The organism is Streptomyces sp. NPDC057565 (genome assembly GCF_042801455.1).
GTDB classification, from domain to species: Bacteria; Actinomycetota; Actinomycetes; order Streptomycetales; family Streptomycetaceae; genus Streptomyces; species Streptomyces yanii.
Genome location: NZ_JBHVFU010000005.1, coordinates 115,344 through 172,369 on the forward strand (window position 1 = coordinate 115,344; position 57,026 = coordinate 172,369).

The 57,026-nt window shown below is 70.0% G+C and carries 51 protein-coding genes and 1 pseudogene (2 of these 52 cut by a window edge); 9 read left to right on the forward strand and 43 right to left on the reverse strand.

Going from position 1 to position 57,026, the window contains the following annotated elements:
* From carB to pyrR, 6 genes are all read right to left on the reverse strand, one after another.
* Positions 1-1,150 carry the 5' portion of a carbamoyl-phosphate synthase large subunit gene (carB, locus tag ACFU8W_RS12945; protein ID WP_384035565.1) on the reverse strand. The gene continues 2,159 nt to the left of window position 1, outside the view, so the window shows 1,150 of its 3,309 coding nt (coding positions 1-1,150); the start codon lies at positions 1,148-1,150; its stop codon lies off the left edge, out of view.
* Entirely contained in the window at positions 1,143-2,285 is a 1,143-nt protein-coding gene (carA, locus tag ACFU8W_RS12950; RefSeq protein ID WP_384035568.1) for a glutamine-hydrolyzing carbamoyl-phosphate synthase small subunit, read from the reverse strand. The genes carB and carA overlap by 8 nt, the downstream gene beginning before the upstream one ends.
* On the reverse strand, positions 2,282-2,860 hold the full coding sequence (locus ACFU8W_RS12955; protein WP_266987967.1) for a hypothetical protein: 579 nt from the start codon (positions 2,858-2,860) through the stop codon (positions 2,282-2,284). The genes carA and ACFU8W_RS12955 overlap by 4 nt, the downstream gene beginning before the upstream one ends.
* Entirely contained in the window at positions 2,857-4,170 is a 1,314-nt protein-coding gene (locus ACFU8W_RS12960; protein WP_384035572.1) for a dihydroorotase, read from the reverse strand. The genes ACFU8W_RS12955 and ACFU8W_RS12960 overlap by 4 nt, the downstream gene beginning before the upstream one ends.
* A 2-nt stretch (positions 4,171-4,172) precedes the next feature.
* Entirely contained in the window at positions 4,173-5,174 is a 1,002-nt protein-coding gene (locus ACFU8W_RS12965) for an aspartate carbamoyltransferase catalytic subunit (protein ID WP_384035575.1), read from the reverse strand.
* Positions 5,175-5,256: 82 nt separating this feature from the next.
* Entirely contained in the window at positions 5,257-5,841 is a 585-nt protein-coding gene (pyrR, locus tag ACFU8W_RS12970; protein WP_384035578.1) for a bifunctional pyr operon transcriptional regulator/uracil phosphoribosyltransferase PyrR, read from the reverse strand.
* Between the two features lie 196 nt (positions 5,842-6,037).
* Here pyrR and bldD point away from each other — a divergent pair, with 196 nt between their 5' ends.
* Positions 6,038-6,538, forward strand: a complete 501-nt coding sequence (bldD, locus tag ACFU8W_RS12975; RefSeq protein ID WP_014044812.1) for a transcriptional regulator BldD — start codon at positions 6,038-6,040, stop codon at positions 6,536-6,538.
* Between the two features lie 788 nt (positions 6,539-7,326).
* Here bldD and nusB read toward each other — a convergent pair.
* The 13 genes from nusB to ACFU8W_RS13040 form a co-directional block, all read right to left on the reverse strand.
* On the reverse strand, positions 7,327-7,758 hold the full coding sequence (nusB, locus tag ACFU8W_RS12980; RefSeq protein ID WP_345513201.1) for a transcription antitermination factor NusB: 432 nt from the start codon (positions 7,756-7,758) through the stop codon (positions 7,327-7,329).
* Positions 7,759-7,760: 2 nt separating this feature from the next.
* Positions 7,761-8,327 (reverse strand): elongation factor P, encoded by a 567-nt coding sequence (gene efp / locus ACFU8W_RS12985; RefSeq protein ID WP_030918902.1) that lies wholly within the window; start codon positions 8,325-8,327, stop codon positions 7,761-7,763.
* A gap of 49 nt (positions 8,328-8,376) precedes the next feature.
* Positions 8,377-9,486 carry an aminopeptidase P family protein gene (locus ACFU8W_RS12990; protein WP_384035583.1) on the reverse strand — a complete coding sequence of 370 codons (1,110 nt, stop codon included), beginning with the start codon at positions 9,484-9,486 and terminating at the stop codon, positions 8,377-8,379.
* 100 nt (positions 9,487-9,586) lie between these two features.
* A complete protein-coding gene (locus ACFU8W_RS12995) occupies positions 9,587-10,414 on the reverse strand; it encodes a Pro-rich N-terminal domain-containing protein (RefSeq protein ID WP_384035586.1) in 828 nt (275 codons plus the stop codon).
* Between the two features lie 164 nt (positions 10,415-10,578).
* The gene (aroQ, locus tag ACFU8W_RS13000) at positions 10,579-11,019 is read right to left on the reverse strand and encodes a type II 3-dehydroquinate dehydratase (protein ID WP_266987952.1); all 441 of its coding nucleotides are present in this window, start codon (positions 11,017-11,019) and stop codon (positions 10,579-10,581) included.
* Positions 11,016-12,662 (reverse strand): 3-dehydroquinate synthase, encoded by a 1,647-nt coding sequence (gene aroB / locus ACFU8W_RS13005; protein WP_384035589.1) that lies wholly within the window; start codon positions 12,660-12,662, stop codon positions 11,016-11,018. Before aroB ends, aroQ begins: the two co-directional genes overlap by 4 nt.
* Positions 12,659-13,843 carry a chorismate synthase gene (gene aroC, locus ACFU8W_RS13010; protein WP_384035592.1) on the reverse strand — a complete coding sequence of 395 codons (1,185 nt, stop codon included), beginning with the start codon at positions 13,841-13,843 and terminating at the stop codon, positions 12,659-12,661. Before aroC ends, aroB begins: the two co-directional genes overlap by 4 nt.
* 147 nt (positions 13,844-13,990) lie before the next feature.
* Positions 13,991-14,818 carry a shikimate dehydrogenase gene (locus ACFU8W_RS13015; RefSeq protein ID WP_384035595.1) on the reverse strand — a complete coding sequence of 276 codons (828 nt, stop codon included), beginning with the start codon at positions 14,816-14,818 and terminating at the stop codon, positions 13,991-13,993.
* A complete protein-coding gene (gene mltG, locus ACFU8W_RS13020; RefSeq protein ID WP_384035598.1) occupies positions 14,815-16,608 on the reverse strand; it encodes an endolytic transglycosylase MltG in 1,794 nt (597 codons plus the stop codon). The genes ACFU8W_RS13015 and mltG overlap by 4 nt, the downstream gene beginning before the upstream one ends.
* 95 nt (positions 16,609-16,703) lie before the next feature.
* Positions 16,704-17,189, reverse strand: coding sequence for a Holliday junction resolvase RuvX (gene ruvX, locus ACFU8W_RS13025; RefSeq protein WP_384035601.1), 486 nt, complete (start codon positions 17,187-17,189; stop codon positions 16,704-16,706).
* Complete coding sequence (gene alaS, locus ACFU8W_RS13030) at positions 17,186-19,855, reverse strand: alanine--tRNA ligase (protein WP_384035604.1); 2,670 nt, start codon at positions 19,853-19,855, stop codon at positions 17,186-17,188. The genes ruvX and alaS overlap by 4 nt, the downstream gene beginning before the upstream one ends.
* Complete coding sequence (locus ACFU8W_RS13035; RefSeq protein ID WP_345513191.1) at positions 19,855-20,208, reverse strand: DUF6167 family protein; 354 nt, start codon at positions 20,206-20,208, stop codon at positions 19,855-19,857. The genes alaS and ACFU8W_RS13035 overlap by 1 nt, the downstream gene beginning before the upstream one ends.
* Before the next feature lie 7 nt (positions 20,209-20,215).
* Positions 20,216-20,665: a DUF948 domain-containing protein gene (locus tag ACFU8W_RS13040; RefSeq protein ID WP_345513249.1), complete on the reverse strand. Its 450-nt coding sequence runs from the start codon at positions 20,663-20,665 to the stop codon at positions 20,216-20,218.
* Positions 20,666-20,829: 164 nt separating this feature from the next.
* On the opposite strand from ACFU8W_RS13040, the gene ACFU8W_RS13045 reads away from it, so the two are divergent.
* Positions 20,830-23,037, forward strand: a complete 2,208-nt coding sequence (locus tag ACFU8W_RS13045) for an ATP-binding protein (protein WP_384035608.1) — start codon at positions 20,830-20,832, stop codon at positions 23,035-23,037.
* A 17-nt stretch (positions 23,038-23,054) separates the two neighbouring features.
* Here the strand turns inward: ACFU8W_RS13045 and rpsD are convergent, their stop codons facing one another.
* On the reverse strand, positions 23,055-23,669 hold the full coding sequence (gene rpsD / locus ACFU8W_RS13050; protein ID WP_345513189.1) for a 30S ribosomal protein S4: 615 nt from the start codon (positions 23,667-23,669) through the stop codon (positions 23,055-23,057).
* Between the two features lie 188 nt (positions 23,670-23,857).
* On the opposite strand from rpsD, the gene ACFU8W_RS13055 reads away from it, so the two are divergent.
* Positions 23,858-24,556 (forward strand): DUF2470 domain-containing protein, encoded by a 699-nt coding sequence (locus ACFU8W_RS13055; protein WP_384035611.1) that lies wholly within the window; start codon positions 23,858-23,860, stop codon positions 24,554-24,556.
* Positions 24,557-24,563: 7 nt separating this feature from the next.
* Here ACFU8W_RS13055 and ACFU8W_RS13060 read toward each other — a convergent pair whose 3' ends face one another.
* The gene (locus ACFU8W_RS13060) at positions 24,564-25,937 is read right to left on the reverse strand and encodes a replication-associated recombination protein A (RefSeq protein ID WP_376340934.1); all 1,374 of its coding nucleotides are present in this window, start codon (positions 25,935-25,937) and stop codon (positions 24,564-24,566) included.
* 67 nt (positions 25,938-26,004) lie between these two features.
* Positions 26,005-26,640 (reverse strand): vitamin K epoxide reductase family protein, encoded by a 636-nt coding sequence (locus ACFU8W_RS13065; protein ID WP_345513187.1) that lies wholly within the window; start codon positions 26,638-26,640, stop codon positions 26,005-26,007.
* Between the two features lie 134 nt (positions 26,641-26,774).
* Here ACFU8W_RS13065 and ACFU8W_RS13070 point away from each other — a divergent pair.
* Positions 26,775-27,296: pseudogene (locus ACFU8W_RS13070) on the forward strand (ATP-binding cassette domain-containing protein); the annotation flags it as partial.
* A gap of 55 nt (positions 27,297-27,351) precedes the next feature.
* On the opposite strand, the gene hisS reads toward ACFU8W_RS13070, so the two are convergent.
* Together hisS and ACFU8W_RS13080 are read right to left on the reverse strand one after the other, a co-directional pair.
* Complete coding sequence (hisS, locus tag ACFU8W_RS13075; protein ID WP_327247415.1) at positions 27,352-28,614, reverse strand: histidine--tRNA ligase; 1,263 nt, start codon at positions 28,612-28,614, stop codon at positions 27,352-27,354.
* A gap of 13 nt (positions 28,615-28,627) precedes the next feature.
* On the reverse strand, positions 28,628-29,314 hold the full coding sequence (locus ACFU8W_RS13080) for an MBL fold metallo-hydrolase (RefSeq protein ID WP_266987922.1): 687 nt from the start codon (positions 29,312-29,314) through the stop codon (positions 28,628-28,630).
* Positions 29,315-29,472: 158 nt separating this feature from the next.
* On the opposite strand from ACFU8W_RS13080, the gene ACFU8W_RS13085 reads away from it, so the two are divergent.
* Both ACFU8W_RS13085 and ACFU8W_RS13090 read left to right on the forward strand, forming a co-directional pair.
* On the forward strand, positions 29,473-30,261 hold the full coding sequence (locus ACFU8W_RS13085) for a peptidylprolyl isomerase (protein WP_384035616.1): 789 nt from the start codon (positions 29,473-29,475) through the stop codon (positions 30,259-30,261).
* A gap of 202 nt (positions 30,262-30,463) precedes the next feature.
* Positions 30,464-31,693, forward strand: a complete 1,230-nt coding sequence (locus ACFU8W_RS13090) for a DUF349 domain-containing protein (protein WP_345513185.1) — start codon at positions 30,464-30,466, stop codon at positions 31,691-31,693.
* Positions 31,694-31,924: 231 nt separating this feature from the next.
* Here the strand turns inward: ACFU8W_RS13090 and ACFU8W_RS13095 are convergent, their stop codons facing one another.
* From ACFU8W_RS13095 to pgsA, 15 genes are all read right to left on the reverse strand, one after another.
* Positions 31,925-34,498 carry a RelA/SpoT family protein gene (locus ACFU8W_RS13095; RefSeq protein ID WP_384035619.1) on the reverse strand — a complete coding sequence of 858 codons (2,574 nt, stop codon included), beginning with the start codon at positions 34,496-34,498 and terminating at the stop codon, positions 31,925-31,927.
* A 294-nt stretch (positions 34,499-34,792) separates the two neighbouring features.
* Positions 34,793-35,344, reverse strand: coding sequence for an adenine phosphoribosyltransferase (locus tag ACFU8W_RS13100; protein ID WP_266987914.1), 552 nt, complete (start codon positions 35,342-35,344; stop codon positions 34,793-34,795).
* Positions 35,341-36,447, reverse strand: a complete 1,107-nt coding sequence (gene secF, locus ACFU8W_RS13105; RefSeq protein ID WP_384035623.1) for a protein translocase subunit SecF — start codon at positions 36,445-36,447, stop codon at positions 35,341-35,343. The genes ACFU8W_RS13100 and secF overlap by 4 nt, the downstream gene beginning before the upstream one ends.
* A 1-nt stretch (position 36,448) precedes the next feature.
* Positions 36,449-38,185, reverse strand: a complete 1,737-nt coding sequence (secD, locus tag ACFU8W_RS13110) for a protein translocase subunit SecD (protein ID WP_384035625.1) — start codon at positions 38,183-38,185, stop codon at positions 36,449-36,451.
* A 146-nt stretch (positions 38,186-38,331) separates the two neighbouring features.
* Positions 38,332-38,829, reverse strand: a complete 498-nt coding sequence (yajC, locus tag ACFU8W_RS13115; RefSeq protein ID WP_384035629.1) for a preprotein translocase subunit YajC — start codon at positions 38,827-38,829, stop codon at positions 38,332-38,334.
* 164 nt (positions 38,830-38,993) lie between these two features.
* A complete protein-coding gene (ruvB, locus tag ACFU8W_RS13120; RefSeq protein WP_384035632.1) occupies positions 38,994-40,067 on the reverse strand; it encodes a Holliday junction branch migration DNA helicase RuvB in 1,074 nt (357 codons plus the stop codon).
* Positions 40,068-40,150: 83 nt separating this feature from the next.
* Positions 40,151-40,777, reverse strand: coding sequence for a Holliday junction branch migration protein RuvA (ruvA, locus tag ACFU8W_RS13125; RefSeq protein ID WP_384035635.1), 627 nt, complete (start codon positions 40,775-40,777; stop codon positions 40,151-40,153).
* On the reverse strand, positions 40,774-41,343 hold the full coding sequence (gene ruvC / locus ACFU8W_RS13130; RefSeq protein ID WP_384035638.1) for a crossover junction endodeoxyribonuclease RuvC: 570 nt from the start codon (positions 41,341-41,343) through the stop codon (positions 40,774-40,776). Before ruvC ends, ruvA begins: the two co-directional genes overlap by 4 nt.
* Positions 41,344-41,536: 193 nt before the next feature.
* Positions 41,537-42,289 carry a YebC/PmpR family DNA-binding transcriptional regulator gene (locus tag ACFU8W_RS13135; RefSeq protein ID WP_345513175.1) on the reverse strand — a complete coding sequence of 251 codons (753 nt, stop codon included), beginning with the start codon at positions 42,287-42,289 and terminating at the stop codon, positions 41,537-41,539.
* 62 nt (positions 42,290-42,351) lie between these two features.
* On the reverse strand, positions 42,352-42,945 hold the full coding sequence (pdxT, locus tag ACFU8W_RS13140) for a pyridoxal 5'-phosphate synthase glutaminase subunit PdxT (RefSeq protein ID WP_345513174.1): 594 nt from the start codon (positions 42,943-42,945) through the stop codon (positions 42,352-42,354).
* Between the two features lie 6 nt (positions 42,946-42,951).
* A complete protein-coding gene (gene pdxS, locus ACFU8W_RS13145) occupies positions 42,952-43,872 on the reverse strand; it encodes a pyridoxal 5'-phosphate synthase lyase subunit PdxS (protein ID WP_266987900.1) in 921 nt (306 codons plus the stop codon).
* Positions 43,873-44,051: 179 nt separating this feature from the next.
* On the reverse strand, positions 44,052-44,597 hold the full coding sequence (locus tag ACFU8W_RS13150; protein ID WP_266987897.1) for a hypothetical protein: 546 nt from the start codon (positions 44,595-44,597) through the stop codon (positions 44,052-44,054).
* Positions 44,598-44,679: 82 nt separating this feature from the next.
* Complete coding sequence (locus ACFU8W_RS13155) at positions 44,680-45,840, reverse strand: glycosyltransferase family 4 protein (protein ID WP_384035643.1); 1,161 nt, start codon at positions 45,838-45,840, stop codon at positions 44,680-44,682.
* On the reverse strand, positions 45,837-46,772 hold the full coding sequence (locus ACFU8W_RS13160; RefSeq protein WP_384035646.1) for a phosphatidylinositol mannoside acyltransferase: 936 nt from the start codon (positions 46,770-46,772) through the stop codon (positions 45,837-45,839). The genes ACFU8W_RS13155 and ACFU8W_RS13160 overlap by 4 nt, the downstream gene beginning before the upstream one ends.
* On the reverse strand, positions 46,769-47,437 hold the full coding sequence (gene pgsA, locus ACFU8W_RS13165; protein WP_345513171.1) for a phosphatidylinositol phosphate synthase: 669 nt from the start codon (positions 47,435-47,437) through the stop codon (positions 46,769-46,771). Before pgsA ends, ACFU8W_RS13160 begins: the two co-directional genes overlap by 4 nt.
* Positions 47,438-47,704: 267 nt before the next feature.
* Between pgsA and ACFU8W_RS13170 the strand changes: the two genes are divergently transcribed.
* Together ACFU8W_RS13170 and ACFU8W_RS13175 are read left to right on the forward strand one after the other, a co-directional pair.
* A complete protein-coding gene (locus ACFU8W_RS13170; RefSeq protein ID WP_384035650.1) occupies positions 47,705-49,930 on the forward strand; it encodes an elongation factor G-like protein EF-G2 in 2,226 nt (741 codons plus the stop codon).
* A gap of 147 nt (positions 49,931-50,077) precedes the next feature.
* On the forward strand, positions 50,078-51,748 hold the full coding sequence (locus tag ACFU8W_RS13175; protein WP_384035653.1) for a hypothetical protein: 1,671 nt from the start codon (positions 50,078-50,080) through the stop codon (positions 51,746-51,748).
* Between the two features lie 57 nt (positions 51,749-51,805).
* On the opposite strand, the gene ACFU8W_RS13180 is transcribed toward ACFU8W_RS13175, so the two are convergent.
* Complete coding sequence (locus ACFU8W_RS13180) at positions 51,806-52,366, reverse strand: HIT domain-containing protein (RefSeq protein ID WP_345513167.1); 561 nt, start codon at positions 52,364-52,366, stop codon at positions 51,806-51,808.
* Between the two features lie 67 nt (positions 52,367-52,433).
* Here ACFU8W_RS13180 and ACFU8W_RS13185 point away from each other — a divergent pair, with 67 nt between their 5' ends.
* Positions 52,434-53,114 carry a potassium channel family protein gene (locus ACFU8W_RS13185; RefSeq protein ID WP_384035657.1) on the forward strand — a complete coding sequence of 227 codons (681 nt, stop codon included), beginning with the start codon at positions 52,434-52,436 and terminating at the stop codon, positions 53,112-53,114.
* Between the two features lie 28 nt (positions 53,115-53,142).
* On the opposite strand, the gene thrS is transcribed toward ACFU8W_RS13185, so the two are convergent.
* The 3 genes from thrS to ACFU8W_RS13200 all read right to left on the reverse strand — a co-directional run.
* On the reverse strand, positions 53,143-55,119 hold the full coding sequence (gene thrS, locus ACFU8W_RS13190) for a threonine--tRNA ligase (RefSeq protein WP_345513165.1): 1,977 nt from the start codon (positions 55,117-55,119) through the stop codon (positions 53,143-53,145).
* Between the two features lie 138 nt (positions 55,120-55,257).
* Positions 55,258-56,538 carry a hypothetical protein gene (locus ACFU8W_RS13195; protein ID WP_384035661.1) on the reverse strand — a complete coding sequence of 427 codons (1,281 nt, stop codon included), beginning with the start codon at positions 56,536-56,538 and terminating at the stop codon, positions 55,258-55,260.
* Positions 56,538-57,026: the 3' portion of a DUF4365 domain-containing protein gene (locus ACFU8W_RS13200; RefSeq protein ID WP_384035664.1), read on the reverse strand. Its footprint extends 78 nt past the window's final position; the window shows 489 of its 567 coding nt (coding positions 79-567); the start codon falls outside the window, past its right edge; the stop codon is at positions 56,538-56,540. Before ACFU8W_RS13200 ends, ACFU8W_RS13195 begins: the two co-directional genes overlap by 1 nt.

Sequence of the window (57,026 nt, forward strand, 5' to 3'; positions counted from 1 at the left end):
TCATGGTGGTGGTGAGGGTCGAGTCGGCGGACGGGAACTTCTCGAAGGCGAACCGCGGGGCCTTGACGACGACATAGTCGAGCGTCGGCTCGAAGGAGGCCGGGGTCTTCTCGGTGATGTCGTTGGGGATCTCGTCGAGCGTGTAGCCGACGGCCAGCTTGGCGGCGATCTTGGCGATCGGGAAGCCGGTGGCCTTCGACGCCAGTGCCGAGGAGCGGGAGACGCGCGGGTTCATCTCGATCACGATGACCCGGCCGTCGGTCGGGTCGATGGCGAACTGGATGTTGCAGCCGCCGGTGTCGACGCCGACCTCGCGGATGATCGCGATGCCGATGTCGCGCAGCCGCTGGTACTCGCGGTCGGTGAGCGTCATCGCCGGGGCGACGGTGATCGAGTCACCCGTGTGGACGCCCATCGGGTCGAAGTTCTCGATGGAGCAGACGACCACGACGTTGTCGTGCTTGTCGCGCATCAGCTCCAGCTCGTACTCCTTCCAGCCGAGGATGGACTCCTCCAGGAGCACCTCGGTGGTCGGGGAGAGCGTGAGGCCCTGACCGGCGATCCGGCGCAGCTCCTCCTCGTCGTGCGCGAAGCCGGAACCGGCGCCGCCCATCGTGAAGGAGGGGCGGACGACGACGGGGTAGCCGCCGAGCGTGTCGACGCCCTGGATCACGTCGTCCATCGTGTGGCAGATGACCGAGCGGGCGGACTCGCCGTGGCCGATCTTCGCGTTGACGGCCTCGACGACGCCCTTGAAGAGGTCGCGGTCCTCGCCCTTGTTGATGGCTTCGACATTGGCGCCGATGAGCTCGACGCCGTACTTCTCCAGGACACCGTTCTCGTGCATGGAGATCGCGGTGTTGAGCGCGGTCTGGCCGCCCAGCGTCGGGAGCAGCGCGTCGGGGCGCTCCTTGGCGATGATCTTCTCGACGAACTCGGGGGTGATCGGCTCGACGTACGTGGCGTCGGCGATCTCCGGGTCGGTCATGATCGTCGCCGGGTTGGAGTTCACCAGGATGACGCGCAGGCCCTCGGCCTTGAGAACGCGGCAGGCCTGGGTGCCGGAGTAGTCGAACTCGGCGGCCTGACCGATGACGATCGGGCCGGAGCCGATGACCAGGACGGACTGGATATCGGAGCGCTTAGGCACGCTGGCCCTCCATCAGGGATACGAAGCGGTCGAAGAGGTACGCGGCGTCGTGCGGGCCCGCGGCTGCTTCGGGGTGGTACTGGACGCTGAAGGCCGGCTGGTCGAGAAGCTGCAGCCCCTCGACGACCTGGTCGTTCAGGCAGACGTGGGAGACCTCGGCGCGGCCGAACTTCGTGTCCGACACCTTGTCCAGCGGGGCGTCGACGGCGAAGCCGTGGTTGTGCGCGGTGACCTCGACCTTGCCGGTCGTGCGGTCCTGCACCGGCTGGTTGATGCCGCGGTGGCCGTACTTCAGCTTGTAGGTGCCGAAGCCGAGGGCGCGGCCCAGGATCTGGTTGCCGAAGCAGATGCCGAAGAGCGGCGTCTTCCGCTCCAGGACGCCCTGCATGACGGAGACCGGGTGGTCGGCGGTGGCCGGGTCGCCGGGGCCGTTGGAGAAGAAGACTCCGTCGGGCCGGACCGCGTACACCTCGTCGAGGGTGGCGGTGGCGGGCAGGACGTGCACCTCGATGCCGCGCTCGGCCATCCGGTACGGGGTCATGCCCTTGATGCCGAGGTCGATCGCGGCGACGGTGAACTTCTTGGTGCCGATCGCGGGGACGACGTACGTCTCCTTGGTCGCGACCTCGGCGGAGAGGTCGGCGCCCACCATCTCGGGGGCTTCCAGCACCCGGGCCAGCAGCGTGGCCTCGTCGGCGACCGCGTCGCCGGAGAAGATGCCGACGCGCATGGCGCCGCGCTCGCGCAGGTGGCGGGTGAGGGCGCGGGTGTCGATGCCGCTGATGCCGACGACGCCCTGGCGCTCCAGCTCCTCGTCGAGCGAACGCTGCGAGCGCCAGTTGGACGGCACCCGGGCGGGGTCGCGCACCACGTAGCCGGAGACCCAGATCTGCTGGGATTCGGGGTCCTCGTCGTTCACCCCGGTGTTGCCGACGTGCGGGGCGGTCATCACGACGACCTGGCGGTGGTACGAGGGGTCGGTCAGGGTCTCCTGGTAGCCGGTCATGCCGGTGGAGAACACCGCCTCGCCGAAGGTCTCCCCCACGGCCCCGTAGGCGCGGCCGCGGAAGGCGCGGCCGTCCTCCAGGACGAGTACGGCGGGAGCTTTGGCGGCTCCCCGGGTGGAGATGGTCATCGTGCGGTGCCTTCCGTAGTGCTGGTGAGGTGGTGAATGGCGTCGACCCAGGCCGGGTGTTCGGCCGAGCGGTCGGAGCGGAAGCCGGAGTCGATCAGCTTGTCGCCGAGCGCCCAGGTGATGATCAGCAGGCCGCCCTCCGGGAGGACCTTGCCCGCGATGCCCTTGTCGAGCCGGGCGTCACGCAGCTGCGCGGCCGGGACGAAGAAGTCGGCTGCTCCGGGGCGTACGACGTCGAGTCCCTGCTCGGTCAGCGTGAGCTCCACGCGGCTGCGGGTGCCGAGGCCATGGGCGACGATCCGGTCGAGCCACTGCCCGGCGGTCGTCGAGGCGTGGTAGCGGCCGGTCATCGTCAGCAGCGGCTCGCCGTCGGCGTACCCCTCCGGCGTGGCGGGCAGCTCCGGCAGATCGGACTGCAGGCTCCCCCGCCACTTCCATCCCTGGCGCATCAGCCAGTAGATGAAGGCGATGAAGACGATCAGTCCGATCACCCAGCTGATGCGGGCGGACCAGTCGGTCACGTCCGCCGACTTCTGCTCGGCGGCCAGCTGGTACAGGGGGGTCAGTGATGTCACGCGAGCTTCCCGTCGACGACCGTGGCACGGCCCCGCAGGAACGTATGGGTGACGCGCCCCGGCAGCTCGCGCCCCTCGTACGGGGTGTTGCGGCTGCGGGAGGCGAAGCCCGCGGGGTCCACGACTCCACGGTATGCCGGATCGACCAGCGTGAGGTTGGCAGGCTCACCGGCCGAGACGGGGCGACCGTGTCCGTCGAGCCGGCCGATGGCGGCCGGGCGGAACGACATCCGGTCGGCGACGCCCGCCCAGTCGAGGAGCCCCGTCTCGACCATCGTCTGCTGGACGACGGAGAGCGCGGTCTCCAGACCCACCATGCCCATGGCGGCCGCGGCCCACTCGCAGTCCTTGTCCTCGTGCGGGTGCGGGGCGTGGTCGGTGGCGACGCAGTCGATCGTGCCGTCGGCGAGCGCCTCGCGCAGGGCCAGCACGTCGGCCTCGGTGCGCAGCGGCGGGTTCACCTTGTAGACCGGGTTGTACGACCGTACGAGCTCGTCGGTGAGGAGCAGGTGGTGCGGGGTGACCTCGGCGGTCACGTTCCAGCCCTTGGACTTGGCCCAGCGGACGATCTCCACCGATCCGGCGGTCGACAGGTGGCAGATGTGCACCCGGGAGCCGACGTGGGCGGCGAGGAGGACGTCGCGGGCGATGATCGACTCCTCGGCGACGGCCGGCCATCCGCCGAGACCGAGTTCGGCCGAGACGATGCCCTCGTTCATCTGGGCGCCCTCGGTCAGGCGGGGCTCCTGGGCGTGCTGGGCGACGACACCGTCGAACGCCTTCACGTACTCCAGCGCGCGCCGCATGATCACCGCGTCGTCGACACACTTGCCGTCGTCGGAGAAGACTTTCACTCCAGCGGCCGAATCGTGCATGGCGCCGAGCTCGGCGAGCTGCTTGCCCTCCAGCCCGACGGTGACGGCGCCGATCGGCTGCACGTCGCAGTAGCCGGACTCCTTGCCGAGCCGCCAGACCTGCTCCACGACACCGGCGGTGTCGGCGACCGGGAAGGTGTTGGCCATGGCGTGCACGGCGGTGAAGCCACCGACCGCCGCCGCCTTGGTGCCGGTGAGAACGGTCTCGGAGTCCTCGCGCCCGGGCTCACGCAGATGGGTGTGCAGGTCGACCAGGCCGGGCAGCAGAACCTGCCCCTCGGCTTCGACGACGGTCACGTCGCCGGCATCGATACCGGCACCACTCCAGTCGATTTCGCCCTGCCGGGCGGTGGCGGCAATGGTCTCGCCGTCGATCAGGACGTCCTGGGGCTCGCCACCGAGGACCTTCGCGCCGCGGATAAGGATCTTGCTCATGATTACTTGTTCTCCTCGGAATCAGCGGGGCGCGCAGCGCTTCGATCAAGGGCGGTGGCGGGCTCGGACCCACCCAGCAGCAGATAGAGCACCGCCATCCGGATGGAGACACCGTTGGCGACCTGCTCGACGGCCGTGCAGCGGTCGGAGTCGGCGACCTCGGCGGTGATCTCCATGCCGCGGACCATCGGGCCGGGGTGCATGACGATGGCGTGCTCCGGCATCCTCGCCATGCGATCGCCGTCCAGGCCGTAGCGGCGGGAGTACTCGCGCTCGGTCGGGAAGTACGCGGCGTTCATCCGTTCGCGCTGCACACGCAGCATCATCACCGCGTCGGACTTCGGCAGCACCTCGTCGAGGCTGTAGCTGACCTCGCAGGGCCACTGCTCCACGCCCACCGGCACGAGGGTCGGCGGGGCCACCAGGGTGACATGGGCGCCGAGCGTGTGCAGCAGGTGGACATTGGAGCGGGCGACCCGGCTGTGCAGGATGTCGCCGACGATGGTGATCCGCCGTCCGTCCAGGTCCCGGCCCAGGCCGGCGTCGGCGCCGACCAGCCGGCGACGCATGGTGAACGCGTCGAGCAACGCCTGGGTGGGGTGCTCATGGGTGCCGTCACCGGCGTTGACGACGGCTCCGTCGATCCAGCCGGACGTCGCGAGGCGGTACGGGGCGCCGGAGGCACCGTGCCGGATGACGACGGCGTCGGCGCCCATCGCCTCCAGGGTCAGCGCGGTGTCCTTGAGCGACTCGCCCTTGGAGACCGACGAGCCCTTCGCGGAGAAGTTGATGACATCGGCGGAGAGGCGCTTGGCAGCGGCCTCGAAGGAGATGCGGGTGCGCGTCGAGTCCTCGAAGAAGAGGTTGACGACGGTACGGCCGCGCAGGGTCGGGAGTTTCTTGATCGGCCGGTCCGCTACCCGGGCCATCTCCTCGGCGGTGTCGAGGATCAGGACGGCGTCGTCGCGGGTGAGGTCGGCGGCCGAGATGAGGTGACGCTTCATCTGGGTGTTCTCCTGGAGAGTTCAGGCATGCGGGCGCGCGGAAGCTGTCGTACGACCGGTGCGTCGTACGGAACGGGTACAGCTACTGCTCGCCTGCCGGGACGGTCTGCTGGACACCGAGCAGTACGGCGTCACGGCCGTCCTCCTCGGCAAGCTGGACCTTGACCGTCTCCCGCAGCGACGTGGGGAGGTTCTTGCCGACGTAGTCGGCACGGATCGGGAGCTCGCGGTGGCCTCGGTCGACGAGGACCGCAAGCTGCACCGCGCGGGGCCGGCCGATGTCGCCGAGCGCGTCGAGCGCGGCGCGGATCGTGCGGCCGGAGAAGAGAACATCGTCCACCAGGACGACCAGGCGGCCCTCGATGCCCTCGCCGGGGATCTCGGTGCGGGCCAGGGCGCGCGCCGGGCGCAGCCGCAGGTCGTCGCGGTACATGGTGATGTCGAGGGAGCCGACCGGCATCTTCCGGCCGGTGATCTCCTGGAGCTTGTCGGCGAGCCGACGGGCGAGAAAGACACCTCGGGTCGGGATGCCGAGCAGGACCACGTCGTCGGCGCCCTTGGCGCGTTCGACGATTTCGTGGGCGATGCGGGTCAGTACTCGGGCAATGTCGGGAGCCTCCAGAACGGGGCGTGCCGCATTGCCGGTGGCTTCGTGCTGTGCGTCCATAAGAAACGGACCTCCTTCTCCGCCTCACTGGACGGACCTTAAAGGACGTCGAAATTGCGTCATCAACGTTACCAGGGCTTGTACCAGCCCCTGGTCGCACCCCCGGGAGGTGCCGGTCCGGACCATTCGGCTTGACGCATCCAAGTAACGCTGCGTAACCTCACAGTGAGTTACCAGACTTCGTCCGGGGAGCCTTATGTCCAGCGAATACGCAAAACAGCTCGGGGCCAAGCTCCGTGCCATCCGCACCCAGCAGGGCCTCTCCCTCCATGGCGTGGAGGAGAAGTCCCAGGGCCGCTGGAAGGCCGTCGTGGTCGGCTCGTACGAGCGTGGCGACCGCGCCGTCACCGTACAGCGCCTCGCCGAGCTGGCGGACTTCTACGGGGTCCCGGTGCAGGAGCTTCTGCCCGGTACGACGCCGGGCGGGGCCGCAGAACCGCCGCCGAAGCTCGTCCTGGACCTGGAGCGGCTTGCCCACGTCCCGCCGGAGAAGGCCGGACCGCTGCAGCGCTACGCCGCGACGATCCAGAGCCAGCGCGGTGACTACAACGGCAAGGTGCTCTCGATCCGCCAGGACGACCTGCGCACGCTGGCCGTGATCTACGACCAGTCGCCGTCCGTGCTCACGGAACAGCTGATCAGCTGGGGCGTTCTGGACGCGGACGCGCGTCGCGCCGTTGCCCACGAGGAAGGCTGACGTCCGGGGCTGAAGCCCCGGCCAGCAGAAACGTACCGCCGGGTTGCCGGGCGCCTTTTCGGGCCCGGCAACCCGGTGTTTTTTTCTGCCCCGGTCCGGGGTGCGGGGCCCGCCGCGGGGGGCTGTGCGGGGCCCGCCGCGGGGGGCGGTGCGGGGCTCTCCGCAGGGGGCGGTGCGGTTCTCGTACCCGGGTCCGGGGTGCGGGGGCGGTGCGGTTTTCGCACCCGGGTCCGAGGGGACCGGTTCCGTCCTCAATCGCCGGACGGGCTGGATTTTCGGCGCCGTGTCCCGGGGGCGCCGACGCCCCTGCCCGGTGGGGGTGGGCGGGGCCCCTCCGGGGCGTCTCCTCAGGACTGGCGCGGAAGCCCGCAACGCGGACGAACCCGGCACCTACGCCAGCCCCTGCGGGGACTCCCCTGCACGGCCCCACCCAGGCATCACCCGCGCCCGCGACCTGGTGGAACGCATGGCCGCTGACGCGCGACGGCCGGTCCGGGGTCGTGCAGGGGAGTCCCCGCAGGACGACGGACAAAGACCCGGGCTCCCCCGCGTACCCGCTGAACGTTCGTCGCCCGAGGAGACACCCCGGAGGGGCCCCGGACCACCACCCACCAGGGCAGGCGACCGTGCCACCAGGGCCCAGACGCACCCATCAAGCCCGTCCGGCGATTGAGGACGGAACCGGCCACCCCGGACCGGGGCACCGCCCCGCCCAGGGGCCCCGCACCACGCCGAAGGGCCCACGGTCACCGACCGTGGGCCCTTCGTGGGCTGAACGCCGCCGCAGCCTACGCCTCGCGGCGAAGGTTCGGCTTGAGGTCCTTGAACCGGGCGAGCAGCCCGTTCACAAAGGCTGGGGAGTCATCCGTGGAGAACTCCTTGGCAAGCTGCACCGCCTCGTCGATGACCACCGCGTCCGGCGTACCGTCCACCCAGATCAGCTCGTACGCACCGAGCCGCAGGATGTTCCGGTCGACGACCGGCATGCGGTCGATCTCCCAGTCCACGGCGTAGGTGACGATGAGCTCGTCGATCCGGTCGGCGTACTGCGCGTACCCCTCGACGAGCTCCATCGTGTACTCGGTGACCGGCGGCTGACGGGTGTCGGACCGCGAGTGCCGGACCCAGTCCGCGAGGACCGTCTGCACGGACTCACCGCGCTGGTCGGCCTCGAAGAGAATCTGGAAGGCGCGCTTGCGGGCCGTGTTCCGGGCAGCCACGGTTAGCTGTTCACCCGGCCGAGGTAGTCGCCCGTGCGGGTGTCGACCTTGATCTTCTCACCGGTGGTGATGAAGAGCGGGACGCCGATCTCGTAACCGGTCTCCAGCGTGGCGGGCTTGGTGCCACCGGTGGAGCGGTCACCCTGCACGCCGGGGTCGGTGTGCTGGATGGTCAGCTCGACGGCGGCCGGCAGCTCGACGTAGAGCACCTCGCCCTCGTGCTGGGCCACGGAGGCCGTGAAGCCCTCGATGAGGAAGTTGGCGGCGTCGCCGACAGCCTTGCGGTCGACCATCAGCTGGTCGTACGTGTCCATGTCCATGAAGACGAAGTACTCGCCGTCCATGTACGAGAACTGCATGTCGCGGCGGTCAATGGTGGCCGTCTCGACCTTCACGCCGGCGTTGAACGTCTTGTCGACGACCTTGCCGGAGAGCACGTTCTTGAGCTTGGTGCGCACGAAAGCCGGGCCCTTGCCGGGCTTGACGTGCTGGAACTCGACGACGGACCAGAGCTGGCCTCCGTCGAGCTTGAGCACCAGGCCGTTCTTGAGGTCGTTCGTGGAAGCCACGGTTGCGGAATCTCCTGGACTGAAGCTGGTGGACGGCCAAGGATGCGCGCTAGAGCGCGAGCAGCTCCTTGGTCGTAATGGTGAGTAGCTCGGGTCCGCCGTCCGCCTCGGGGCGCACGACGAGCGTGTCATCGATCCGGACCCCGCCCCGGCCCGGGAGGTGGACCCCCGGTTCGACGGTGACCGGCACACAAGCGTCCAGTTTACCCATGGCTGCCGGTGCCAGCTGCGGGTCCTCGTCGATTTCGAGTCCCACACCGTGCCCGGTCCAGGGTGCGAGGCACTCTCCGTGGCCTGCGGAGTCCAGGAGATGCCGGGCCGCGCGGTCCACATCGCGGTATGCCGCGCCCGGCACGAGAGCCTCGCGTCCGGCCCGCTGAGCGGCGAAAACCAGGTCGTACAGATCGATCTGCCAGGCGGCCGGCGCGGTCCCGATGACAAATGTACGGCCGATCTCGCACCGGTAGCCACGATAGTTCGCGCCGAGACAGACGGAGAGGAAATCTCCCTCCTCCACGCGCCGGTCCGAGGGCCGGTGGCGGCCCTGACCCGAGTTGGGTCCGGTGGCGACCGAGGTGGCGAAGGCGGGGCCGTCGGCGCCGTGGTCCACCAGCCGCCGTTCCAGTTCCAGGGCGAGGTGCCGTTCGGTGCGGCCGACCAGAATCGATTCGAGGAGTTCGCCGAGAGCCTGGTCGGTGATCTCGGCGGCGATCCGCAGACAGGCGATCTCCTCCTCGTCCTTGACGATGCGCAGCTGCTCGACCGTGGTGCCGAGATCGGTCAGCCGTAGCCGCGGGGCCACCGAGCCCATGGCTCGGTGGCGGGAGACCGTCAGATCGTGTTCCTCGACGGCCAGCGATTCCGCGCCGGAGGTGGTGGCCAGCTCGGCTGCAGCAACCGCCGGGTCTTCGCCGCCGGAGGGGGGCAACAGGACCAGCCGCAGCTCGTCGTCGGTGTGCCCGTGGTCGGGTTCGCCGGTCGGCGCGCGCGGGCAGAGCAGAACGTCCTCGTCGGGGCCGAGCAGCAGCACGGCACCCGGGGGCGCTCCGCCCGCGAGATAGCGGACGTTGGCGGGGCGGGAGACCAGGACGGCCGCGGATCCGACGGCGGCGCACCGGTCGCGGAGGAGCCCGCGCCGGACGGCGTACACCTCTGACATGCCACGAGCCTACGAGCGGGGGCGCCGGTCCGCCCGGTCAGCGCATCCGACCGGGGGGCGGCCGGCCGCCACCGGACCGGAGACCGGGGCCGGCCTGCCGTCACCAGGCCGGCGGACTGGCTATCGAGCGGGCGAGTATGTCGTCGAGGACGCGAGCCGTGGTCTCCACGTCGTACGTCGAGTTGTCGATGATCGGCAGCCCCGAGCCGTACCAGCCCGCCATCCGTCCGTGGATCCGGGCGACCTCCTCGTCCGAGAGGCGGCGGTTGCCACTGCGGGCGGCATTGCGCTCCAGCACGACCTCCAGGCCGGGCAGGAGCACCACGGGCAGAAGCCCCGGCCCCACATGACGCTTCCAGCCGCCCAGGCCCACGACGGGGCGGTCCGGGAAGACCGCGTCGTCGAGGATGCAGGAGATCCCGTTGGCCAGGAAATTACGGGCGGCGAAGCCGCAGGTGCGACGGGCCAGGCGGTACTGGGCCTCCGAGTGGTCGTTCCACCCGGTCTGCGGGTCGGCGAAGCCGGAGCGGACCCATTCGCGGACGTCGTCGAGGCTGACGTGGGCGGTGGGAACGCGGCGGCGGCTGGCCCACAGTTTGGCCACGGTCGTCTTGCCCGCGCCCGCGGGGCCGATCAGGAGGACGGCGAGCGTCGCCGTGCCCGTGCCGGGCTCGGCGGGTGGTGCGGGCAGCGGCACGGGGCCGCCGGGCGGCAGCTGGATGTGCCCGGTGGTCTCCCGGGACACGGGCGCCGGGGCGTGGTGCGGGGCGGGGCCCGTCCAGCCGGGGCCCTGGGGCGCGGGAGGAGGAGGTGGCGGCGGCCCCGGCGGACCGGGGCGGCCGGGGTGCTGGGCCTGGTGCGTCCAGCCGGCAGGTCCGTTTCCGGGTCCTTGGGGCGGCGGCAGCGGGGCCCCCACTGCATGCTGCATCCGGTGCCACTCCGTCTCGTACAGGCAACTGGCGCTGGTGGAACGGCAACCGTACCTCCCCCGGCCACCGCTGGGAGGTGCCCCCTCCCGGCCGTCACACAGGGAACGGTCGGGGACGGTCCGGAGTGCCCCGTCGGCCGGTCTTCCGGCCGACGGGGCCCGTGTCAGTCCGTCAGTTCGTCGGCGAGGGCGCGCAGGGCGAGCCGGTAGGAGCCGATACCGAATCCGGCCACGGTGCCCGTGGCGACCGGCGCGACGACGGAGGTGTGGCGGAATTCCTCCCGTGCGTATGGGTTCGAGATGTGCACCTCGATGAGCGGGGCGGTGCGCTGAGCGGCCGCGTCCCGCATTCCGTACGAGTAATGGGTGAAAGCCCCCGGGTTGAGAACGACCGGAATTGACCCGTCCGCGGCCTCGTGCAGCCAGCGGATCAGCTCGCCCTCGTCGTTGGTCTCCCGGACGTCGACGTCGAAGCCGAGCTCCTTGCCGAGCGTCCGGCAGGTTTCGACGAGTCCGGCGTACGACGTCGCGCCGTACACATCGGGCTCACGGGAGCCGAGCCGACCGAGGTTCGGCCCGTTGAGCACGAAGACCCGGCGGGTCACGCCGACACCTCCCCGTACGCCGCGAGCAGCACCGCCGGGTCGGGTCCCTCCAGGACGGTGGGCTTGCCCAGGCCGTCGAGGACGATGAAGCGCAGCAGGTCGCCGCGGGACTTCTTGTCGATCTTCATGTTCTCCAGCAGCTTGGGCCACTGGTCGCCGCGGTAGGTGAGCGGCAGTCCGACGGACTCCAGGACGGTGCGGTGCCGGTCGGCGGTGGCGTCGTCGAGGCGCCCGGCCAGTCGGCCCAGCTCGGCGGCGAAGACCATCCCGATGGAGACGGCCGCGCCGTGGCGCCACTTGTAGCGCTCGTTCTTCTCGATGGCGTGGCCGAGGGTGTGACCGTAGTTGAGGATCTCGCGCAGCCCGGACTCCTTCAGGTCGCTGGAGACGACCTCGGCCTTGACCCGGATGGAACGCTCGATCAGCTCGGCGGTGTGCGGTCCGGCGGGCGTACGGGCGCCTTCCGGGTCCGACTCGATCAGGTCGAGGATCGCGGGGTCGGCGATGAAACCGGCCTTGATGACCTCGGCCATGCCGCTGACGTAGTCGTGCACGGGCAGCGAGTCGAGGGCGGCGAGGTCGCAGAGCACCCCGGCCGGCGGGTGGAAGGCGCCGACGAGGTTCTTGCCCTCGGCAGTGTTGATCCCGGTCTTGCCGCCGACGGCCGCGTCGACCATGGCGAGCACGGTCGTCGGTACGGCGATCCAGTGCACCCCGCGCAGCCACGTCGCCGCGACGAACCCGGCCACATCGGTGGTGGCTCCGCCGCCGACGCCGACGATGACGTCGGTGCGGGTGAAGCCGGTCTGGCCGAGCGCCTTCCAGCAGTACGCCGCGACCTCGACGGTCTTGGCCTCCTCGGCGTTCGGCAGCTGGATCGCGATGGCCTCGTAGCCCTGCTCGGCGAGGTCCTGACGGACCGCCTCGCCGGTCTCGGCGAGCGCCTCGGGGTGCAGGACCGCGACCCGCCGGGCGCGGTCACCGATCAGCGAGGGCAGCTCACCGAGCAGCTGCCGGCCGACCAGCACCTCGTACGGGTCGGTGCCCGCGCTCCCGGCGATCTGGATGCGTGTGGGTCCCTGGTCCGTCATGCGTGTGTTCTCCCGGCCGGGCGCCGCGGGGTCGCCCGCGCTCTCCGGCAGTTCCAGTGCGTCGAGGACCGCCTGGGCGACCTCTTCGGGTGTGCGCTCGTCGGTGGCGACGGTCGCCCTGGCCACCTCGGTGTAGAGATGGCGGCGGGCGTCCATCAGCTCGCGCCACTGCCGGCGCGGGTTGACGGCGAGCAGCGGGCGCGCGGTGTTCAGCCCGACCCGCTTGACGGCCTCTTCGACATCCATCGAGAGGTAGACGACCGCGTGGTCGGCGAGCAGGGTGCGGGTCGTCTCGTCGAGCACGGCTCCGCCGCCGAGCGAGAGGACGCCGGTGTGCTCGGCGACGGCGGTGCGTACCGCCTGCCGTTCCAACTCGCGGAAGTGCTCCTCGCCCTCGTCGTAGAAGATCTCCGAGATCGGCTTGCCCGCCGTGGCCACGACATCCGCGTCGGTGTCCCGGTAGGTGGTGCCGAGCCGGTCGGCGAGCAGCTCACCGACCGTGGACTTGCCGACGCCCATCGGGCCGACGAGGACGATCAGCGGGCCGCTCATCGGATCTGGAGGTGGTCGACGTACGACTGCACGTTGCGCTGGGTCTCGGGGACGCTGTCCCCGCCGAACTTCTCCGCCACGGCGTCGGCCAGAACCAGCGCGACCATCGCCTCGGCGACGATGCCGGCGGCCGGCACAGCGCAGACATCGGAGCGCTGGTGGTGCGCCTTGGCCGGCTCACCGGTGACGACGTCGACGGTGGCGAGCGCGCGGGGCACGGTCGCGATGGGCTTCATCGCCGCGCGGACCCGCAGCAGCTCGCCGGTGGTGAGACCGCCCTCGGTACCACCGGAGCGGCCGGAGGCGCGCTTGATGCCGTCCTCGGTGACCAGGATCTCGTCGTGCGCCTTCGAGCCGGGAACCCGGGCCAGGTCGAAGCCGTCTCCGACCTCGACACCCTTGATCGCCTGAATGCCCATCAGCGCTGCGGCGAGGCGCGCGTCGAGACGGCGGTCCCAGTGCACGTGCGAGCCGAGGCCGACCGGCACTCCGTACGCGAGCACCTCGACGACACCGCCCAAGGTGTCGCCGTCCTTGTGGGCCTGGTCGATCTCGGCGACCATTTCCTTGCTCGCGGCGGCGTCGAGGCAGCGCACCGGGTCGGCGTCGAGCTTCTCGACGTCGGCGGGCGTGGGGTAGACGCCGTACGGCGCCTTGGCCGCGGCCAGCTCGACGACATGGCTGACGATCTCGATGCCCGCGGTCTCCTTGAGGTACGACCGCGCGACGGCGCCGAGCGCCACCCGGGCCGCGGTCTCCCGGGCGCTGGCGCGCTCCAGGATCGGCCGGGCCTCGTCGAAGCCGTACTTCTGCATGCCCGCGAGGTCGGCGTGGCCGGGCCGGGGACGGGTCAGCGGGGCGTTACGAGCCAGGGTGGCGAGCTCGTCGGGGTCGACCGGGTCGGCCGACATGACCTGCTCCCACTTGGGCCATTCGGTGTTGCCCACCATCACGGCGACCGGGGACCCCATGGTCAGACCGTGGCGTACTCCACCCAGGAAGGTGACCTCGTCCTTCTCGAACTTCATCCGTGCGCCGCGGCCATAGCCGAGCCGCCGCCGGGCGAGTGCGTCCGCCACCATCTCCGTGGTGATCGGGACGCCGGCGGGAAGACCCTCCAGCGTCGCCACGAGTGCGGGGCCGTGCGACTCCCCCGCGGTCAGCCAGCGCAACCTGCTCAACGGTGCTCCTCATGCTCGCGCCTGGAACTGCAACGGCGCGACCGGGTGCGCGGCCCTGGCCCGCCACCCTCGATCCTCCCACGCCCGGGCCCCCGAACCGGCCGCCGGTCCAGCAGACGGACGGATCGGGGCACGTGACCGGTGTGGTCAGCGGGCGGCGAGTGCCTCTTCGCCGGCCTCCCGCATGGTTGCGAGCGGGGCGGTCGAGCGGCCCGTCATCTGCTCGACCTGCAGAACGGCCTGGTGCACCAGAAGGTCGAGACCTCCGATGACTACGCCGCTCCGGGACGACCAGGCGGCCGCGAGTCCGGTCGGCCAGGGCTCGTACAGCACATCGAAGAGCGTGCCGGGAGCGTCCGGTACCGCACCGGCCAGCGCGTCCGTGGTTCCGGCGGGCGTGGTCGCGATCACCAGGGGTGCGCGCAGCGCTTGCCCCGCATCCGCCCAGTCGGCGATCCGGACGTCGACGCCGAGGCGTTCGCCCCATCCGCGCATCTCGTCGCCGCGTTCCCGGCTGCGTACGTAGGCCGTGACCGGCCCGGTGCACATCGCCGCGAGGGCGGCAACAGCCGAGGAAGCGGTGGCTCCGGCGCCGAGGACGGCGGCGGACTCCACCTTTTCCACGCCTCGCTCGCGTAGAGCCGCGATCATGCCGGGGATGTCGGTGTTGTCGCCGACGCGACGGCCGTCCTCGGTGAACACGACCGTGTTCACGGCCTCGACCGCGGAGGCCGTCTCGCTGATGGAGTCCAGCAGCGGGATGATCGCGCGCTTCAGCGGCATGGTCAGCGAGAGTCCGGCCCAGGAGGAGTCCAGTCCCTCGATGAAGCCGGGCAGCGCCTGCTCGTCGATCTCGAACCGGTCGTAGGACCAGTCGGTGAGACCGAGCTCGGCGTACGCGGCCCGGTGCAGGACCGGGGAGAGCGAGTGGGCGATCGGCGAGCCGAGGACGGCTGCCCTGTGCGCGTGGGTCACTGGCCCGACTTCTTCCGTTCTGCCTCGTATTTGGCCACGTTCTTGTTGTGTTCGGCATTGGTCACGGAGAACAGGGTTTTATCCTCCGTCACCGACACGAAATAGAACCACGGTCCGGGCGTCGGGTTCATGGCGGAGTGCAGAGCGGCACTGCCGGGGTTGTTGATCGGCCCAGGTGGCAGGCCGTGGATGTAATACGTGTTGTACGGCTCCTTCCACTGGCGCAGATCCTTCACCGTTCCGATGTCCAGGGTGCTCTGGCTCTTCGCATAGTTCACGGTCGAGTCGAAGTCCAGCAGACCATTCGTCTCGACGTTGCCCGGCTTCAGACGGTTGTAGACGACCCGGGCGACCTTGTCGAAGTCATGCTTGTACTTGCCCTCGGCCTGAACGAGGCTGGCGACCGTCATCAGCTGCCAGGGGTCCTTGAGGCCCAACTTCTTGGCGCTCGCCTCGAGGTCGACCTTCTTGTATTCCTCGTTGGCACGGGTGACCATCTGCTTGAGGACGGCCTCCGGCTTCATCCCCTTGGCAGCCGGATAGGTCGCTGGGTAGAGGAAGCCCTCCAGTGGGTCCTTGAGTTCCGGGTGGTTCTTGGCCCATTGCGGGAGCCCGAGGCTGCCCGCTTGTTTCTTGGCGACATCGCCGGTGGTGCCTGCCTTGAGGCCGAGCTTCTTGTCGATCAGCGTGTAGACCTGGGCGTTGCGCCAGCCCTCCGGGACCGTCAGCGCATTCTGGCTCTTCGGGTCGAGCATCATCTTCACGGCCTCGGCCGCGGACATCTCCTTGTGCAGGAGATAGACCCCCGCCTGGATCGACTTCCCCTTGGGGTTCTCGGCCTGCGCGGCGATGAACGCGTCGACGCTCTTGACGACGCCCTTCGCCTTCAGGATGCCGCCGATCTCGTTGCCGAGGGCGTTTTTCGGGATCTCCACCTCGACGCTGCCGGAGCCCTGGCCCGAGTAGTCGGGTGCCGCGCCGAATTTGCTCTGCCAGTACGTGTAGCCGACGTAGCCCGCCCCGCCGACACCTCCGGCGAGGACCACGGCGACGACGAGGCAGGCACAACCGCTGCGGTTCTTCTTCTTGCCCTTGCCGCGGCGTTCGCTTCCGCCGCGACCACCGTCCCTGCGCGGATCGTCGTCGTACTCGTCATCGTCGTCCCGGGCGTCCAGGCCGTCGCTGTCGTCGTCGGCGCCCGTGAAGAAGGGGTGTGTCTCCTCCTGGGGTACGTCCGGGTCCCAGTCGGGGTTCTGCGGAGGCGCCTGTGCGGGCGGGGCCTGTTCGGGCGCGGCCTCGCGTCGGCCCGGGGGCTGCGGCGGCGGGTACGCCTCGGAAGTGCCGTAGTAGTCGTGCGATTCGCCGTAGCCGTTCGTCCCGTTCCCGTACGGATCGTTCGGAGAGGCGCCGTACGGCATCGCGGCCTGCTGGCCGGTGTCCCAGCCACCGTTGTACTGCGGCTGGGGGGCCTGCTGCGTGTATGGGCCGTGCTGCTGCGGCTGCTGTGGCTGCTGGGCGTACGGGTCGGGCTGCTGCGGCTGCTGTGGCTGCTGGGCATAGGGGCCCTGCGCGTACGGGTCCTGCGAGGCACCGTACTGCTGGTGCTGCTGGTGCTGGGGGTATGCCTGCTGCGGCTGCTGGGCATAGGGGCCCTGCGGGTAGGGCTGCTGCGGGCCGCCGTACTGGCTCTGGCCGTGGGCAGCCTGTTGGCCTCTCCATCCCTGGTCCCCGTACAGAGGATCCTCGGGATGCCACGGTTCGGAGCCGGGGCCCCGGCCATACTCAGTCATCGATCCCCTAGAGCCGCGAGACGAACGTCCGCCTCTTTGCTGTGCGGTGTTTGTTCGAACACCGCCGCACCGCGCGGAACGTTACCGTATCGCGATCAGACAACCACTTCGACGCCCTCCCCCGGAGCTTGACCCGACGCCCGTTCCGACTCCAGAGCGTTCTGGAGGATCACCACAGCGGCAACCTGGTCGATGACAGACCGGCCCTTCTTGGACTTCACGCCCGAGGCACGCAGTCCCTGACTCGCCGTCACTGTGGTCATCCTCTCGTCCACCAACCGCACCGGAATGGGTGCGACCGAGCGGGCGACCTCCTGGGCGAAGAGCCGGACCTTGGCCGCTGCGGGCCCTTCACCGCCGCCCAGAGACCTCGGCAGGCCGATGATGATCTCGATCGGCTCGTACTCCTCGACGATCTGCCCCAGCCGCCGGTGGGCGGCCGGGACGTCACGTCCCGGCACGGTCTCCACCGGCGTGGCAAGGATCCCGTCGGGGTCGCACGAGGCGACCCCGATCCGGGCGTCCCCGACGTCGATCGCGAGACGACGTCCGCGGCGCATCTGCGTCACTCCCGCCGTCACGCCGTCTCGGCGACGAGGCGTTCGACCGCGGCAATGGCGTCGCCGATGGCGGCCGGGTTCTGGCCGCCGCCCTGGGCGACGTCCGGCTTGCCGCCGCCTCCGCCGCCGAGGGTCTTGGCGGCCGTGCGGACCAGGTCGCCGGCCTTGAGTCCGCGCTCGCGGGCGGCCTCGTTGGTGGCGATGACGGTCAGCGGGCGGCCATTGGCCGTGGTGAACAGGGCCACGACAGCAGAGCGGCCGCCCTGGATGCGCCCCCGGACGTCGAGGACCAGCTTGCGCAGGTCGTCGGCCGAGGTGCCGTCCGGCACCTGACCGGTGACGACGGCGACACCTCGGACGTCCTTGGCGGACTCGACGAGCCCGGCGGCGGCCTGCAGGACCTTCTCCGCGCGGAACTTCTCGATCTCCTTCTCGGCGTCCTTCAGCTTGCCGAGCATGGCGGAGACCTTCTCCGGGAGCTCCTCGGGGCGACCCTTGACCAGCTCCTGGAGCTGGGCGACGACCGTGTGCTCCTTGGCGAGGAAGTTGTACGCGTCGACACCCACGAGGGCCTCGATACGGCGCACACCGGAACCGATGGACGATTCACCCAGCAGCTTCACCAGACCCAGCTGGGCGGTGTTGTGGACGTGCGTACCGCCGCACAGCTCCTTCGAGAAGTCGCCGATGGTGACGACGCGGACCCGCTCGCCGTACTTCTCGCCGAACTCGGCGATGGCGCCCTGCTTCTTGGCCTCGTCGATGGACATCACCTCGGCCTGGACGTCGAGCTCCCGGGAGAGGACCTCGTTGATCTTCTGCTCGACGTCGGTGAGGACCGTGCCGGGGACGGCGGCGGGCGAACCGAAGTCGAAGCGGAAGCGGCCCGGGGAGTTCTCCGAACCGGCCTGGGCGGCCGTCGGGCCCAGCGCGTCGCGCAGCGCCTGGTGCGTGAGGTGCGTGGCGCTGTGGGCGCGGGCGATGGCGCGGCGACGGGTGTTGTCGATGGCGGCGTAGGCGGAGGCGCCGACCGTGACCTCGCCGACCTGGACCGTCCCCTTGTGGACGGAGACGCCCGGGACGGGCTGCTGGACGTCGCGCACCTGGATGACGGCACCGGAGTCGAGCCGGATCCGGCCCTGGTCGGCGAGCTGGCCACCGCCCTCGGCATAGAACGGGGTGCGGTCGAGGACGACCTCGACGTCGTCGCCCTCCGTGGCGGCGGGTGAGGGGACACCGTCGACGAGGAGGCCGACGACGGTCGACTCGCCCTCGGTGGAGGTGTACCCGGTGAACTCGGTGGTGCCGGAGTTGTCGGCCACCTCGCGGTAGGCGGACAGGTCGGCGTGGCCGGTCTTCTTGGCCTTGGCGTCGGCCTTGGCCCGGTCCCGCTGTTCCTTCATCAGGCGGCGGAAGCCGTCCTCGTCCACGGCGAGGCCCTGCTCGGCGGCCATCTCCAGGGTGAGGTCGATCGGGAAGCCCCAGGTGTCGTGGAGCAGGAAGGCCTTGTCGCCGGCGAGGACCTTGCCGCCGGCGGCCTTGGTCTCGGTGACGGCGGTGTCGAGGATGTTGGTGCCGCCCTTGAGGGCCTTCAGGAAGGCGGCCTCTTCGGCGAGGGCGACGGTCTCGATGCGCTTGCGGTCGGTGATCAGCTCCGGGTACTGCTGGCCCATCGACGCGATGACCGTGTCGACGAGCTCGGCGACGACCGGGCCGGTCGCGCCGAGGAGGCGCATGTTGCGGACGGCGCGGCGCATGATGCGGCGCAGCACGTAGCCGCGGCCCTCGTTGCCGGGGGTGACGCCGTCGCCGATGAGCATGACGGACGTACGCATGTGGTCGGTGACGACCCGGAGGGAGACGTCCGAGGTGTGGTTGTCGCCGTAGCGCACCCCGGTCAGCTCGGTGGCCTTCTCGATGACGGCCATCGAGGTGTCGATCTCGTACAGGTTCTGCACGTCCTGCAGGATCATCGCGAGGCGTTCGAGGCCGAGGCCGGTGTCGATGTTCTTGGACGGCAGGTCGCCGAGGATCGGGAAGTCCTCCTTGCCGTCGCCCGCACCCCGCTCGTACTGCATGAAGACCAGGTTCCAGATCTCCACGTACCGCTCGTCGTTGACCGCCGGGCCGCCCTCGACGCCGAACTCGGGGCCGCGGTCGTAGTTGATCTCGGAGCAGGGGCCGCACGGGCCGGGGACGCCCATGGACCAGAAGTTGTCCTTCTTGCCCAGGCGCTGGATGCGCTCGGCCGGGACGCCGATCTTGTCGCGCCAGATGGCCTCGGCCTCGTCGTCGTCGAGGTAGACCGTGATCCACAGCCGCTCGGGGTCGAGACCGAAGCCACCGTCCGCCACGGAGGTGGTGAGAGCCTCCCAGGCGTAGCTGATGGCGCCTTCCTTGAAGTAGTCGCCGAAGGAGAAGTTGCCGCACATCTGGAAAAAGGTGCCGTGCCGGGTGGTCTTGCCGACCTCTTCGATGTCCGGCGTACGCACACACTTCTGCACGCTGGTGACGCGCGGGGCAGGCGGCTTGACCTCGCCGAGGAAGTACGGCTTGAAGGGGACCATGCCCGCGGGGACCAACAGCAGAGTCGGGTCGTCCGCGATGAGCGACGCCGAAGGCACGACGGTGTGCCCGCGCTCCTCGAAGAAGCTCAGCCAGCGGCGACGAATTTCAGCCGACTCCATCAGTGGTCCTCATTCCGGTTGTACGAGTTGTAGGGGAGTTTGCGGTAGGCGGTGGCGTCGACGGCCCGGGCGGGCTCGGCCGCCTCGACCGCGAAGTGACGCTGCAGGGGGAGTTCGGGGTCGACCGGCGCCTCGAGGCCCAGCGCCTCGCCCAGTTCGGCCTCGCGCCGGACCATGCCGTCGCGGACGTCGAGAGCGAAGTCCTTGAGCTTGTGACCGCTCTCGATCGCCTTGTCGGCGGCGCGCGCCGCGAGGCTCTCGGGGGTCAGCTGCTTGAGCTTCCGGTTGACCTTGGTGGTGGCCCAGACGCCGGCGGCTGCGCCGGCGGTGAACCAGAACGTACGGCGGAACATCGCTGCGTCAGTCCTTCGATCCGCGGGAGCTTCTGCCGCCCCGCTTCTTGGCCCGCGCGGACGGCACCGTGCGGCCGACGATCACCGTGCGCCGGGATGCCCGGCGGGCCGGCTCGGCCTCCGGAGCGGTCCGGCGGCCGATGGCCTGCCGCACCCCGTAACCGAAGGCGGCGACCTTGACCAGCGGTCCGCCGAAGGTCGATGCGACAGTCGTGGAGAGCGCAGAGGCGTTGGAGGTGACCTCCTGGACATCCGTCGCGATCGCGTCGACCTTGTCGAGCTGCGTCTGCGCGGAGCGCACGGTCGCGGACGCGTCGGCGAGCAGCGGAACGGCCTGCTCGGTCACGTCCGCCACGAGTTTGGTGGTCGCCCTGAGCGTCTGGGCCAGCCTCACCAGGACGACGGCGAGGAACGAGACCAGGATCGCCCAGAAGACGGCCACCAGGATCCCGGCCACCTCTCCACCGGACACAGTGCACCGCTCTCTGGCTTGTCGAATCGTCGTCTCCCGACCCTATCGCGCCGGGGGCCACGCCCCCTACCGCATTACTGGTGGGCGGCGCGGTAGTTGCACAAAGGAGATTGTACGGAGAGCTTTCGTGCCAGTACTCTGCGTGTTTCATGCGACGCTCTCAGCGCCTCTCTCCCGCCCCCGACGATCCGGGCCCGGGCACCGCGGCGCGCGGCAATCTTCCGGCGGAACTGAACAGTTTCGTGGGACGCGAGGCGGAGCTGGACGATCTCGGCAGGCTGCTGCGGAAGTCGCGGCTGGTCACCGTGGTCGGGGTCGGTGGCGTGGGGAAGACGCGTTGTGCCACCAGGGTTGCCGCCCTACTGGAGAAACGGTACTGCGACGGGGTCTGGCTCGTGGAGCTGTCCACCGTCCACGATCCGGAGCTGCTGGAACACGCGGTGATCGACGCGCTGGGACTCACCGATCACACCGGTCGGTCGCCCCGCACGACACTCCTCGAACATCTCGCCGAACGCCAACTCCTCCTGGTGTTGGACGGTTTCGAGCATCTCGTCGACACCTGTGCCGGACTCGTGCAGGAGTTGCTGCGCCGGGCGCCGCGGTTGCGGGTGCTGGCCACCGGGCGGCTGCCTCTGGAGCTGGACGGGGAGATCGGCTATCCGCTCGCGCCGATGGCCGACAAGGACGCGATGGAGCTGTTCGCCGACCGGGCGGCCGCGGTGCAGCCGAACTTCCGGCTGACCGAGGACACCCGCGGATCGGCGCGCGAGCTGTGCCGTCGCCTGGACGGGATCCCGCTCGCGCTGGAACTGGCCGCCGGACGGCTGCACGCCCTGTCCGCTGAGCAGGTGCTGCAACGGCTGGACGACCGCTTCCGGCTGCTGACCGGCGGCAGCCGCAGCGCGCCGGCGCGCCACCACACGCTCCGTACGGCCATCGGCTGGAGCCACGAACTGTGCGCGCCGGAGCAACGGCTGCTGTGGGCGCGGCTGTCCGTCTTCGCCGGGCAGTTCGATCTGGAAGCCGTCGAATACATCTGCAGCGGCCCCGACCTGCCGGCCGAGTCGGTACTGGACGTGCTCACGGCGCTGCTGGCGCAGTCCGTCGTCCTGCGTGAGGACTCGGCGGCGGGCACCCGCTACCGGATGCTGGACACGGTGCGCGAGTACGGCGCCGAGTGGCTGGCGGCGACCGGCGACTCGGACCGGTTACGGCGTCGCCACCGGGACTGGTTCCTGGGGCTGGCCACCTGGTGCGAGCTCGACTGGTTCAGCCCGCGCCAGGGCGAGGTGGCGGCCCGGGCCGAGAGCGAACTGCCCAATCTGCGCCGGGCGATGGAGTACTCGCTGGAGAGTCCGGACGAGATCCATCTCGCGCAGTACCTGGCAGGCACGCTCTGGTTCCTCTGGGTCGGCTGCGGGCGCCTCTCGGAGGGGCGGCACTGGCTGGCCCACGTGCTGGAGGAGGAGACGCCGTACGACGCCTCGCGGCTCAAGGCGCTGTGGGTGCTCGGGTACGTGGCGGTGCTGCAGGGCGACCCGATCGGTGCGATCGCCGCACTGCAGGAGTGCAGGGAGGAGGCGGACCGGGCCGGTGACGCGACGGCTCTGGCGTACGCGGTGCACCGCACGGGCTGTCTGGCCCTCGTCACGGACGACATGGTCCGCGCGGAGGAGCTGCTGCAGGACGCGCTGAATCGCTACCGGGAACTCGGCGAGCTGAACAGCAATGTGCTGATGGCACAGATCGAGCTGGCGATGGCGGTCGGATTCCGCGGGGATCTGGAGGCCGCTGCGGCGATCTGCGAGGAGGTCAGGGAGGTCTGCGAGGACCGCGGCGAGCGGTGGGCCCTCTCGTACGCGCTCTACGTGCTGGCCTATGCGGCGCTGCAACGGGGCCGGCCGGACCGCGCCCGGGAGCTGCTCAGGGAGTCCCTGGCGATCGGTCACGCCTTCCACGATCTGCTGGGATCCGTGCTCGCCATGGAGCTGCTGGCCCTGGTCACTGCGGTCGAGGGGGACGCGGCGGAGGCGGCGGTGCTGCAGGGGGCCGCCGAGCGGATCTGGCTGTCGGTGGGGCTGCCGCTGTTCGGTTCGGCGCACTACGGGAGGCCCCGGGCCCGGTGCGAGGAGCTGGCGCGGCAGGAGCTCGGCGACGCGCCGTACGAGTCGGGGCGGCGGGCGGGCGGCCGACTGGATCCGGACACGGCGGTGGCGAGGGCGCTGGCGGGCCGGGCCCTGGACCGGCCCGGGCCGCAGGGGCAGCGGCCGGGCCCCGTGCCCGCACCGGCCGGCAGAACGCGGAAGCCCGCCGCCTCCCCGAGATCGGGAAGGGGCGGGCCTGAGCGCTGGTGAGAGCGGCTACGCCTGGATCAGCGGGCGTAGTACTCGACGACGAGCTGCTCGTCGCAGATCACCGGGATCTCCTTGCGGTTCGGGTCCCGGTCCAGGCGGAAGGCCAGGGCCTTCAGGTTCACCTGCAGGTAGCGCGGGGTCTCGCCGTCGGTGGCGTAACCACCCTCGCGGGCCACCTGGAAGGGGTGCTTGTCGCGGCTGCGCTCGCGGACCATCACGATGTTGTCGGGACGGACGCGGAACGACGGCTTGTCGACCTTGCGGCCGTCGACCTCGATGTGGCCGTGCACGACCATCTGACGGGCCTGGTAGATCGTCCGGGCGATGCCCGAACGCAGGACCAGCGCGTCGAGACGGCGCTCGAGCTCGACGACGAGCGCCTCGCCCGTCTTGCCCTCGGCCTTCTTGGCGCGGTCGTACGCGCGCGCCATCTGGCGCTCGCTGATGTCGTACTGGGCGCGCAGACGCTGCTTCTCGAGCAGACGGACCTTGTAGTCCGAGTTCTGCTTGCGGCCACGGCCGTGCTCGCCCGGCGGGTAGGGGCGGGCCTCGAAGTACTTGACGGCCTTCGGCGTCAGGGCGATGCCGAGCGCACGGGACTTCTTGACCTTGGGACGCGACTGGTTAGGCACGTTCTCCAGACCTCCGTTGTGGGTTAGGTTAGGCTCACCTTACTCAAGGAGATCGCATGTCTCGCCCTGGGAACACCACACACGTCACGGACAGCACTGGCAGCGTCGACGCCACCGAGGGCGTCGATACGACGGAGGACCGATCAGATCGTGGTCAGCCGCGTCCCAGCGGGCTTGAAAACACTCGGATGCCGTCAGCAGCCGAGCGCACACGAACTCTCGTACAGAGTACCTGTTCGGCGGTACTGCTCATCCCCGGGTTGACCACTGCGGGCTTCGACCAGCTGATTCCACTGGACCGGAGCGTGGGCCCCGAAGGGGACCTGTTCCTCGAATTCCCTGCCGATTCCCCGGCCGTACGGGCTGCGACATACGCCCACGACGAGTTGACCGCTGTGCTCGAGATCACGGACGTCGCGCCGGTATCGGTGCCGCACCGCATCCGCGGCCGCGGCCGGATCAAGGGCCGGCTCACGCCCGTACCCGGGATGGCCGGGCCGGGCCGGATGATGCTGCGGCTGGAGACGGGTGAGGCGTTCGTCGACGATCTGTGGGGCGCGCAGGGCGTCGAGCCGGAGGAGTTCCGCGATGCCACCGTCGACCCGCTCGTCGCCCAGGAGGCGGAGCTGCTGCAGCATCTGTACGCGGCGCACGGCGAACAGCTGAACATGCTGTGCGGGCTGCTGGGCGAGCGGACGGAAGGACGCTGCGCGACGCACACGCCCGCCGTCGTCCCGGTCGCACTCGACCGCTTCGGGCTGCGGGTGCGGCTCCGCGAGGCGGACGGGCAGTGCTTCGACGCCCGCTTCGACTTCCCCGAACCGGTGCGCGACATGGTCGGGTTGCACCGGGCCATGCACACGCTGTTCGAGGCGGCGGCCCCCTGAGCGCGCCTCAGGCGTCCGCCGCGCCGTCGGAGCCGCCGCGGCCGAGCCGCTCGCGGACCCGGTCCACCACGTCCGCGTACCGCGCCTCCGCGCCGTACCGCGTGGGCCGGTAGTAGTGCCTGTCGCGGACGGCATCGGGGGCGTACTGCTGGGCGGCGATCCCGCCGGGGACGTCATGCGGATAGACGTAGCCCTGTGCGTGCCCCAGTGCCGCGGCGCCCTTGTAGTGGCCGTCGCGCAGATGGGCCGGAACCGGACCGGCCAGCCCCTTCCGTACGTCCTCCTGGGCCGCGAAGATCGCGAGCGTCGCCGCGTTGGACTTGGGGGCGAGCGCCAGCGCGATCGTGGCATGGCTGAGGGTGAGCGCCGCCTCCGGAAAACCGATCATGGCCACGGCCTGGGCGGCGGCGACCGCCGTGGGCAGGGCCGTCGGGTCGGCGAGGCCGATGTCCTCGCTGGCGGAGATCATCAGCCGCCGGGCGATGAAGCGGGGGTCCTCCCCCGCCTCGATCATCCGGGCCAGGTAGTGCAGCGCGGCATCCACGTCGGAGCCACGGATCGACTTGATGAGGGCGCTCGCCACGTCGTAGTGCTGGTCGCCGTCCCGGTCGTACTTCACCGCTGCCCGGTCGACGGTCGCCTCGACGGTCTGGAGAGTGATCTCCTTCTCCTGCATGGCGAGCGCCGCGCCGGCCGCTGCCTCCAGCGCCGTCAGCGCGCGCCGTGCGTCTCCCCCGGCGATCCGCAGCAGATGCGCCTCCGCGTCCTCGGGCAGGGTGACCGCGCCGCCGAGTCCGCGCTCGTCGGTCAGGGCGCGGTGCATGAGAGCGCGCAGGTCCTCGTCCGTGAGCGATTCGAGGGTGAGGAGCAGCGAGCGTGACAGCAGCGGCGAAATGATCGAGAAGTACGGGTTCTCGGTCGTCGCGGCGATGAGCGTCACCCAGCGGTTCTCCACGGCCGGCAGCAGGGAGTCCTGCTGGGCCTTGGAGAAGCGGTGGATCTCGTCGAGGAAGAGGACGGTCTCCTTGCCATAGCCGCCGGTGGCCCGGCGGGCGCCCTCGATGACGGCCCGCACTTCCTTGACGCCCGCGGTGATCGCGGAGAGCTCGACGAAACGCTTGTTGGTGGCCTTGCTGACCACGTATGCCAAGGTCGTCTTGCCGATGCCGGGCGGCCCCCAGAGGATCACCGACGACGGGCCTGCGGGCCCGCCGCTCCCCTCGCCGACAAGGCGGCGCAGCGGCGAGCCCGGCTTCAGCAGATGCTGCTGGCCGACGACCTCATCGAGCGTACGGGGACGCATCCGGACAGCGAGAGGGCTGCTGGACGGGTCCTTCTCCTGGCGGTCTTCGGCGGCTGCGGTAAAGAGGTCGGGCTCCACGACGTAAAAGCCTATGTCACGGCACTGACAACGCCGCCGGGCCTGTCCCCGCCCGGGACCTGCCGGTTCAGCTGGTCCAGAAGTCCCACCAGCGGGTCAGGATCAGCATGCCGATGATGCCGACCCAGAGGACCGGCGGAACCCAGTGGAACTCCGTCAGTCCGTTGCGCAGCCAGTTGGGCGCGGGAAGGATCCGGTTCTTGATGTTGTGCGTGGTGACGTAGCAGAACATGAAGATCGTGGCGACCCACGCCAGGCAGCACCACAGGCAGAGCGAGTTGATGTTGTAGAGCGACTGGTACTGCAGCCAGGTGCAGAAGCCGACTCCGAACAGGGTGCCCGCGTTGAGTCCGAGCCAGTACCAGCTGCGGAACCGGGCCCCGGCGAGCAGCGCCATGCCGATCCCGATGACCACCGAGTACGCGGCGAGTCCGAGCATCGGATTCGGGAACCCGAAGACGGACGCCTGCTCGCTCTTCATGATGTTGCCGCACGAGACCACGGGGTTGAGGCTGCAGCCCGGAGTGAAGGAGGGGTCCTCGAGCAGCTTGAACTTGTCGATCGTGATGACCCAGGCGGCGAGGAGCCCGGCAGCGCCTGTGATCACCAGCAGCAGTGCGAACGCGCGACTGCCGCCGATGGTCCTCTTCCCGCCGTCCTCGTCCTGGTCGGAGGAGGGATGGTCAACCGCTGCAGTCGTCATATCGCCGTTCCGTCAGTGAGTGGCCTGCTGGCATGGTCATTGTGCCGCACCACCCCTCGGGTCAGCCGTTCGACGGACATAAACATGTCCACGTGGCGGCACGGGACCAGGGGCTCCGCGAGCCGCTCCGCGCCGTGACCGAATTCACCGAGGACGTGCACGGACTGCGCAAGCGCTCCGGCGAAGTGACCGCGCCGGACGGGCTCGACCTGGGGATCCGTCCCGGCGAGGAGCCGGCGCCCTCGGTCGAACGGGGCCGGGAGGAGCACCGCGGTGGAGATCCTCCAGGGGCATCGCAGCCGCGACGTGGGAACGGTCCCGGTACTCGGCGCGGCCCCCGTGTCCGCCGACCGTCGTCGGCGTTCCCGGGTCGAAGTCGTCCGGCAGGATGAATCGGCACCCGCCGAATTGACGGTACGGAAGACGGTGGTGCACTTCGCCCGCTCCTGCCCGCGGCCGCGCGACGCCACGGACGTCATCGCGACGGTGGGGCCGGAGCAGTACGCGGGCACCCGGATCACAGCGTTCTCCCGCGGTTGTGGCGCCGCCCGGACCTGGCACTCCGTGTGATCGGTTCCCTCGAACTCGTGGTGCTCGACGAGCCCACCACCGGTTTCGATCCGCCGGCCCGCCGACGGTTCCGGGAGCTGATCCGGCACCGACGCCCTGTGCCCGCCCGGCGGACCGGGCGGGCACAGGGAAAACGGCGGATCAGGCCAGCTTCTGCTGGATCTCGGCCACCAGCGCGTCCAGCGCGACCGGCTGCTGCTCGCCCGACTCCATGTCCTTGAGCTGAACCACGCCGTCGGCGAGATCGCGCTCACCGGCGACGACGGTCAGGCGCGCACCGGACCGGTTGGCGCTCTTCATCGCCCCCTTGAGACCGCGGCTGCCGAACGCGAAGTCGGCGGCCACGCCCAGCTTGCGAAGCTCCGTCACCTTGGCGAACAGCACCCTGCGGGCCTCCTCACCGAGCGGCACCGCGAAGACGCTGGTGGAGGCGGGCAGTTCGAGCTCGATGCCCTCCGCCTCCAGTGCGAGCACCGTGCGGTCCACCCCGAGCGCCCAGCCGACCGACGGGAGCGCCGGACCGCCGATCATCTCGGACAGACCGTCGTAGCGGCCGCCGCCGCCCACCGCGGACTGCGAGCCGAGTCCGTCGTGGACGAACTCGAAGGTGGTGCGGGTGTAGTAGTCGAGGCCGCGGACGAGCTTCTCGTCGTCCTCGTACGCGACACCGGCGGCGGTCAGCAGGTCGCGGACCTCCTCGTGGTACGCCTTGCACGCGTCGCACAGGTAGTCGCGCAGCACCGGGGCGCCGACCAGCTGCTTCTGCACCTCGGGGCGCTTGTCGTCGAGAACCCGCAGCGGGTTGAGCTCGATGCGGCGGCGGGTGTCCTCGTCCAGCTCGAGCTCGCGCAGGAAGCCCTGGAGGGCGTCCCGGTAGACGGGGCGGCATTCCTTGTCGCCCAGCGAGTTCAGCAGGATCCGGAAGTTCTGCAGGCCCAGGGAGCGGTAGGCCTGGTCGGCCAGGATGATCAGTTCGGCGTCCAGTGCCGGGTCCTCCGCACCGATCGCCTCGGCGCCGACCTGCGAAAAGTGCCTGTAGCGGCCCTTCTGCGGGCGCTCGTAGCGGTAGTACGAGCCGGAGTACCAGAGCTTGACCGGCAGGTTGCCGAGCTTGTGGAGGTTGGCCTCCAGTGCGGCGCGCAGCACGGACGCGGTGCCCTCGGGGCGCAGCGCGAGCTCGGAGCCGCCCTTGGTGGTGAGGGTGTACATCTCCTTGGACACGATGTCGGTGGACTCACCGACACCGCGCGAGAAGAGCGCGACGTCCTCGAAGCCGGGTGTCTCGATGTAGCCGTAGCCGGAGTTCTTCAGGGGGGCGGAGATCGCCTCGCGCACCGCGAGGTACTTCGCGGAGTCGGGCGGGGTCAGGTCGTACGTGCCCTTGGGGGCCTTGAACGTGCTCACAGTCTGTCTCTCGTCACATTCCTCGTCGGGGCGCGTCCATACCGTGCAGATACGGGTTCGTTGCGCGCTCGCGGCCGATGGTCGTCTGGGGGCCGTGGCCGGACAGCACCACGGTCGAGTCGTCGAGCGGCAGGCACACACGGGCCAGCGACTCGAGCAGCTCGGCATGGTCGCCGCCGGGCAGGTCGGTGCGTCCGACGGAGCCGGCGAAGAGCAGGTCGCCCGAGAAGAGCACCTGCGGAACATCCGCGGCCTCGGGCATCCTGAACGTCACCGACCCCTTGGTATGGCCGGGCGCATGCGCGACACCGAACTCCAGACCGGCCAGCTTCAGGAGGGCGCCGTCGCTCAGCTCCTTGACGTCGTCCGGCTCCCCCACCGTCAGCTCGCCCATGAGCGGCATCCCGATGGATCGGCCGAGGGCCTTCTCCGGGTCGCTCATCATGTACCGGTCCTGGGGGTGGATCCAGGCGGGGACGTCATGCGCGCCGCACACCGGGACGACGGAGGCGACATGGTCGATGTGGCCATGGGTGAGCACGACGGCGACGGGCTTCAGCCGATGCTTCTTCAGCGTCTCCTCGACTCCTTGCGTGGCCTGGTGGCCCGGGTCGATGATCACGCACTCCTCGCCTGCGGCGGGGGCGACCAGGTAGCAATTGGTCCCCCAGGCCCCGGCGGGGAACCCGGCAATGAGCACGATCGTCCTTAATGGTCGTCCGACGGAGGGCTGCGGTGACCGCGACCGAGGAGGTCGCGGCAGTTCAGAGCCTACCGGCGCTCCTCATTCCACAGCTAACCCATATACGGTACGGGGCAACCCAGGCCCGATCAGACGACGTACAAGGAGATCACCCGGTGGTCAGCAGCGATCAGCGGCGGCGGCAGCTCGCCAGGGAGAAGTTCGAGCGGCAGCAGCAGCGCCGGGAGGAGGCCCGCCGGAGGACGAGGCGACTCACTGTCGTCATCTCATCGGCGCTGGCCGTGGTGGCGGTCGTCGGGGTCGCCGCGTACGTCTCCGTCGGCGACGACGACAAGGACAAGAAGAGCGACGCGGCGGCGAGCGCGAGCCCGTCCGCGTCGCCCTCGGCGAGCGAGAGCAGTGCGCCCGAGCCTGCGATGAAGATCGACAAGAAGGCGAAGTACACGTTCTCGCTGAAGACGAGCCAGGGCGACATCGGGTTCACGATGGACGCGGCGAAGACCCCGCACACGACGAACTCGTTCAAGTCCCTCGCCGACAAGGGCTTCTTCGACGGTACGAAGTGTCACCGGCTGACCACGCAGGGCATCTTCGTCCTGCAGTGCGGTGACCCGAAGGGCGACGGCACGGGCGGCCCCGGCTACACGATCCCGGACGAGAACCTGACCGCGCTGGGCAAGGCGGGCAAGGACGGCACGGTGACGTTCCCGGCGGGCACGGTGGCGATGGCCAACACCGGACAGGCGCACACCGGCGGCAGCCAGTTCTTCCTGGTGTACAAGGACAGCAAGCTGCCTCCGACCTACACGCCGTTCGGCACGATGGACGCCGCCTCGCTGAAGGCCGTGCAGAAGGTCGGGACCGCGGGTGTCACGGGCGGTGCTGCCGACGGTGCTCCGAAGAAGGCCGTCACCATCTCCAAGGCGGCCGTCGACAAGGTCTGATCCGACGCCGAGGGCCTGACCGGCGGTGCCGGCCCGGCCTTCGGCGTGCAGGCCGAAGAATTTCGGCCGCGCTGAGTGCGGACAGCCGGGCGGCCGGTCGCCTAGATTGGCGTTGTGCAGGGCGGGCGCGGCCCGCCCCAGGAAACTGTGGACGATGCCAGGGGGGTGAACCCTCTCACAGGCATCAGGTGGAGGAGGCGCTGTGAGCAGCGACCCGTGGGGCCGTGTCGACGAGACGGGCACCGTGTACGTGCGTACAGCCGATGGCGAGCAGGTTGTCGGATCGTGGCAGGCCGGCTCTCCCGAGGAGGCTCTGGCCTACTTCGAGCGCAAGTACGAGGGCATCGTGGTCGAGATCGGCCTCCTCGAACGGCGGGTGAAGACCACCGACCTGTCGGCGAAGGACGCGACGACCGCCATCGAGCATCTGCGTCAGCAGGTCGACGAGCATCACGCCGTCGGCGACCTCGACGCGCTCCGGAGGCGGCTCGACGCGCTGGTCGCGACGGTCGACTCCCGTCGCGAGGAGCGCAAGGCACAGAAGGCGAAGCAGACCGACGAGGCGAAGCACGCCAAGGAGGCACTGGTCGCCGAGGCCGAGGAGCTGGCGCAGAGCGAACAGTGGCGCTCCGCGGGCGAGCGGCTGCGGGCACTCGTCGACACGTGGAAGGGCCTGCCGCGGCTCGACCGCAAGTCGGACGACGAGCTGTGGCACCGCTTCTCGCACGCGCGCTCGGCGTTCTCCAAGCGCCGCAAGGCGCACTTCGCGTCGCTGGACGCCCAGCGCGAGGAGGCCCGCAAGGCCAAGGAGAAGTTGGTCGTCGAGGCCGAGGCGCTCTCCGGTTCCACGGACTGGGGAACGACGGCCGCGCGTTACCGCGATCTGATGACGGAGTGGAAGGCGGCGGGCCGCGCCCAGCGCGAGGCCGAAGACGATCTGTGGAACCGTTTCCGCGGTGCGCAGGACGTCTTCTTCGCCGCCCGTAGCGAGGTCTTCGCCGAGCGGGACGCGGAGCAGGGCGAGAACCTCAAGCTGAAGGAGGAGCTCGCGGTCGAGGCCGAGAAGCTGGTGCCGGTGAAGGACCTGAAGGCGGCCAGGGCCGCTTTCCGTGCCCTCAACGAGCGCTGGGAGGCCATCGGCCACGTGCCGCGCGACGCGCGCCCGAAGGTCGAGGGGCGGATGCAGGCGGTGGAGCGGGCGCTCCAGGAGGCCGAGGAGTCGGAGTGGCGCCGGACGAACCCGGAGGCGCGTGCGCGCGCCGCGGGTCTGACCGGTCAGCTTCAGGCGGCCGTCGACAAGCTGCGTTCGCAGATCGACACGGCGCGCGCCGCGGGCAACAACGCCCGCGCCGACAAGCTGGCCCGTGAGCTGGAGGGCCGTCAGGCCCTGCTGGACCAGGCGCTGAAGGGCCTGGAGGAGTTCGGCGGCTGACAGCTGTTCAGACAGCCTGAAGGGCCCTCCGTCGGTGACGGAGGGCCCTTCGGCGTTTCGGTGGAAGGCCTGTCGGCATCGGGGGAGGACGAGGGTGTCCGCAACGCCGCCGAGGTCATCGGGGAGCCGGCCGCCGATGCGACGACGAGCCCCGCGCCTGGGCGAGCGGTCGGGCGCGACGCCCCGCAGCCCCCCGCGCGGTCGGGCGGGGGGCTGCGGGGGCGGTCGGGGTCAGGGCCTGCGGGCCGAGGTCACACGGTAGACGTCGTAGACGCCCTCCACGCCCCGTACGGCCTTCAGCACGTGTCCGAGGTGCTTCGGGTCGCCCATCTCGAAAGTGAACCGCGACGTGGCCACCCGGTCCCGTGAGGTCTGTACGGCCGCCGACAGGATGTTCACGTGCTGGTCGGACAGGACGCGAGTGACGTCCGAGAGCAGCCGCGACCGGTCGAGGGCCTCGACCTGGATGGCGACGAGGAAGACCGAGGACTGGGTCGGCGCCCATTCGACATCCAGGATCCGCTCGGGCTGCTGCGACAGCGAGTCCACGTTGACGCAGTCGGCCCGGTGCACGGAGACGCCGCTGCCACGGGTGACGAAGCCGATGATCGGGTCGCCGGGGACGGGCGTGCAGCAGCGGGCCAGTTTGACCCAGACGTCCTCGACGCCCTTGACGACCACACCCGGGTCGGCGTTGGAGCGGCGCTTGCCGCGGCTGCGCGAGGGCGGCGCGCTCTCCGCCAGGTCCTCATTGGCCGCGTCCTCGCCACCGAGCGCCTGGACCAGCTTCTGCACGACACCCGCGGCCGCGACATGGCCCTCGCCGATCGCCGCGTACAGGGACGAGATGTCCGGGTAGCGCATCTCGTGGGCCAGGGTGACGAGCGAGTCGCCGGTCAGGATCCGCTGGATCGGCAGATTCTGCTTGCGCATGGCGCGCGCGATGGCGTCCTTGCCCTGCTCGATCGCCTCGTCGCGGCGCTCCTTGGAGAACCAGGCGCGGATCTTGTTCCGGGCACGCGGCGACTTGACGAAGCCCAGCCAGTCCCGGGACGGTCCGGCGCCGGCCGCCTTGGAGGTGAAGACCTCCACGAGATCGCCGTTGTCGAGGGTGGATTCGAGCGGTACGAGCCGCCCGTTGACCCGTGCCCCTATGGTCCGGTGGCCGACCTCCGTATGCACGGCGTACGCGAAGTCGACCGGGGTCGCGCCCGCGGGCAGCGCTATGACGTCGCCCTTGGGCGTGAAGACGAAGACCTCGTTGCGGGAGAGGTCGAAGCGCAGGGACTCCAGGAACTCGCTGGGGTCCTCTGTCTCCTTCTGCCAGTCGAGGAGCTGGCGCAGCCACGCCATGTCATTGACGGTGTCCTGGCCGCGGCCGGTGTGCTTGGGTACGTCGGTGCGGACCTTGGAGGCGCCGGCGACGGCCTCCTGCTTGTACTTCCAGTGCGCCGCGATGCCGTACTCGGCGCGGCGGTGCATGTCGAACGTACGGATCTGCAGCTCGACGGGCTTGCCGCTGGGACCGATCACCGTGGTGTGCAGTGACTGGTACATGTTGAACTTGGGCATCGCGATGTAGTCCTTGAACCGGCCGGGGACCGGATTCCATCGCGCGTGCACGGTGCCGAGCGCCGCATAGCAGTCACGGACGGTGTCGACGAGGACGCGGATGCCCACCAGGTCGTAGATCTCGGCGAAGTCGCGGCCTCGCACGATCATCTTCTGGTAGACGCTGTAGTAGTGCTTCGGCCGTCCGGTGACGGTGGCCTTGATCCGGGCGGCGCGCAGGTCGGCCTGGACCTCGTCGGTCACTATGGCGAGGTATTCGTCGCGCTTGGGGGCCCGCTCGGCGACGAGACGGACGATCTCGTCGTACATCTTGGGGTACAGGATCGCGAACGCGAGGTCCTCGAGCTCCCACTTGATGGTGTTCATGCCCAGGCGGTGGGCCAGGGGCGCGTAGATCTCAAGCGTCTCGCGGGCCTTCTTCTCCTGCTTCTCCCGCTTGAGGTAGCGCATGGTGCGCATGTTGTGCAGCCGGTCGGCGAGCTTGATGACGAGGACCCTGGGGTCCTTGGCCATGGCGACGACCATCTTGCGTACGGTCTCGGCCTGCGCCGCCTCGCCGAACTTCACCTTGTCCAGCTTGGTGACGCCGTCGACCAGCAGCGCGACCTGGTCGCCGAAGTCCCGGCGCAGGGTGTCCAGGCCGTACTCGGTGTCCTCGACCGTGTCGTGGAGCAGACCGGCCATCAGCGTTGCCGGATCCATGCCGAGCTCGGCGAGGATGGTCGTGACGGCGAGCGGATGCGTGATGTACGGGTCGCCGCTCTTGCGCTTCTGACCGCGGTGCCAGCGCTCGGCGACCTGGTAGGCGCGCTCGATCTGGCGCAGCGTGGACGTCTCGATCTTGGGGTCGTTGCTGCGGACCGCGCGCAGGAGCGGTTCGAGAACCGGGTTGTACGGGCTGGAGCGCTGCACGCCGAGCCGGGCGAGCCTGGCCCGTACCCGGTTGGAGGAGCCGCTGGAGCGGGCCGGAGCGACCGGAGCCACGGGCTTGGCGGCGGGCTTGGCCGGGGGCTTCGGGGCGGCCGGAGGCGGGGAGACGGCGGCCGGCTGGGCAGGCGACACCGGCGCGGGCCCGTTCACCCTGGGGGGAGTCTGCGAGGCGCTGCTCGCCGGTTCGGGAGCCGGGGGCTTCGGCTTCTCCTTCGCCGCGGGCTGCTTCTTCCCGGGCGTGGCTGGGACCGCCGCGGGCTTGTCGGGCTGCGGGGCGGCGACTGGCTGGGCCTCGTCTGGCAAGAGCGCTCCTCATGCGGATCCGGACTCCCGGAAAGGCCATCGTATCGACCCTGCGGCCGGACCTCCCCCGGGGACCGTGGGACCCTCACAACACGGGACGGGCCCCGGAGTGTTCCCGGTGCCCGTCCTGTGCGTGCCGGTGTGCCGCTGTCCCCAGTGCGGCAGGGGCTGAGCGGCGGCGCGATGCATGAGGCGGGGCCCGGCCCGGCTCCCGCGAACATGGGTGCGAATACCGCAGACGCACCATCGGGTGCCCGGAAATTGTTCCGGGCACCCGATGCATGCGTGACAGTCTCAGACGCGGATGAGCGCCTCCAGCGGAGCACCGGCCAGACCGGACTCCAGACGCGCGCGGCCGTCGAGGAAGCCGAGCTCCATGAGGACCGCGACGCCCGCGACGCGGGCGCCGGCCCGGCGGATCAGCTGCAGTGATGCCTCAGCGGTGCCGCCGGTGGCAAGGACGTCGTCGATGACCATGATCTGGTCCTCGGCCGTGAGGTCCTCCGCGTGTATCTCGATCTCCGCGGTGCCGTACTCCAGCTCGTACGCCTGGCTGAGCGTGGCGCCGGGCAGCTTCCCCGCCTTGCGGACGGGCACGAAGCCGAGCCCGGCCCGGACCGCAACCGGCGCCGCCAGGATGAAGCCGCGTGCCTCCAGACCGACGACCTTCGTGGCGCCGTGCCGTACGCACAGCTCCGCGAGGGCGTCGGTGAGGGCCGTGAACGCGACCGGGTCCGCGAGCAGCGGGGTGATGTCCTTGAACATCACGCCCGGCTTCGGATAGTCCGCCACGTCACGGATACGGCTGAGCAGCAGTTCCCTGGTGCTCTCGGTGGTGCTGGTCATCGACGCTTCCCCGGGGTCCGACCGTGGCCCCTGGGGGGCTGCTGGCGCTGACCGACGACCGCGGCGGCGGGCGCGGGTTCCCCGATGACGTCGTCCTCGTAGGACTGTTCGTCCTCGGCGGACTCGCCCTTGGCGGCTGCTGACGCGCGCTTGGCGAGGATCCGCTTCTTCAGGGCCTTCATCTGCGGCTCGCGTTCCTTGAGGTCGGCGACCAGCGGGGTGGCGATGAAGATCGAGGAGTACGCGCCGGCGGCGAGGCCGACGAACAGCGACAGCGAGATGTCGTTCAGCATGCCGGCGCCGAGGACACCGCCGCCGATGAACAGCAGGCCGGCGACCGGAAGCAGCGCCACGATGGTGGTGTTGATGGAGCGGACCAGCGTGCCGTTGATCGAGCGGTTGGCGATCTCGCTGTACGTCCAGCGGGTCTGCTTGGTGATCCCCTTCGTGCTCTCCTTGAGGCTGTCGAAGACGACGACCGTGTCGTACAGGGAGTAACCGAGGATGGTCAGCAGACCGATCACGGTGCCCGGGGTGACCTCGAAGCCGACCAGGGCATAGATCCCGACCGTGATGGTGATGTCGTGGATCAGTGCGACCAGGGCCGCGATGGCCATGCGCCACTCGAACGCGATGGCCAGGTAGATCACCACGAGGATCATGAAGACGCCGAGGCCGGTCCAGGCCTTGTTGGCGATCTGCTCACCCCAGCTGGGGCCGACCAGGTCGGCGTTGATCTTCTCCTCGGGGACCTTGAGGTCCTTGGAGAGCTCCGCCTTGATCGCGTCGGACTTCGCCAGGTCGACTTCGGTGATCTGAATACGCAGACCGCCGTTGCCGAGCTTCTGGACGATCGCCTGGTGGCCGGAGGCGGTGGTCGCGGCTTCCTCCGCCTGGGCGACCGTGGCACTGGTCGACGGCGTGGTGAAGACCGCGCCGCCCTTGAACTCGATCCCCATGTTGAGTCCGCCGACCGCCACGGCGACGACAGCCGTGATGGTGATCAGGACCGAGATGCCGTACCAGATCTTGCGCTTGCCGATGAAGTCGTAACCGACCTCGCCGCGGTAGAGCCGGGCACCGAGACTGCCGAGTCGCGACATCTCACGCCTCCTTCGGGTCGATGGGGGCGTTGACACGGCGCGAGCGGCGCAGCGGCGGCTTGGCACCGAGCCGCTTCGGGTCCAGGCCGGACCACGAGTGACCGCTGGAGAAGAACTTCGTACGGGCCATCAGCGTCATGACGGGCTTGGTGAAGAGGAACACCACGACCACGTCGAGCAGGGTGGTGAGACCCAGCGTGAAGGCGAAGCCCTGGACCTTGCCGACGGTGACGATGAAGAGCACCGCGGCGGCGAGGAACGACACGAAGTCGGAGACGAGGATGGTGCGACGGGCGCGCGGCCAGGCGCGCTCGACGGCCGGACGCAGGGTACGGCCCTCGCGGATCTCGTCCCTTATGCGTTCGAAGTACACGATGAACGAGTCCGCGGTGATACCGATCGCCACGATGGCGCCACAGACCGCGGGGAGGTTCAGCGCGAAGCCGATGGCCGGGCCGAGCAGCGACATGAGTGTGTAGGTGAGGATGCCGGAGACCAGGAGGCTGAGGAGCGCGATGAGCGCCAGTCCGCGGTAGTAGGCCACCAGGTAGATGACGACCAGGGCCAGACCGATCGCACCGGCGATCAGACCCGCCTGGAGCTGCTCACCGCCGAGGGCCGCGGTGACCGTGGTGACCGTGTCCTCGTTGAAGGACAGCGGGAGCGCACCGTAGGACAGCACGTTCGCCAGGTCCTGGGCGGACTGCTGGGTGAAGCTGCCGGAGATCTCGGCGCTGCCGCTGAGCGTCTCGTTCACCTGGGGCGCGGAGACGACCTCGCCGTCGAGCGCGATGGCGAACTGGTTCATCGGCGACTGCTGCGTGGACAGCTTCGAGGTGATCTGCTGGAACTTCTTCGAGCCCTTGTCGGTGAAGTCCATCTGCACGATCCACATGCCGCGCTGCTGGTCGATCGCGGCCTTGGCGCTGTCCACGTCCGTACCGGAGACCTCGGCCGGGCCGAGGACGTACTTGGCGTCGCCCTCGGAGCTGCACGCGACCGTGGTGTCGGTGGGCTTCACGTCGGTACCGGCCTTCGCGCGGCCGGCCTTGGTGGAGCAGTCCAGCTCCGCGAACTTCTTCTGCAGCTCGGCGGTGGCCGGGTCGGCCGAGGCCGACGGGCTCGCGGACGCCTTCGGCGTGCCGGAGGCGCTGGGGCTGGGCGACGTGTCCTTCGTCAGCGCGCCGGTGACCGCACGGCCCTGGGTGGTGGCGCTCGCCGAGGGAGTGGCCTTGGAACCGGAGGCCGTCTCCTTGCTGCTGGGCGACGCGCTCGGCTTCGGCGAGCCGGAGGCCGAGGGGCTGGCGGTGCCGGTGGGCGTCGCCTTGCCCTCGGTGACGGCGAGCACGGGCCGGAAGTAGAGCTGGGCGGTCGTACCGACCTGCTCCCGGGCCTGCTTCGAGTTCGTTCCCTTGGGGATGTTGACGATGATGTTGTCCCGGCCCTGGGTCTGGACCTCGGCCTCGGAGACACCCAGACCATTGACACGGCGTTCGATGATGCTGACCGCGGTGTCCATGTTGGTCTGGTTGATCGCGTCCGGCTTACCGGGCTGGCTCTTCGCCTTGAGCGTGATCGACGTGCCGCCCGCCAGGTCGATACCCAGCCGTGGCGTGGTGTGACCGGACAAGAACATCCCGCCGGTGAGCGCGACCATGGCGATCAGGATCAGAGCCAGGGCGCGCCCCGGCCTGCCCTGACCGCCGGACGGCCCTCGGCCCTTCTTCGGTGCTGCCACCTTCTCGTTTCTCCCTGTCCAACCGCCCCGCGCCGGGTGTGCGCCCGAGCGGCCACGAAGTGTTGTGGGGACCTGCCCCCGCAGAAGATCGCACGGTCCCGGGGATGCCGGACGCCGGTGGGCTCATGGCATCCCCGGGTCGTGAATTACTTCGCGTCGGCCTCGCCGTCGGCCTTGCCCTCGGACTTCTCGTCGGCCTTGGCGTCCTTCGGCTCGACGTCGCCGGCCTCGGCCTTCTTGCCCAGGTCGATTTTGGCATCGTCCGCGGCGTCCGCGTCGGTGTCGACGTCCGTGTCGGCCTCGACGTGCTCGGTCAGCGAGGACGCGTCGTCCGGCACGACCGCGCCGTCGAGCTCGTCGTCGTCACCGTGGACGATGCGGTTGTACTCCGCGTCGTCGAGGACGGCACCGATGGCGTTCTTGGCGTAGATGGCGTGAACGCCGGGCGCGACCTCGAGGAGAACCGTGTCGTCGTGAAGCTCCTTGACGGTGGCGTACATGCCCCCGATCGTCCGAACGCCGGTGCCGGGCTGCATCTCGTTGCGCATCTGCGCGGCGGCAGCCTGCTTCTTCTTGGCGGACCGGGTCATCAGGAACATGGCCCCGATGAGCACGATGAAGGGGAGGAGAGTCACGGGATTCACGGGACGATTTTCCTTCGCACGACCGCGCTGGAATGCGGCCTGATCTACGGGGGTGGGTATGCCGCCCTGTGCGGGCGGCATCGGCGGAGTCTAAGCGAGTCCGCATCGATGGAACAACGCCCAGCATCGCACCCTGGTTCCTGTCCGGGCGAACCTGTGACGCATCACGCCCCGAACAGACCCTGTTGTCCCTTTCCGCCGTGCTGAGGGGGGACGAGACCGAGATGAGCCCAGGCCGCAGGGGTGGCGACCCGACCCCGCGGCGTCCTGGCCAGCAGTCCTTCCCGTACCAGGAAGGGCTCCGCGACCTCCTCGACCGTCTCGCGTTCCTCCCCCACGGCGACCGCGAGGGTGGACAGACCGACCGGTCCGCCGCCGAAGAGCTTCAGGAGCGCGCCGAGCACCGCCCGGTCCAGCCGGTCGAGACCCCGGCCGTCGACCTCGTACACCCCGAGGGCGACGGAGGCGACGCCGCGGTCGATCCGGCCGTCCGCCTTGACCTGGGCGTAGTCGCGGACGCGGCGCAGCAGCCGGTTGGCGATACGGGGTGTGCCACGGGAGCGCCCGGCGATCTCGGCTGCCCCTTCGGCGTCTATCGCGACGTCGAGGAGGCGGGCGGAGCGTTGGATGACGCGTTCCAGTTCGGTGGGGGCGTAGAACTCCATGTGGCCGGTGAATCCGAAGCGGTCGCGCAGCGGAGGCGGCAGGAGTCCGGCCCGGGTGGTGGCGCCGACGAGGGTGAAGGGCGGAAGTTCCAAGGGAATGGCGGTGGCACCGGGGCCCTTGCCGACGATGACGTCGACGCGGAAGTCCTCCATCGCCATGTAGAGCATCTCTTCGGCGGGCCGTGACATGCGGTGGATCTCGTCGAGGAAGAGGACCTCGCCCTCCTGGAGGGAGGAGAGGATCGCGGCGAGGTCGCCCGCGTGCTGGATGGCGGGACCCGAGGTGATCCGGATCGGGGCGCCCATCTCGGCGGCGATGATCATGGAGAGGGTGGTCTTGCCGAGGCCGGGGGCGCCGGAGAGCAGCACGTGGTCGGCGGTGGCGCCGCGGGCGAGGGCGGCCTTCAGGACCAGGTCGAGCTGTTCGCGCACCTTCTCCTGGCCGACAAATTCGTCGAGGTCCTTCGGCCGCAGGGCCGCTTCGACCGCCGTGTCCTCGCCGTCCGCGCCGGCGTCGACGAGGCGCTCGTCGAGCCGCTCGTCGGTGTCGGGTCCGGTGTCGTCCCAGTTCATTCGGTCAGTCCCGCCTCGGGTGTTTCGGTGCCGGGCCGTGCGGTGCCCGGGCGTCGGGGGTGTCGCGTCCGGCCGTCGTGCGGTCAGCGTGCGCGGTTGAGGGTCTGCAGAGCGGCCCGCAGCAGCTGCGGTACGGGCGGCTGGGCGCCCTCCGCGAGCACGGCCTCGGCCTGCGGGGCGACAGCGGTGACCGCCTCGTCGGCCTCACGGGTCGCGTATCCGAGGCCGATCAGGGCGGCCTGAAGCTGGTCGCGCCACGAGGACGTGACGGCGGTGCCGATGCCCTGGTGGCCGATGTGGGCCCCGACGGGCTCGCCCAGTCTGTCCTTCAGTTCGAGGAGGAGTTTCTGCGCGCCCTTCTTGCCGATGCCGGGGACGGCGGTGAGGGCTTTCTCGTCGCCGGTCGAGACGGCAAGGCGCAGGGCGTCCGGGCTGTGCACGGCGAGCATTGCCTGGGCGAGCCGGGGGCCGACGCCGCTGGCGGTCTGGAGCAGCTCGAAGACCTGCCGCTGGTCGTCGTCGGCGAAGCCGTAGAGGGTGAGCGAGTCCTCCCGTACGACGAGGGAGGTGGCCAGCCGGGCCTCCTGGCCGATCCGCAGGTCGGCGAGGGTGTGGGGGCTGCACTGGACGGCCATGCCGATGCCGCCGACCTCGATCACGGCCGTGGTCGGGGCGAGTGCGGCGACGGGGCCGCTGACGAAGGCGATCATCGGGGGACCTTCCGGACGGGAACTGCAGGAGTACGGGAAACGCGGTGGCCACGGGCGGCGGCGGCCGCGTGCGCCTGCTGGAGGCGGTTGACGGCCGGGGCCCGCCAGATGTGGCAGATGGCGAGGGCCAGGGCGTCGGCGGCGTCGGCGGGTTTCGGTGGTGCGTCGAGCCGAAGCAGCCGGGTGACCATCGCTCCGACCTGCGCCTTGTCGGCGCGGCCGCTGCCGGTGACGGCGGCCTTGACCTCGCTGGGGGTGTGCAGGGCGACGGGGATGCCGCGGCGGGACGCACAGAGCATGGCGACCGCACTGGCCTGGGCGGTGCCCATCACCGTACGGACATTGTGCTGGCTGAAAACCCGCTCCACGGCGACGAATTCGGGGCGGTGCTCGTCGAGCCACTCCTCGATGCCGCGCTCGATCGCAACCAGTCGGTGGCCGAGCTCGGCATCGGCGGAGGTGCGGACGACGCCGACCCCGAGCATCGTCAGGGGGCGGCCCGCCACTCCTTCGACGACGCCGACGCCGCACCGGGTGAGTCCCGGGTCCACGCCCAGTACCCGCATGAAGCGCCCCCTCTGCCGATCGGTCAACTGTTCCCGCAGGCTATCGGCTCGCACTGACAATGCGACGGGCCGACGGGGTGTGTCCCCGTCGGCCCGTCGGCTCCGCCCGCGCGGAGAGTGCCCCTGTACAGCGGCCGGACGCTGCCCGTCTCCGGGCCATCCCCGCTCACGCGGGGAGGCGTCGTCCGCCGTCTCAGGCCTCGACCTTCTCCATGACCTCGTCCGAGACGTCGAAGTTGGCGAAGACGTTCTGCACGTCGTCGCTGTCCTCCAGCGCGTCGATCAGCTTGAAGATCTTGCGCGCGCCTTCCTCGTCCAGCTCGACCTGCATGGTGGGCAGGAAGTTGGCCTCGGCCGAGTCGTAGTCGATGCCCGCCTGCTGGAGCGCGGTACGGACCGCGACCATGTCGGTGGCCTCGCTGACGACCTCGTAGGACTCACCGAGGTCATTGACCTCCTCGGCGCCCGCGTCGAGCACCGCACCGAGGACGTCGTCCTCGGTGAGCTCGCCCTTGGGGACGATGACGACACCCTTGCGGTTGAAGAGGTACGAGACCGAACCCGGGTCGGCCATCGAACCGCCGTTGCGGGTCATCGCGACACGCACGTCGGAGGCGGCACGGTTGCGGTTGTCGGTGAGGCACTCGATGAGCACCGCGACACCGTTCGGGCCGTAACCCTCGTACATGATGGTCTGGTAGTCGACGCCGCCCGCTTCGAGACCGCCACCGCGCTTGACCGCGGAGTCGATGTTCTTGTTCGGGACGGAGCTCTTCTTCGCCTTCTGGATCGCATCGACGAGGGTCGGGTTGCCCTCGGGGTCCACGCCGCCGGTGCGGGCCGCGACCTCGATGTTCTTGATCAGCTTGGCGAAGAGCTTGCCGCGCTTGGCATCAATCACGGCCTTCTTGTGCTTGGTGGTAGCCCACTTAGAGTGGCCGGACATCGCCAGCTCCTTACAACGCGTCGCCAGTAGAAATGAACAACGGAGATCCTACCGGGATCCGTTCACCCCTTGGCGCGCACCATGTCGACGAAGAGTGCGTGAACCCGGTGGTCACCGGTCAGTTCCGGGTGGAATGACGTCGCCAGGGCGTTTCCCTGACGTACGGCGACAATATGGCCGCCGTGCTCGGCGATCACCTCGGCCCCGGCGCCGACCGATTCCACCCAGGGGGCGCGGATGAAGACGCCTTCGACCGGGCCGCCCTCGATCCCGGCGACCTCGACGGCGGCCTCGAAGGACTCGTTCTGCCGCCCGAAGGCGTTACGACGCACGATCATGTCGATGCCGCCGATGGTCTCCTGGCCCGAGCGCGGATCGAGGATCTTGTCGGCCAACAGGATCATTCCGGCGCAGGTGCCGTAGACCGGCATACCGGCGCGGACCCGCTCGCGCAGCGGTTCCAGCATGCCGAACAGGGTGGCGAGCTTGGACATCGTGGTGGATTCGCCGCCGGGTATGACGAGACCGTCGACCTCGGCGAGCTCTTCGGGGCGCCGGACCGGCCTGGCCAGGGCGTCTGCCGAGGCCAGGGCGATCAGGTGCTCCCGTACGTCGCCCTGGAGAGCCAGGACTCCGATCACAGGGGTGTCGCTCATCTGTGACTACCAGCCGCGGTTGGCGTAGCGCTCGGCCTCGGGCAGGGTGTCGCAGTTGATGCCGACCATGGCCTCGCCCAGGTTGCGGGAGGCGTCCGCGATGATCTTCGGGTCGTCGTAGAAGGTGGTGGCCTTCACGATGGCGGCGGCGCGCTTGGCCGGGTCGCCGGACTTGAAGATGCCGGAGCCGACGAAGACGCCCTCGGCGCCGAGCTGACGCATCAGCGCGGCGTCGGCCGGGGTGGCGACGCCACCGGCGGAGAACAGCACGACGGGCAGCTTGCCGAGCTCGGCGACCTCCTTGACCAGCTCGTACGGGGCGCGGAGCTCCTTGGCGGCGGCGTACAGCTCGTTGTTGTCGTAGCCCCGCAGCCGGGCGATCTCGTTCTTGATCTGGCGCAGGTGGCGGACCGCCTCGACGACGTTGCCGGTGCCGGCCTCGCCCTTGGAGCGGATCATGGCCGCGCCTTCGGCGATGCGACGCAGCGCCTCGCCCAGGTTGGTGGCGCCACAGACGAACGGCGTGGTGAAGGCGAACTTGTCGCTGTGGTTGACCTCGTCGGCCGGGGTGAGGACCTCGGACTCGTCGATGTAGTCGACACCGAGGGACTGCAGGACCTGCGCCTCGACGAAGTGGCCGATGCGGGACTTCGCCATCACCGGGATGGAGACGGCCTCGATGATCTCTTCGATCATGTTCGGGTCGGACATCCGGGCCACGCCGCCGTCCTTGCGGATGTCGGCGGGCACCCGCTCCAGGGCCATGACGGCCACGGCGCCCGCGTCCTCGGCGATCTTCGCCTGCTCGGCGTTGACGACGTCCATGATCACGCCGCCCTTGAGCTGCTCGGCCATGCCGCGCTTCACGCGGGCGGTGCCGGTAGCCGGGGAGTCGGCGGACTGCGGGGTGCTGGGAAGCGTGGACACGGATCGACCTCACTCGGAGAAAAAGATGCTGAATGTGCTGGGTGATGCACTGCAGAGCAAACTCTCCGGGACCAGTCCACGACAAGGGCCAATAAGGGGCCGGTGGATCGTTTTGGCTGCGTACGGCCGCGTACCGCCTCGTACGACCCCGTACGGGGCAGGGGCGGTACGCGTCCGGGTCAGCTGACCGGGCGGTCCGCCAGGGCCACCGGCGGCTCGTCGTCCATTTCGAAGGCCAGCGGGAACGGTGCGTGCCCGGCCAGCCGGAACCAGCGCACCGTGCGGTGGCGGCGCAGCGCCCGCGCCGCGCGCACCGCGTCGTTGTGGAACCGCCGCGCCATCGGCACCCGGCGCACGGCCGCGGCCAGTTCGGACGCCGCCTCCTCACCGCCGGGAATCTCCTTCACCGCCTCCACCTGCGCCGTCTCACCGAACACGGCCCGCAGCGCGGTGCTGAGCTCGCTCTCCGCCACCTCACGGTGTTCCTCCTCGGACTGCCGGGCGGCGTGCGCGGCCTCGTACAGCACGATGGAAGCGGCCGGGTCGAGGACACCGGATGTGGCCAGTTCCTGGGTGACCGAGGCACGGCGCAGCAGTTGGGCGTCGAGGGCGGCGCGGGCGGCGTCGATCCGCGTGTGCAGCCGGTCCAGCCGCCCGGCGGTCCAGCTGAGGTACAGGCCGATCGCGACGAGCGCGACGGCGATCCAGATGAGGGTTTCGGTCACGGGCCGCAAGGCTACCGTCGCGGGCACCCCGCCCCGCCCTCCGGCCCGCCGCAGCGCGGGACAAGGACCGCTGAGGCCCGCCTCAGTCCCGGGCCAGCCCGAACCGGGCCCGCAGCCCCGTACGTTCGTCCGTCGCCACCGACGCGGCCCCGTCCGTCACCGTCTCGTACACCGCGAGGATGTCCGCCCCCACCGTCGACCAGTCGAACCGTCGCACATGAGCGCGGCCACGGTCGCTGAGCTCCGCGCGCCGCTCCGGGTCGCCGAGCAACCGGATCGCCGCCGACGCCAGCGCCTCCGCGTCCTCGTTGGCGAACAGCTCGCCCGCCGCACCCAGGTCCAGTACCTGGGCGAACGCGTCCAGATCGCTGGCGAGGACCGGCGCGCCCGCCGACATCGCCTCGACCAGGATGATCCCGAAGCTCTCGCCGCCCGTATTCGGCGCGACGTACACATCGACACTGCGCAGCAACCGCGCCTTGTCCTCGTCGCTCACCATGCCGAGGAATTCGACGCGCTCGCGCATCGCCTCGGGCAGTGAGGCGACCGCCTCCTCCTCGTCGCCGCGCCCTGCCACCAGCAGCCTGGTCTCCGGGCGGGCGGCGAGGATGGCGGGCAGCGCCCGCATCAGGACGGGCAGGCCCTTGCGGGGCTCGTCGATACGCCCGATGAAGCCGATCGTCCCGCCCTGCCACTCGACCTTGGGATCGGCCTTGTCGAAGAAGCCGACATCGACCCCGTTCGGGATGACGACCGCGTCGCCGCCGAGGTGCTCGACCAGGGTCCGGCGCGCGTACTCGCTCACCGCGATGCGCGCACTGATCTTCTCCAGCGCGGGCTGCAGGATCGGGTACGCGGCGATCATCGCGCGGGAGCGCGGATTCGAGGTGTGGAACGTGGCGACGATCGGTCCCTGCGCGGCCCAGCAGGTGAGCAGGCCGAGAGACGGCGAGGTCGGCTCATGGATGTGGATCACGTCGAAGGTGCCGTCGTGCAGCCAGCGGCGCACCCGCGCCGCGGACAGGAAACCGAAATTCAGCCGGGCGACGGAGCCGTTGTACGGGACGGGCACGGCACGGCCCGCCGACACCACGTACGGCGGCAGCGGCGTCTCGTCGTCGGCGGGGGCCAGCACCGATACCTGATGGCCCAGGCGGATCAGGTGTTCGGCCAGGTCGCGGATGTGGAACTGGACGCCGCCCGGTACGTCCCAGGAGTACGGGCAGACGATGCCGATCTTCACGACTGCTCTCCACGGGGTTCGAGGTCGGCGAGCCAGAGCCGCTGCAGCATGTGCCAGTCCTCCGGGTGCTCGGCGATTCCGGTGGCGAAGGCATCGGCCAGCGCCTGCGTCATCACAGACGTCTTCTCGGTGCGCGTACCTGACTCGGGCACCTCGACGGCCGGGTGGATCCGGGCCTTCATCACGGACGTCTCGTCGTACCGGAGCGTCACGGGCAGCAGCAGCGCGCCGGTCTGCTGGGCCAGGAGCGCGGGTCCGGCGGGCATCCGTGCCGTGTCACCGAAGAACTGCACCTCGACGCCGGAGGCGGAGAGGTCGCGGTCGGCGACCAGGCAGACCAGTCCGCCGTCGCGCAGCCGCCGCGCCAGGGTGCCGAAGGCCGACCCGCCGGTGTGCGGCAGGACCTCCATGCCGAGCCCCTCACGGTAGGCGACGAACCGGTCGTACAACGACTCGGGCTTCAGCCGCTCGGCGACCGTGGTGAACGGCACCTTCAGATCGGTGGTGACCCAGGCTCCCGCCAGGTCCCAGTTCCCCAGGTGCGGCAGCGCAAGGATCACACCGCGTCCGGCGTCCAGACCCCCGGTCAGCCGGTGGACGTCCGTCACGTCTATGCCGGCCCTGATCCGCTCCGGGCTCCAGGTGGGCAGCCGGAACGACTCCATCCAGTAGCGCATGTACGAGCGCATCCCGGCCTTGGAGAGTGCGGCGAGCCGGGCCGGGCTCGCGTCCGGCACCACCCTGGCCAGGTTCGACTCCAGCCGCAGCACGCTCTTGCCGCGCCGCTTCCAGACCTGGTCGGCGAGGGTACGGAAGAGCGCCCGGGCGGCCGGCTCCGGCAGCTTCTTGACCGCGCCCCAGCCGAGCCCGTACAGCCCGTCGGTCAGCCGGTCCTTCAGCCCGGCCCTCGGTCCACCCTCGGCGCCGCTCACTTCGCCGCCTCGCTCCCCCGGTCCGCCGCGGCTGCCGCGTCGGCCTCCGCGGACTCGCGGCGCACGGTCACGACACGCTGTACGAGCGTCACCAGGCTGCCCACGGCGACGATCCACAGCGCGATCGGCAGCAGGATGTCGATCCCCGGCACACCGAACGCGTGGAGCCCGGCGAGCCCGGCCGCCACCAGGGAGATGACCAGCCGCTCGGCCCGCTCCACCAGACCGTTGACCGCGACCGGCAGCCCGATCGACTCGCCCCGCGCCTTCGTGTAGGAGACCACCTGGCCGCTGGCCAGGCAGAAGATCGCCACCGCACACATCACGTTGTCGTCGCCGTTGCCCGCGTACCAGAGTGCGAACCCGCCGAAGATCGCACCGTCGGCGACCCGGTCCAGGGTCGAGTCCAGGAAGGCGCCCCAGCGGCTGGAGATGCCGGCCTGTCGGGCCATGTTGCCGTCGACGAGGTCGGAGAAGACGAAGATCGTGATGACGATCGTGCCCCAGAAGAACTCCCCCATGGGGAAGAAGACCAGCGCACCTGCCATCACTCCGGCCGTACCGATGAGCGTGACCGCGTCAGGGCTCACGCCGAGACGGAGCAGCAGGGCGGCGAACGGTGTGAGGACACGCGTAAAAAATGCACGCGCGTACTTGTTCAGCATGGCCTTCCCGAGGGGTCGGTGGGCCGTGCGGCCCCTTCGGCCACCGGCTGGCCCATCGTAGTCACCAGTCGGACGCGTCCACTGTCCGGGCATCCGTCCTCGTGCGTCGGCGTCCGACGTATGGACGCAACCTGACCGGAGTGGAAAGCTCGAATTACCGCGGGCGTCGTCGTAGCCGCCGCGGCGGCTCCTCGTGCCCGCGTCCTCCTTCTCCCCCACCGCGCCAGACAATCTCCCCGCACAGCGCACCCCACCGGGAGGCACATCATGGGCGACAAGGCACATGCACACACCGGGGCCGCCGGCAGAGCAGCAACGGCCGACCGGCCCTCCTCCGTACGGAACGTGGTGCTGGTCGGCCACAGCGGATCGGGCAAGACCACCCTCGTCGAAGCCCTCGCGCAGACCGCTGGAGCGGTCAACCGGGCCGGCCGGGTCGAGGACGGCGGCACGGTCTCCGACTACGACGAGATCGAACACCGCCAGCAACGCTCCGTACAACTCTCCCTGGTCCCCGTGGAATGGGGCGGGTACAAGGTCAATCTGCTGGACACCCCCGGGTACGCCGACTTCGTCGGGGAACTCAGGGCCGGTCTGCGGGCAGCGGACGCGGCCCTTTTCATCGTGTCGGCGGCCCAGGAGGCCGACGCGGTGGCGGGCACCACCCGCGCCGTGTGGGAGGAGTGCGCCGCCGTCGGCATGCCGCGCGCCATCGTCGTCACCCACCTCGACACGGCCCGCACGTCCTTCGACGAGATGACCCGCGTCTGCGGCGAGATCTTCGGGGGCGACGACCCCGACGCCGTACTGCCTCTCTATCTGCCCGTGCTCGGCCCCGAGGGCCCGGACGGGCACGCCCCGCTGACCGGGCTCACCGGACTGCTCACGCAGCGTGTCTTCGACTACTCCTCCGGTGAACGGAAAGAGACCCCGCCCTCCGACGACCAGCACGCACCGCTCCAGGACGCCCGCAACCGGCTGATCGAAGGGATCATCGCCGAGAGCGAGGACGAGACCCTGATGGACCGGTACCTCGGCGGCGAGGACATCGACATCAAGACGCTGATCGACGACCTGGAGCGCGCCGTCGCCCGCGACGCCTTCCACCCCGTCCTCACGGCGGCGCCCGCCGGCGAGGACGGGCGCCAGGGCATCGGTACGGTCGAACTCCTGGATCTGATCACCGGGGGCTTCCCGACCCCGCTGGAGCGCCTGCTGCCCGCTGTCACCACGCCGAGCGGCGCCCTCCGCCCCGCCCCGTCCTGCGACCCCGACGGACCGCTGGTCGCCGAAGTCGTCAAGACGGCCTCCGACCCGTACGTCGGCCGCGTCTCCCTGGTCCGCGTCTTCTCCGGCACGCTGCGCCCCGACGAAACGATCCACGTCCTGGGCCACGGACTCACCGACCCCGGCCACGAACCCCGTCCCGTCCACGAGGCAGAGGTCCGCGTCGGCGCGCTGTCCGCCCCGTTCGGCAAGCAGCAGCGCGCCCTGACCAGCTGCATCGCCGGAGACCTGGCCTGCGTCGCCAAACTGGGCGGCGCCGAGACCGGGGACACCCTCTCCGCTCCGGAGGATCCGCTGCTGATGGAGCCCTGGTCCATGCCCGACCCGCTGCTGCCACTGGCCATCGAGGCCCACAGCAAGGCGGACGAGGACAAGCTCTCCCAGGGGCTCGCACGGCTCGTCGCCGAGGACCCGACCATGCGCCTCGAACAGAACCAGGACACCCATCAGGTGGTTCTGTGGTGCCTCGGCGAGGCCCATCAGGACGTGGCACTGGACCGGCTGCGTACCCGGTACGGGGTACAGGTCGACACCGTCTCCCACAAGGTGTCCCTGCGCGAGACGTTCGCCGGCCCGTCGAGCGGCCGCGGACGGCACGTCAAGCAGTCCGGCGGCCATGGCCAGTACGCCATCTGCGAGATCGAGGTGGAGCCGCTGCCACCCGGTTCGGGCATCGAATTCGTCGACAAGGTGGTCGGCGGAGCCGTACCCCGCCAGTTCATCCCGTCCGTGGAGAAGGGGATACGCGCCCAGGCCGCCCGCGGAGTGGCGGCCGGCCACCCCCTCGTCGACGTGAGGATCACCCTGCGGGACGGAAAGGCCCACTCCGTGGACTCGTCCGACGCGGCGTTCCAGGCGGCGGGCGCACTGGCCCTTCGTGAAGCGGCTGCGGAGACCCGGATCCAGCTCCTCGAACCTGTCTCCGAGGTCCAGGTTCTCGTCCCCGACGGCTACGTGGGGCCGGTCATGAGCGATCTGTCGGGGCGCCGCGGCCGGGTGATCGGCACCGAGCAGTCAGGGGCGGGGCGCACGCTCGTGCGGGCCGAGGTGCCCGAGCTGGAGATCGGCCGGTACGCGATCGACCTGCGCTCCCTGTCGCACGGCACCGGCCGGTTCGACCGGTCGTACGCCCGGCACGAACCGATGCCACCGCAGCTCGCCGATCGCCTCCGCGAACAGCAGGAAAACACCGCAAACGGCGCCTAGTCGGCGGCCCCGCCCGCCCTTGTCCACAGGGGCGGGCGGGGTTCCGATCCGGACGATACGCTGTGGTCCCAGCTCAGAAGGTGTGCCGGGCACGGCAGTTGGGAAACAGCCGCAGGAGTGGTTCCTTGGCGGCAAGTGGGGGCGACAGTGGCCAACGACGGATTCGATTTCTCTCCCGGAGCGCAGATCCCGCTCCAGGGGGCGGCCGGACAGGCGGTGGCGACGAACGCCCTCGCCTCCGCCGCGTACCGCGACAGCCCGGTGGCAGACATCCTCAAGGCCGACAGCGAGTGGCACAAGTCCAAGATCGAGGATGGCCGGTCCAAGCTCTTCAAGAGCAAATACTTCACCCCCAACCTCGGCGAGGCCTTCTCCCGCGCCGTCCAGGAACGGATGCTGGGCGGCGCCCGCAAGGCCCTCATCCAGTCCTTCGGCACCGACCCGCAGACCGTCGTCGAGCACTGCCTGTCCGCGACCCGCCTCCGCAAGGCCCGGGACACCAAACTGACCCTGGTCACCGTGCTCTTCGGTTTCCTCTTCCTGCCCGGACTGCTCCTGTGGGTCCTCGCGTTCCGCCTCCGCGACGGCCTGGGCTCCACCAAGGACAAGGCCCTCAGCGCCCTCGGCATGGCTCTGCTCCCCGTCATCGGCATCGTGGCCCTGATCTTCCTGATCAAGCTGCCGGTCGACGGTCTCCTCGCGCTGTACCTGCGCGCGATGATCGTCGCCCCCGTCATCGGCTGGCTGATCGCCAAGCGGATCGCCGAGACCTCCGCCAAGGACATGCGCGCCCGCTGGGAGGGGCTGCTCTCCGGCGGCGGGGTCATCGCCAAGATCCCCGAGGCCGTGCCGAAGAATCCCAACGAGACCGCCCGCGAGGCGCTGCGCCAAGGCCTGGAGAAGCTGTCGGCCGAACAGCAGTCCAACTGCGTCTTCTATGCCGGCCCCAAGGGCATCCTCGGCATGGGCACCCGCTGGGGCAGCTGGCAGCTCGCCGAGGAACTCGTCTCCAAGGAACCCGGCAAGGAGTTCCACCAGTTCCGCAGCTGGGACCTGATTCGCGTCATCCACGACCAGCTCAAGCAGTTGGAACGCGGACCGCTTCACACCGGCGGATTCACCACGCCCTCGGTCACCCACTGGATCGTCTCGCCCGTCGGTGAGAACGCCGACTCGGTCTCCCGTCCGGAGGGCGAGGACGTCGCCACCTTCCAGGTCAAACCGCACGAGATACAGCGCATCTGCAACCACCAGCAGTTCGGCAGCGGCGACCGCCACTACCTGGGAGTCCAGTTCACCCTCTGGGACGGTCAGCTGGTCATCACCATGATGATCACCGTCACGGTGCTCCACGAGACGCTCCGGATCGAGGTCACCGGGCACGCCCTCGGCCCCGTCCACTCGCTCTTCACGAGCAAGCCCGAGGCCAAGACGAAGACGGTCAACAAGACCGTCAGGTTCTGGGAGACCCGCAAGATCACTCTCCCACTGGTGGAGTCCAAGGAAGTCGTCCGTCTCGCCCTGCGCGCCCCTTTCACCTGGTACCCGCCGCTCCTCGACTACCTGGGCGGCAAGATCACCCTCCCGGAGCCGTTCGGCCTGCGCCACGCCTGGGCCGAGAAGCCGTGGCGCCACCGCTTCATGGCGGACGACGCGATGCGCGCCGCCACCCCCGTCCTGCGTGCCGTGCACAACGCGGCCATGCGCGTCCTGGACGAGAACGGCGTCGACACGGAGCGCTTCGACAGCCGGTCCATGATCCTCAGCGGACTGGTGCAGGACCCGACCCCCAAGAAGGCCGACGTGTACGACGCGTAGAGCAGACGGAAGAGGCGCCCGGGACCTCCCGGGCGCCTCGTGCTCGTACCGCTCGGCTCAGGCCGCGGGCCAGGCGTCGGCCAGCATCTTCCGGGTATCGGCGAGCAGCTGCGGCAGCACCTTCGTGTGACCGACGACCGGCATGAAGTTGGTGTCACCGCCCCAGCGCGGCACCAGGTGCTGATGGAGATGCGCGGCAATGCCGGCGCCCGCCACCGTTCCCTGATTCATCCCGATATTGAAACCGTGCGCCCCCGAGGCCGCCCGCAGCGCCGTCATCGCCCGCTTGGTGAAGTCGGCCAGCTCCAGCGTCTCCGGACCGTCCAGCTCCGTGTAGTCGGCGACATGCCGGTACGGCACCACCATCAGATGTCCGCCGTTGTACGGATACAGGTTCAGCACGGCATAGACCTTCTCGCCGCGCGCCACGATGAGTCCGTCCTCGTCCGACTTCGCCGGGATCGCGCAGAACGGACAGCCGTCGCCGGCCTCCGGGCCGGTCGGCTTGTTCTCACCCTGGATGTACGCCATCCGGTGAGGCGTCCACAGGCGCTGGAACGCGTCGGGCGTTCCCACTCCGATCTGCTGCTCCGGCTCAGTCGTCATGCAGATCAGCATATTGCTTCACTCCTGCGGAGCGTGTCGCCGGGGGCCGCCCCCGTCGCCGGACGACGATCCTGAGGCCATGAGCGACCAGCCCGCAGACTCCTCCACCCCTCTCCGGCTGAGGCGCTGGGAGCAGCGCACGGAGGTTCCGCTCTTCGTCGCGTCGCTGTTCTTCCTCCTCGGGTACGCGCTCCGCGTCCTCGTTCCCGACCACACCCAGCCGTGGCGTGACCTCGCCCTGACCCTGGTCCTCGCCACCTGGCTCCTCTTCGCGGCGGACTATGCCGTACGGGTCCGGCTCAGCGGCCAGGGTCTCCGATTCCTCCGCACCCACTGGCTGGACACGGTGGTGCTGGTGCTGCCGCTGCTGAGGCCGTTGCGTCTGATCCGGGTCTACACAGCGGTCCAGCGGCACAGGGTGCAGCCGCGGCTGAGCCTGTACGCCCGCGTGATCAGCTACGCGGGTATGACCGCCCTGCTGCTCGGACTCTCGGCCGCGCTCGCCGTGTACCACGAGGAACACCTGGCTCCCGGCGCCACGATCCGGACGTTCGGCGACGCGGTGTGGTGGGCGTGCGCGACGCTCACGACGGTCGGATACGGGGACGTCGTGCCGGTCACGCCGCGCGGCAGGACCGTCGCGACGGGGCTGATGGTCTGCGGTCTGGCGCTGCTGGGGGCCGTGACGGGTTCGTTCTCGTCGTGGCTGGTGCAGGTGTTCACCCGGGAGGACGAGAAGAGGCCCCCGGGGCGCGGTTAGCGCTCCGGGGGCCTCCCTGTCGGTCGGGTCAGACCTGGACGCGGTCCTCGACGGCCTTCTGGATCTTGGCGATGGCATCCTCGACCGGGATGCCGTTCTCCTGCGATCCGTCGCGGTAGCGGAAGGAGACGGCGCCGTTGGCCATGTCCTCATCACCCGCGATGATCATGAAGGGCACCTTGGCCTTCTGCTGGTTGCGGATCTTCTTCTGCATCCGGTCCGAGGAGGCGTCCACCTCGACCCTCAGGCCCTTCTTCCTGGCCTGCGCAGCGAACTCCTGGAGGTACGGGATGTGCGCGTCGCCGATCGGGATGCCGACCGCCTGGACCGGGGCCAGCCAGACCGGGAACGCACCCGCGTAGTGCTCCAGCAGCACGGCGAAGAACCGCTCGATGGAGCCGAACAGGGCGCGGTGGATCATGACCGGGCGCTGCTTGGTCCCGTCCGGACCGGTGTACTCCAGGTCGAAGCGCTCCGGCAGGTTGAAGTCGAGCTGCACGGTCGACATCTGCCAGGTGCGGCCGATGGCGTCCTTGCACTGGACCGAGATCTTCGGGCCGTAGAACGCGGCGCCGCCCGGGTCCGGAACCAGGGGCAGACCCTGCTTCTCGGCAACCTGGCGCAGCGTCTCGGTGGCCTCTTCCCAGACCTCGTCCGAGCCGACGAACTTCTCCGGGTCCTTGGTGGAGAGCTCCAGGTAGAAGTCGGTCAGACCGTAGTCGCGCAGCAGGTTCAGGACGAAGGTGAGCGTCTTGTCGAGCTCCTCCGCCATTTGCTCCCTGGTGCAGTAGATGTGCGCGTCGTCCTGCGTGAAGCCGCGCGAACGGGTCAGGCCGTGCACCACGCCCGACTTCTCGTAGCGGTACACCGTGCCGAACTCGAAGAGACGCAGCGGCAGTTCACGGTAGGAACGGCCGCGCGCGTCGAAGATCAGGTTGTGCATGGGGCAGTTCATCGGCTTGAGGTAGTAGTCCACCCCGTCGTCGAGCTGCATGGGCGGGTACATGCCTTCGGCGTACCAGTCCAGGTGGCCGGACTTCTCGAAGAGCTTGCCCTTGGTGGCGTGCGGCGAGTAGACGAACTCGTAGCCCTCCTCCTCGTGCCGCTTGCGCGAGTAGTCCTCCATGGCCCGGCGGATGATGCCGCCCTTGGGGTGGAAGACGGCGAGGCCGGGGCCGATCTCGTCGGGGAAGGAGAAGAGGTCCAGCTCGTTGCCGAGCTTGCGGTGGTCGCGCTTGGCGGCCTCCTCCAGGAACTCCAGGTGCGCCTTGAGCTCGTCCTTGGTGGGCCAGGCGGTGCCGTAGATGCGCTGGAGCATCGGGTTCTTCTCGCTGCCCCGCCAGTACGCCGCGGCGTTCCGCATCAGCTTGAACGCCGGGATGTTGCGGGTGGTCGGCAGGTGCGGACCACGGCAGAGGTCCTTCCAGCACAGGTCACCGGTCTTGGCGTCCAGGTTGTCGTAGATGGTCAGCTCGCCGCCGCCCACCTCGACATCCGCGCCGTCGTCGGTGGAGGCGGCACCCTTGATGCCGATGAGCTCCAGCTTGTACGGCTCGTCGGCCAGCTCCTCACGGGCGGCCTCGTCGGTGACGACCCGGCGGGAGAACCGCTGTCCCCGCTTCTGGATCTCCTGCATCTTCTTCTCGATGGCCTTGAGGTCCTCGGGGGTGAACGGCTTCTCGACGTCGAAGTCGTAGTAGAAGCCGTCCTTGACCGGCGGGCCGATGCCGAGCTTGGCCTCGGGGAAGAGCTCCTGCACGGCCTGCGCCATGACGTGCGCGGTGGAGTGCCGGAGGATGTTCAGGCCGTCCTCGGAGGAGATCTCGACGGGCTCGACGACCTCGCCGTCGGCGACGACGTATGCGAGGTCCTTCAGCTCACCGGCGACCCGGGCGGCGACGACGGTGCGCTCGCCGGGGAAGAGCTCGGCAGCCGTAGTGCCCGTCGTCACCACGCGCTCTTCCCGCTCGGAATCGCGTTGGATGATCACACGGACGTCTGACACCGGTCTCTCCTGACTGAAGGGGGGTGCGCGCCATATTCCACTGCGCACGCAAGAGGAATCGTACCGAGCCGACGGCCCCCTTCGCGAAAGGGTTCGTTCCGGCAGTGGCCCCGCACCGTGCCGGACCCCTCATTCCGGCTATTCGCCCGTGCAGGCCTCCTCGAAGTAGTCGACGTTCTCCTGGAGCGATTTCATCAGCCGGTCCCGTTCCGCCTCGTCGACCTGTACGGGCACCACTTGCGAGGCCCGGGTCAGCCGCCGGAAGCCGCCCCGGCTCTCCAGTCGCCCCTCCACCCGGATCGGCAGTCCGACGAGGTGCGCGTGGCCCGCGATCCGGTACGCCTCCTCGTCGAGCTCCAGCCGTACGTGTGGCACCTCGGCCCCAGCCAGCACCCTCAGCCGCACGGTTCCCGCGCCGCGCGGTCCCGAGCGGCGCAGCCGGACGACCGCACCGGTGATCCGGACCGCGACGGCGGGTTCGTCCTGCTGGTAGCGGGCTCCCGCCCGGCGCAGGGCGGGCAGGTCGCCCGGCGAGAACTCCACCGGTTCGGGCCGGGCGGGGCAGCCTTCGGGGGTTCCTGCGGCTGGTGCCCAGGCGAGAGAGATCCTGGTTCCCTCCGATCCGCGGACCAGCGCGATGACGGCCTCGGTCAGCTCACGGCTGACGCCTGCTTCGACGGCACTGTCGAAGGCTTCCATGCCTCCGGTGGCGCGCTGGAAGTCGATGGCTTCGCGGGTGGCGTGCAGGGCGTGGCAGAGCCGTACGGCGACGGCCCGGCCGGTTTCGACGGGGAGACAGGCAGTGAGGTCGCGGCCGCCCGGTGCGGGTCCGACGAGGACGCCTTCGAGCGCGGCGAGGGCCCTTCGGCGGTGGCGCGCGCCGTGGAACCCGGTACGGGCCCGCACGGCGAGCGCTCCGGCGAGCAGGATCTGCCGGGCCGCGGCGCGCAACTGCTCCGCGGCGGTCCAGCCGGCCGCTCCGGCGGCGCCCGCGGGACCGGCGGCGCCGTCGGGGACATCGCGCCACCAGCGGATCTCGTCGCTGGGCACAGCGAGGGAGACCAGCACCTCTCGGGCGGAGGGGGCGGCGCTGCGGGCGAGTGCCGTGAGTGCTTCACCGAGCAGGTCCTCGCTGTCGGGGAAGGCGGTGGTGTCGGGTACGAGGAGGCTCGTGCCGCCGGAGGGTGCCGCGGCCCCCGGTGGGGTCCATCGGCTGTAGCGTCCGGCCGCACCGCCGCGGCGGTGCCAGCCGTGCCGGTCGAGCAGGGCGCCGAGGACCGCGGGGTCGACGCGGGCGGGGTCCGGGATGTCCCCGAGGGGTGGCAGGGCGGTGGGCCAGTGGGTCACGGTCTCGCTGGGGTGTGGTCGCGTGCCCGACGGGATCGTGCTGTCGGCGGGCTCGTCCATCGGCCGGTGCATCAGGGTCTCCCTCCCGCCCCGACCCGCGTCATGATCTCGCAGAGCGCGCGGTCGTCGAATATGTGCGTGGTCGGGATCCGCACAGTGGTCCTGTGCCGGCCTGTCACCGCGTGGCCGGCCAGGTTGGTCCAGTAGCAGCAGTGCCGCAGGTCGAGCCGTTCGTGCCCGGCGCGCAGCCAGTCGTCCTGGCTGCGCGGTACGAGCATCACGACCAGGATCTTGTGCACCGACACGGGCGTCCGGGCGAGTTTCACGAGGTGGGCGTTGTCCAGCGTGAAGGCGAACGTCGGTCCGGATGGGTGCGGCGGTATCTGGTAGGTGCATTTGAGCTGCACCTTGATGGTCACCTCGTCGTCGACGGTGTGGCCGGGGGCGCCGTGGCTGACATGCCAGTCGATGCCGTTGTCGGGAAAGGGCTGCGACAGGGAGCATCCCGCCGCGGCCGCGACCGCGTGCAGGTAGCCCACCTGAAGGGTCTCCATGCAGGC

Excerpts from the sequence above, each read along its gene's own strand:
- carA (WP_384035568.1), bottom strand. The coding sequence starts at position 2,285 with ATGACCATCTCCACCCGGGGAGCCGCCAAAGCTCCCGCCGTACTCGTC.
- ACFU8W_RS12960 (WP_384035572.1), bottom strand. The coding sequence starts at position 4,170 with ATGAGCAAGATCCTTATCCGCGGCGCGAAGGTCCTCGGTGGCGAGCCC.
- ACFU8W_RS12965 (WP_384035575.1), bottom strand. The coding sequence starts at position 5,174 with ATGAAGCGTCACCTCATCTCGGCCGCCGACCTCACCCGCGACGACGCC.
- pyrR (WP_384035578.1), bottom strand. The coding sequence starts at position 5,841 with ATGGACGCACAGCACGAAGCCACCGGCAATGCGGCACGCCCCGTTCTG.
- bldD (WP_014044812.1), top strand. The coding sequence starts at position 6,038 with ATGTCCAGCGAATACGCAAAACAGCTCGGGGCCAAGCTCCGTGCCATC.
- ACFU8W_RS12990 (WP_384035583.1), bottom strand. The coding sequence starts at position 9,486 with ATGTCAGAGGTGTACGCCGTCCGGCGCGGGCTCCTCCGCGACCGGTGC.
- ACFU8W_RS12995 (WP_384035586.1), bottom strand. The coding sequence starts at position 10,414 with ATGCAGCATGCAGTGGGGGCCCCGCTGCCGCCGCCCCAAGGACCCGGA.
- aroB (WP_384035589.1), bottom strand. The coding sequence starts at position 12,662 with ATGAGCGGCCCGCTGATCGTCCTCGTCGGCCCGATGGGCGTCGGCAAG.
- mltG (WP_384035598.1), bottom strand. The coding sequence starts at position 16,608 with ATGACTGAGTATGGCCGGGGCCCCGGCTCCGAACCGTGGCATCCCGAG.
- alaS (WP_384035604.1), bottom strand. The coding sequence starts at position 19,855 with ATGGAGTCGGCTGAAATTCGTCGCCGCTGGCTGAGCTTCTTCGAGGAG.
- ACFU8W_RS13035 (WP_345513191.1), bottom strand. The coding sequence starts at position 20,208 with ATGTTCCGCCGTACGTTCTGGTTCACCGCCGGCGCAGCCGCCGGCGTC.
- ACFU8W_RS13045 (WP_384035608.1), top strand. The coding sequence starts at position 20,830 with ATGCGACGCTCTCAGCGCCTCTCTCCCGCCCCCGACGATCCGGGCCCG.
- ACFU8W_RS13055 (WP_384035611.1), top strand. The coding sequence starts at position 23,858 with ATGCCGTCAGCAGCCGAGCGCACACGAACTCTCGTACAGAGTACCTGT.
- ACFU8W_RS13065 (WP_345513187.1), bottom strand. The coding sequence starts at position 26,640 with ATGACGACTGCAGCGGTTGACCATCCCTCCTCCGACCAGGACGAGGAC.
- ACFU8W_RS13100 (WP_266987914.1), bottom strand. The coding sequence starts at position 35,344 with ATGACCAGCACCACCGAGAGCACCAGGGAACTGCTGCTCAGCCGTATC.
- secF (WP_384035623.1), bottom strand. The coding sequence starts at position 36,447 with ATGTCGCGACTCGGCAGTCTCGGTGCCCGGCTCTACCGCGGCGAGGTC.
- ruvB (WP_384035632.1), bottom strand. The coding sequence starts at position 40,067 with ATGAACTGGGACGACACCGGACCCGACACCGACGAGCGGCTCGACGAG.
- ruvA (WP_384035635.1), bottom strand. The coding sequence starts at position 40,777 with ATGATCGCCTTCGTCAGCGGCCCCGTCGCCGCACTCGCCCCGACCACG.
- ruvC (WP_384035638.1), bottom strand. The coding sequence starts at position 41,343 with ATGCGGGTACTGGGCGTGGACCCGGGACTCACCCGGTGCGGCGTCGGC.
- ACFU8W_RS13135 (WP_345513175.1), bottom strand. The coding sequence starts at position 42,289 with ATGTCCGGCCACTCTAAGTGGGCTACCACCAAGCACAAGAAGGCCGTG.
- pdxT (WP_345513174.1), bottom strand. The coding sequence starts at position 42,945 with ATGAGCGACACCCCTGTGATCGGAGTCCTGGCTCTCCAGGGCGACGTA.
- pgsA (WP_345513171.1), bottom strand. The coding sequence starts at position 47,437 with ATGCTGAACAAGTACGCGCGTGCATTTTTTACGCGTGTCCTCACACCG.
- ACFU8W_RS13170 (WP_384035650.1), top strand. The coding sequence starts at position 47,705 with ATGGGCGACAAGGCACATGCACACACCGGGGCCGCCGGCAGAGCAGCA.
- ACFU8W_RS13180 (WP_345513167.1), bottom strand. The coding sequence starts at position 52,366 with ATGCTGATCTGCATGACGACTGAGCCGGAGCAGCAGATCGGAGTGGGA.
- ACFU8W_RS13185 (WP_384035657.1), top strand. The coding sequence starts at position 52,434 with ATGAGCGACCAGCCCGCAGACTCCTCCACCCCTCTCCGGCTGAGGCGC.
- ACFU8W_RS13195 (WP_384035661.1), bottom strand. The coding sequence starts at position 56,538 with ATGCACCGGCCGATGGACGAGCCCGCCGACAGCACGATCCCGTCGGGC.